General features: G+C 37.8%; 55 protein-coding genes and 1 pseudogene (1 of these 56 running past the window's edge). 18 read left to right on the top strand and 38 right to left on the bottom strand.

Features of this window, described 5'->3' with window-relative positions:
- A protein-coding gene (locus tag AAEY68_RS13130; protein ID WP_350586081.1) for a YHYH protein crosses the window boundary here: on the bottom strand, positions 1-165 show its 5' end (the start). 444 nt of this gene lie to the left of the window's left edge; only the first 165 of its 609 coding nucleotides appear in the window; the start codon lies at positions 163-165; its stop codon lies off the left edge, out of view.
- A gap of 90 nt (positions 166-255) precedes the next feature.
- Positions 256-585, bottom strand: a complete 330-nt coding sequence (locus AAEY68_RS13125; protein WP_305137809.1) for a hypothetical protein — start codon at positions 583-585, stop codon at positions 256-258.
- A 256-nt stretch (positions 586-841) separates the two neighbouring features.
- Between AAEY68_RS13125 and AAEY68_RS13120 the strand changes: the two genes are divergently transcribed.
- The 3 genes from AAEY68_RS13120 to AAEY68_RS13110 all read left to right on the top strand — a co-directional run bounded on the left by AAEY68_RS13120 (position 842) and on the right by AAEY68_RS13110 (position 4233).
- On the top strand, positions 842-1501 hold the full coding sequence (locus AAEY68_RS13120) for an NADPH-dependent FMN reductase (RefSeq protein ID WP_024593626.1): 660 nt from the start codon (positions 842-844) through the stop codon (positions 1499-1501).
- Between the two features lie 266 nt (positions 1502-1767).
- Positions 1768-2217 carry a hypothetical protein gene (locus tag AAEY68_RS13115; RefSeq protein ID WP_024593627.1) on the top strand — a complete coding sequence of 150 codons (450 nt, stop codon included), beginning with the start codon at positions 1768-1770 and terminating at the stop codon, positions 2215-2217.
- 198 nt (positions 2218-2415) lie between these two features.
- Positions 2416-4233, top strand: coding sequence for a protein kinase domain-containing protein (locus AAEY68_RS13110; protein ID WP_350586079.1), 1818 nt, complete (start codon positions 2416-2418; stop codon positions 4231-4233).
- Between the two features lie 106 nt (positions 4234-4339).
- Here AAEY68_RS13110 and AAEY68_RS13105 read toward each other — a convergent pair whose 3' ends face one another.
- Positions 4340-4870, bottom strand: coding sequence for a hypothetical protein (locus AAEY68_RS13105; RefSeq protein ID WP_024593628.1), 531 nt, complete (start codon positions 4868-4870; stop codon positions 4340-4342).
- A gap of 13 nt (positions 4871-4883) precedes the next feature.
- On the bottom strand, positions 4884-5891 hold the full coding sequence (locus AAEY68_RS13100; RefSeq protein ID WP_024593629.1) for a YHYH protein: 1008 nt from the start codon (positions 5889-5891) through the stop codon (positions 4884-4886).
- Positions 5892-6097: 206 nt separating this feature from the next.
- On the opposite strand from AAEY68_RS13100, the gene AAEY68_RS13095 reads away from it, so the two are divergent.
- On the top strand, positions 6098-6529 hold the full coding sequence (locus AAEY68_RS13095; protein ID WP_007582762.1) for a DUF3859 domain-containing protein: 432 nt from the start codon (positions 6098-6100) through the stop codon (positions 6527-6529).
- Between the two features lie 102 nt (positions 6530-6631).
- Here the strand turns inward: AAEY68_RS13095 and AAEY68_RS13090 are convergent, their stop codons facing one another.
- On the bottom strand, positions 6632-7048 hold the full coding sequence (locus AAEY68_RS13090) for a VF530 family protein (RefSeq protein WP_007582761.1): 417 nt from the start codon (positions 7046-7048) through the stop codon (positions 6632-6634).
- Between the two features lie 194 nt (positions 7049-7242).
- Here AAEY68_RS13090 and AAEY68_RS13085 point away from each other — a divergent pair, with 194 nt between their 5' ends.
- A complete protein-coding gene (locus AAEY68_RS13085; RefSeq protein ID WP_024593630.1) occupies positions 7243-7809 on the top strand; it encodes a hypothetical protein in 567 nt (188 codons plus the stop codon).
- Between the two features lie 43 nt (positions 7810-7852).
- On the opposite strand, the gene acuI is transcribed toward AAEY68_RS13085, so the two are convergent.
- Positions 7853-8845, bottom strand: a complete 993-nt coding sequence (gene acuI / locus AAEY68_RS13080; RefSeq protein WP_024593631.1) for an acrylyl-CoA reductase (NADPH) — start codon at positions 8843-8845, stop codon at positions 7853-7855.
- Between the two features lie 49 nt (positions 8846-8894).
- Complete coding sequence (gene acuR / locus AAEY68_RS13075; RefSeq protein ID WP_024593632.1) at positions 8895-9530, bottom strand: acrylate utilization transcriptional regulator AcuR; 636 nt, start codon at positions 9528-9530, stop codon at positions 8895-8897.
- A gap of 409 nt (positions 9531-9939) precedes the next feature.
- Here acuR and rmf point away from each other — a divergent pair, with 409 nt between their 5' ends.
- On the top strand, positions 9940-10110 hold the full coding sequence (gene rmf / locus AAEY68_RS13070; RefSeq protein ID WP_002960897.1) for a ribosome modulation factor: 171 nt from the start codon (positions 9940-9942) through the stop codon (positions 10108-10110).
- A gap of 67 nt (positions 10111-10177) precedes the next feature.
- Here the strand turns inward: rmf and fabA are convergent, their stop codons facing one another.
- On the bottom strand, positions 10178-10693 hold the full coding sequence (fabA, locus tag AAEY68_RS13065) for a bifunctional 3-hydroxydecanoyl-ACP dehydratase/trans-2-decenoyl-ACP isomerase (RefSeq protein ID WP_002960896.1): 516 nt from the start codon (positions 10691-10693) through the stop codon (positions 10178-10180).
- 203 nt (positions 10694-10896) lie between these two features.
- Here fabA and AAEY68_RS13060 point away from each other — a divergent pair, with 203 nt between their 5' ends.
- Genes AAEY68_RS13060 through AAEY68_RS13050 form a run of 3 tightly spaced genes read left to right on the top strand, consistent with a single transcriptional unit; the run spans position 10897 to position 13002 of the window.
- Positions 10897-11754, top strand: coding sequence for a 6-carboxytetrahydropterin synthase (locus AAEY68_RS13060; RefSeq protein ID WP_007582754.1), 858 nt, complete (start codon positions 10897-10899; stop codon positions 11752-11754).
- Positions 11747-12565: a M23 family metallopeptidase gene (locus AAEY68_RS13055; protein WP_024593633.1), complete on the top strand. Its 819-nt coding sequence runs from the start codon at positions 11747-11749 to the stop codon at positions 12563-12565. Before AAEY68_RS13060 ends, AAEY68_RS13055 begins: the two co-directional genes overlap by 8 nt.
- A 5-nt stretch (positions 12566-12570) precedes the next feature.
- A complete protein-coding gene (locus tag AAEY68_RS13050; RefSeq protein ID WP_010552809.1) occupies positions 12571-13002 on the top strand; it encodes an acyl-CoA thioesterase in 432 nt (143 codons plus the stop codon).
- 264 nt (positions 13003-13266) lie between these two features.
- On the opposite strand, the gene AAEY68_RS13045 is transcribed toward AAEY68_RS13050, so the two are convergent.
- Genes AAEY68_RS13045 through AAEY68_RS13025 form a run of 5 tightly spaced genes read right to left on the bottom strand, consistent with a single transcriptional unit; the run spans position 13267 to position 18863 of the window.
- Positions 13267-14589: a Na+/H+ antiporter family protein gene (locus tag AAEY68_RS13045; protein WP_024593634.1), complete on the bottom strand. Its 1323-nt coding sequence runs from the start codon at positions 14587-14589 to the stop codon at positions 13267-13269.
- 8 nt (positions 14590-14597) lie between these two features.
- Positions 14598-16568 (bottom strand): transglutaminase TgpA family protein, encoded by a 1971-nt coding sequence (locus AAEY68_RS13040; RefSeq protein WP_024593635.1) that lies wholly within the window; start codon positions 16566-16568, stop codon positions 14598-14600.
- On the bottom strand, positions 16568-17554 hold the full coding sequence (locus AAEY68_RS13035) for a DUF58 domain-containing protein (RefSeq protein ID WP_024593636.1): 987 nt from the start codon (positions 17552-17554) through the stop codon (positions 16568-16570). The genes AAEY68_RS13040 and AAEY68_RS13035 overlap by 1 nt, the downstream gene beginning before the upstream one ends.
- A 6-nt stretch (positions 17555-17560) precedes the next feature.
- Positions 17561-18466, bottom strand: coding sequence for an AAA family ATPase (locus AAEY68_RS13030; protein ID WP_002960884.1), 906 nt, complete (start codon positions 18464-18466; stop codon positions 17561-17563).
- Positions 18467-18479: 13 nt separating this feature from the next.
- Positions 18480-18863 carry a response regulator gene (locus AAEY68_RS13025; RefSeq protein WP_007582739.1) on the bottom strand — a complete coding sequence of 128 codons (384 nt, stop codon included), beginning with the start codon at positions 18861-18863 and terminating at the stop codon, positions 18480-18482.
- Between the two features lie 529 nt (positions 18864-19392).
- On the opposite strand from AAEY68_RS13025, the gene AAEY68_RS13020 reads away from it, so the two are divergent.
- The 6 genes from AAEY68_RS13020 to AAEY68_RS12995 all read left to right on the top strand — a co-directional run bounded on the left by AAEY68_RS13020 (position 19393) and on the right by AAEY68_RS12995 (position 26250).
- On the top strand, positions 19393-20721 hold the full coding sequence (locus AAEY68_RS13020) for a hypothetical protein (RefSeq protein WP_007582736.1): 1329 nt from the start codon (positions 19393-19395) through the stop codon (positions 20719-20721).
- A 152-nt stretch (positions 20722-20873) separates the two neighbouring features.
- The gene (locus AAEY68_RS13015) at positions 20874-22178 is read left to right on the top strand and encodes an ABC transporter substrate-binding protein (RefSeq protein WP_024593638.1); all 1305 of its coding nucleotides are present in this window, start codon (positions 20874-20876) and stop codon (positions 22176-22178) included.
- 146 nt (positions 22179-22324) lie between these two features.
- Positions 22325-23197: a carbohydrate ABC transporter permease gene (locus AAEY68_RS13010; protein ID WP_350586073.1), complete on the top strand. Its 873-nt coding sequence runs from the start codon at positions 22325-22327 to the stop codon at positions 23195-23197.
- Positions 23198-23199: 2 nt separating this feature from the next.
- Entirely contained in the window at positions 23200-24030 is an 831-nt protein-coding gene (locus AAEY68_RS13005) for a carbohydrate ABC transporter permease (protein ID WP_024589367.1), read from the top strand.
- Positions 24031-24040: 10 nt separating this feature from the next.
- Positions 24041-25042 (top strand): ABC transporter ATP-binding protein, encoded by a 1002-nt coding sequence (locus tag AAEY68_RS13000; protein WP_024593640.1) that lies wholly within the window; start codon positions 24041-24043, stop codon positions 25040-25042.
- 248 nt (positions 25043-25290) lie between these two features.
- Positions 25291-26250, top strand: a complete 960-nt coding sequence (locus AAEY68_RS12995; protein WP_002960874.1) for a sugar-binding transcriptional regulator — start codon at positions 25291-25293, stop codon at positions 26248-26250.
- A gap of 420 nt (positions 26251-26670) precedes the next feature.
- On the opposite strand, the gene AAEY68_RS12990 is transcribed toward AAEY68_RS12995, so the two are convergent.
- The 17 genes and pseudogenes from AAEY68_RS12990 to AAEY68_RS12910 form a co-directional block, all read right to left on the bottom strand.
- Positions 26671-27495, bottom strand: a complete 825-nt coding sequence (locus tag AAEY68_RS12990) for an alpha/beta fold hydrolase (protein WP_024593641.1) — start codon at positions 27493-27495, stop codon at positions 26671-26673.
- Positions 27496-27955: 460 nt separating this feature from the next.
- Positions 27956-28381: a response regulator gene (locus AAEY68_RS12985; RefSeq protein WP_010552799.1), complete on the bottom strand. Its 426-nt coding sequence runs from the start codon at positions 28379-28381 to the stop codon at positions 27956-27958.
- 37 nt (positions 28382-28418) lie between these two features.
- Positions 28419-29306 (bottom strand): response regulator, encoded by an 888-nt coding sequence (locus tag AAEY68_RS12980; protein WP_350586089.1) that lies wholly within the window; start codon positions 29304-29306, stop codon positions 28419-28421.
- Between the two features lie 120 nt (positions 29307-29426).
- Positions 29427-29489 (bottom strand): annotated as a pseudogene (locus tag AAEY68_RS12975) (hypothetical protein); the annotation flags it as partial.
- A gap of 60 nt (positions 29490-29549) precedes the next feature.
- A complete protein-coding gene (locus tag AAEY68_RS12970; protein ID WP_350586070.1) occupies positions 29550-30614 on the bottom strand; it encodes a hypothetical protein in 1065 nt (354 codons plus the stop codon).
- Between the two features lie 158 nt (positions 30615-30772).
- Positions 30773-31297 (bottom strand): hypothetical protein, encoded by a 525-nt coding sequence (locus AAEY68_RS12965; RefSeq protein WP_029751269.1) that lies wholly within the window; start codon positions 31295-31297, stop codon positions 30773-30775.
- Positions 31294-32460, bottom strand: coding sequence for a hypothetical protein (locus tag AAEY68_RS12960; RefSeq protein WP_024593642.1), 1167 nt, complete (start codon positions 32458-32460; stop codon positions 31294-31296). The genes AAEY68_RS12965 and AAEY68_RS12960 overlap by 4 nt, the downstream gene beginning before the upstream one ends.
- Positions 32461-32469: 9 nt before the next feature.
- On the bottom strand, positions 32470-33285 hold the full coding sequence (locus AAEY68_RS12955; RefSeq protein WP_350586068.1) for a type II secretion system F family protein: 816 nt from the start codon (positions 33283-33285) through the stop codon (positions 32470-32472).
- The gene (locus AAEY68_RS12950) at positions 33282-34157 is read right to left on the bottom strand and encodes a type II secretion system F family protein (RefSeq protein WP_024589373.1); all 876 of its coding nucleotides are present in this window, start codon (positions 34155-34157) and stop codon (positions 33282-33284) included. Before AAEY68_RS12950 ends, AAEY68_RS12955 begins: the two co-directional genes overlap by 4 nt.
- Entirely contained in the window at positions 34150-35448 is a 1299-nt protein-coding gene (locus AAEY68_RS12945; protein WP_024593643.1) for a TadA family conjugal transfer-associated ATPase, read from the bottom strand. Before AAEY68_RS12945 ends, AAEY68_RS12950 begins: the two co-directional genes overlap by 8 nt.
- A gap of 6 nt (positions 35449-35454) precedes the next feature.
- Complete coding sequence (locus tag AAEY68_RS12940; protein WP_007586678.1) at positions 35455-36222, bottom strand: hypothetical protein; 768 nt, start codon at positions 36220-36222, stop codon at positions 35455-35457.
- A gap of 97 nt (positions 36223-36319) precedes the next feature.
- Entirely contained in the window at positions 36320-36709 is a 390-nt protein-coding gene (locus AAEY68_RS12935; RefSeq protein ID WP_010552792.1) for a hypothetical protein, read from the bottom strand.
- A gap of 373 nt (positions 36710-37082) precedes the next feature.
- The gene (locus AAEY68_RS12930) at positions 37083-37760 is read right to left on the bottom strand and encodes a tetratricopeptide repeat protein (RefSeq protein WP_024593644.1); all 678 of its coding nucleotides are present in this window, start codon (positions 37758-37760) and stop codon (positions 37083-37085) included.
- Entirely contained in the window at positions 37757-39676 is a 1920-nt protein-coding gene (locus AAEY68_RS12925; RefSeq protein WP_024593645.1) for a pilus assembly protein N-terminal domain-containing protein, read from the bottom strand. The genes AAEY68_RS12930 and AAEY68_RS12925 overlap by 4 nt, the downstream gene beginning before the upstream one ends.
- Positions 39677-39889: 213 nt before the next feature.
- Entirely contained in the window at positions 39890-40462 is a 573-nt protein-coding gene (locus AAEY68_RS12920) for a MiaE family protein (RefSeq protein WP_007586685.1), read from the bottom strand.
- 47 nt (positions 40463-40509) lie between these two features.
- The gene (locus AAEY68_RS12915; RefSeq protein ID WP_024593646.1) at positions 40510-41142 is read right to left on the bottom strand and encodes a sulfotransferase; all 633 of its coding nucleotides are present in this window, start codon (positions 41140-41142) and stop codon (positions 40510-40512) included.
- A 14-nt stretch (positions 41143-41156) separates the two neighbouring features.
- Positions 41157-41528, bottom strand: a complete 372-nt coding sequence (locus AAEY68_RS12910) for an MAPEG family protein (RefSeq protein WP_007586689.1) — start codon at positions 41526-41528, stop codon at positions 41157-41159.
- Between the two features lie 153 nt (positions 41529-41681).
- Here AAEY68_RS12910 and AAEY68_RS12905 point away from each other — a divergent pair, with 153 nt between their 5' ends.
- The gene (locus tag AAEY68_RS12905) at positions 41682-43034 is read left to right on the top strand and encodes a DUF2254 domain-containing protein (RefSeq protein ID WP_024593647.1); all 1353 of its coding nucleotides are present in this window, start codon (positions 41682-41684) and stop codon (positions 43032-43034) included.
- Between the two features lie 15 nt (positions 43035-43049).
- On the opposite strand, the gene AAEY68_RS12900 is transcribed toward AAEY68_RS12905, so the two are convergent.
- From AAEY68_RS12900 to ggt, 3 genes are all read right to left on the bottom strand, one after another.
- Positions 43050-43775 (bottom strand): SIMPL domain-containing protein, encoded by a 726-nt coding sequence (locus tag AAEY68_RS12900; RefSeq protein ID WP_007586691.1) that lies wholly within the window; start codon positions 43773-43775, stop codon positions 43050-43052.
- A gap of 153 nt (positions 43776-43928) precedes the next feature.
- Positions 43929-45623 (bottom strand): NAD-dependent malic enzyme, encoded by a 1695-nt coding sequence (locus tag AAEY68_RS12895; protein WP_007586692.1) that lies wholly within the window; start codon positions 45621-45623, stop codon positions 43929-43931.
- 142 nt (positions 45624-45765) lie between these two features.
- Positions 45766-47544, bottom strand: coding sequence for a gamma-glutamyltransferase (gene ggt / locus AAEY68_RS12890; protein ID WP_350586064.1), 1779 nt, complete (start codon positions 47542-47544; stop codon positions 45766-45768).
- A 97-nt stretch (positions 47545-47641) separates the two neighbouring features.
- On the opposite strand from ggt, the gene rrtA reads away from it, so the two are divergent.
- Positions 47642-48238 (top strand): rhombosortase, encoded by a 597-nt coding sequence (rrtA, locus tag AAEY68_RS12885; protein WP_024593649.1) that lies wholly within the window; start codon positions 47642-47644, stop codon positions 48236-48238.
- Positions 48239-48327: 89 nt separating this feature from the next.
- On the opposite strand, the gene AAEY68_RS12880 is transcribed toward rrtA, so the two are convergent.
- From AAEY68_RS12880 to AAEY68_RS12860, 5 genes are all read right to left on the bottom strand, one after another.
- Positions 48328-50832 (bottom strand): S9 family peptidase, encoded by a 2505-nt coding sequence (locus AAEY68_RS12880; RefSeq protein WP_024593650.1) that lies wholly within the window; start codon positions 50830-50832, stop codon positions 48328-48330.
- Between the two features lie 132 nt (positions 50833-50964).
- Positions 50965-52140 (bottom strand): endonuclease/exonuclease/phosphatase family protein, encoded by a 1176-nt coding sequence (locus AAEY68_RS12875; RefSeq protein ID WP_024593651.1) that lies wholly within the window; start codon positions 52138-52140, stop codon positions 50965-50967.
- 122 nt (positions 52141-52262) lie between these two features.
- Positions 52263-53411 (bottom strand): 5-(carboxyamino)imidazole ribonucleotide synthase, encoded by a 1149-nt coding sequence (locus AAEY68_RS12870; RefSeq protein WP_350586061.1) that lies wholly within the window; start codon positions 53409-53411, stop codon positions 52263-52265.
- Positions 53412-53413: 2 nt separating this feature from the next.
- Positions 53414-53896, bottom strand: coding sequence for a 5-(carboxyamino)imidazole ribonucleotide mutase (purE, locus tag AAEY68_RS12865; RefSeq protein ID WP_002962540.1), 483 nt, complete (start codon positions 53894-53896; stop codon positions 53414-53416).
- Between the two features lie 161 nt (positions 53897-54057).
- Positions 54058-55647: an ABC-F family ATPase gene (locus AAEY68_RS12860; protein WP_076915491.1), complete on the bottom strand. Its 1590-nt coding sequence runs from the start codon at positions 55645-55647 to the stop codon at positions 54058-54060.
- Between the two features lie 639 nt (positions 55648-56286).
- On the opposite strand from AAEY68_RS12860, the gene AAEY68_RS12855 reads away from it, so the two are divergent.
- Positions 56287-57495 carry a porin gene (locus tag AAEY68_RS12855; RefSeq protein WP_350586057.1) on the top strand — a complete coding sequence of 403 codons (1209 nt, stop codon included), beginning with the start codon at positions 56287-56289 and terminating at the stop codon, positions 57493-57495.
- The last annotated feature ends 176 nt before the right edge of the window (positions 57496-57671 follow it).

The raw sequence follows: 57671 nt of genomic DNA, 5'->3' as shown, positions 1-57671 counted from the left end.
TGTAGTCGGAATTAAATACGTAAGCGAAAAGTTATCTTCTAAATAGGATAGCTCGCATTCAATACAATTTTGTTTGTATTGTTCTTCTACATCTGGGCGTGCAGCACCTGAGCAAGATTCTTTTGTTGCTGTATAACGAACTTTATTTGTTTTTGCGTCATACAATACCCATTTTTCATCGCCATAGTATTCATCTAGCTTAAGAATAAAGTCGCCAGTTAAGTCGACTAGCTCTCCTTTACCTTGTTTATCAAACTAAGTACCTGATACATCAGCTCCGTCTGTTGTGCTGCGAGGGCAAAATGGGCCAGGCTCTCTGCCTGCGGGTGCACCTGATGTAGTAAACTCATAACAGGTTGTTTTAGTACCTTGCTGGGTTTCACAATCAACAATTTTAGGCTCTGTAATAAAAGCCCCTTGTTTGAACATAGATAGCTTTATTGATTGATTCGCTTTTTGCGGCTCACTAAGTGGGCTACTGACTTGCTCGGTATTTTTGTTAGTAGATGAGTCGTTGCAGCCACTTAGAGTTAAAGCTGTTGCGGTAACAATGATTGCACATGCGCTATAATTTTTTAAGCCCATTACTTGTATCCTTTTCGGTATAGGTTTTGGTGTACTTATACTGTGGCATATTACTGGCCAAATGTGTAAAAAGTATGGAAAACGAGTGAATTTAACACATGATAAAATATGTTTTAAAGCGCGATGGTTACTAAAAATTAGTTTTAAATTTAATTATTTTTTGTGTTTTGAATCAATAAACAATGCGTATGTGTAATACACAATAACTAAAAATGTTAGTGTTTAGCTATCGTTCAAATACAGTTGAGAATTACATATGAAGTTTTTAGTATTTTTAGGCACGGTACGCGATAGTACACCACCAAAGCCTGCTCGCCTAGGTTTAAGGGTTTCTAGGGCTTGTATAGAATGCTTAACAGAGCATTTTGGTAGCCATGAGTTTGAACTAATTGATGCGTTGGACTTTCCTAGCGAAAACGTATTTAAACCACATTTTGCATACGCTAAAAGTAATGCACCTACAGAGCTCACTCTTTTAGCTGATAAAATTAAAGCCGCAGATGGTTATATAATGATTAGTCCTGAGTACAATCACAGCATGAGTCCAGCCCTCGCTGACTTACTTAATCATTTTGGTAGCTCACTATTTTCGTATAAACCAAGTGCAATAGTAACTTACTCAGCAGGACAATGGGGTGGCGTAAGAGCGGCCATTAGCATGCGTACTTTTTTATCTGAACTTGGCTGTTTGCCGGTATCGGCGATGATCCACGTGCCAAAAGCGCAAGATGTGTTTAGTGAGGATGGCAAACCTGTTGCAGGAGAGAGTCAATCATCGTGGTTTAATTATTTCTCACGTACGTTTGGCCAACTAATATGGTGGGCGCAGGCTGCTAAAGAGCATACCGAGGTGGTTGACCCACAAAGTTTGCTAAAAAGTTTTAAAACAGATCCTTCTCAGCGCAATGCGCCTTAATACCCGCTAACTAATTGTTTGGATTGATTATAGAAACATGGCTGCATATAGTGGTATCATTAACGCTACATATTTTTAATAATGCATAATACCAATCCGCAATAATAGTTAATCAATTTAAGAGATTAAATCGCTAACTGCATTAAAATTTTTGATATAGAACAACTCAATAACGAAATTTTTGCTTTGTTATCGACACGGTTTTCTTGCCTCAAAATAGATCACTTAATTATGCGAATTGGTGTAAGAAACAAGGAAATTGTGTCTTGAAATATCTAGCCTTACTAAGTGTGCTAACGCTTAGTGCATGTAGTTCTGTTCCCCATAAAATTGAAATGAGCCAAAGTACGGCTGCAAATATGAACCTTATCGCTTTAACTGAGCAAATTGCACCTAAGGGTGTTGCTGGCACTTACCAGTTTCATATTAAAGCGGCGGGAGCTCAGGGTAAGTGGTTGTATTTAAATACCGAAACTGATTATCGCGACAGGCGTTCAATTACGGTATCAATACAGCCTAATGTGGTAGCCGAGCTTCAAAGTAAATACGGGCAACCAGCAGACACCTTTTTTATTGATAAAACAATAGAAGTAACAGGCGAAGCTAAACGAGTAACTATCGATTTTATGAGCCGTGGTAGAGCTACTAATAAATATTATTATCAAACGCACATAGCTGTGTCATCACTTAAGCAGCTTCGTGTTATTGAAAGTTAGCAAAAAGCAATGCACTGTATTTATATACAGTGCATTGTAAAAGCTTACTTTGAGCTTTAACGTTTACACTTAAATTTACTGTTCTGGCGCTACTTTAGCGCTGTTTTATTCAACGATTTCAAAACTCTTATTTAACCTATTGTAATCTCATTACATAAAACTAATAATTAGTTAGTTTTATAAATTTGAGTACCTGTATTGAAAGCCAAAGAAATCCGCAACTTTTATATCAACGAAGAGCAATCTGTTTATTTACTTTCGCACCGCGATGCTAAAAAACACCGCCAGTGGCTTAATATTTGTATTAAGCAGTTAACACTGCTGGGCTACAAAAACGTTGAAATGATTGGTTCAGGTGCTTTTGGTTTTGTATTTGCAGGTGATGACGATAACGGCTTACCTTGGGTATTTAAGTTTTCGCGTATTACGCTTGCCCAAAGTGTACGTGACCGCCTAGAAGACGAAGCGTATATGCTTTCGCAAATTAATAACCCCTTAGTGCCTACCTTTTATGCATTTGAGCGAATTAAAAAACAAGGGATTTTAATGATGGCGCGCGCCATTGGAGAGGACCTTGAAAAAGTATCGCTTAAAACAGGGCGCTTTAGTGCCGCGCAAATAATGGCGCTAGCTGTTAGGTTACGTAATGTATTAATTGATTTACGCAGTCACAAAAACGGCATTAGCCCACAACCTATAGTGCATGGCGATATAAAGCCTTCAAACCTTGTTTGGGATGCAAACACTGATGCGCTGTCGTTAGTGGATTGGGGAAGCTCTGTGTATGCACAGCTCGATAGCGATGGTAACCCTGTTGCCAGTAACTTTATGGATTTAATGTCGGGCGATTTAAGTACAACTAATGCGCGTATGGGCGATGTGTACTTTATTGGTGAAGCACAAATGTCGGGGGAGCAATCATCCCCACGATTTGATGAACAAGGTGTAGCCGCTACGTTGTATGCGCTAGCGTCGGCGCAGTCGTGTCGCTTTGGTGCACAAGCCATCCCTGCAAGCAGCTTAGGGCTCCCAAAAGAACTGGCTAAAGTGATTGATGGTATGCTCTCTAAAAGTAAAGCTCAACGTGATGGTGCTGGTGATTACTTTATGCGTAACATTACAACTATGGCGAAAGCGTATTTACCTGAGTTTGCTAAAAAACAAAAAAAAGCAGATATCCCTTTTTGGTATGGTAGCGATGAGCAGCCAGATACGGTTGTGTATAGCTCACGAAAACAATTTTTACGCCAGGCTGATCATAATCAACAATTACTAGATATAAACGACGCGCAACTTGACCGTTATTACAAAGAGTTTTTGTTTGATACAGGCGATACCGAAAAAGCATTTTTAGCATCTATAAGCCGATTAGCAAAGTATCCTGTAGTAGGCGGGCTTAGTTTTCATTGGAGAGATGAGTCGTTATTTGTTGAATCGTCTTTAATTATGCATGACGAATCATTGGGTGATGCGTTTAGTGATGCGATTAATAATACGGTTATGCTTGCGCAAGCGATTAATCAAAAAGGGCTATTTAAGTGCTGTTTGTTTGATGCCCGTAAAACTATTCAACTAGAGCGAGATGGCACGGGGGCATTTAAGTTTGATAGCCTACCAGAGCTTGAATACGAAGTAGTAAGTATGAAAGCAAATGACATAACCCGCCCGCATTCATACTTTGAAGACGGTAAAGACCCTGACGAGCAACTACAGCTACCTAAAAAAGTTATTAAGTGCGTATTTGAGCTTAACCAAATTCATCATACGGGGTGTATTATTTTTGAAGCACTGCCTGATAGAATGAAAATTCACCATTACTACCGATTACTCGATTCGACCAAAGAAGTTGAGTTTAAACGCCTTCTTAATAAACTCATGCAATACGCGGTAAATATTACTGACGTTGGTGTTGCGGGCTTTATGAAACTCCCTTATAAAAACACCCGTGAGTTTAGTTTATGTGAGCAGCAAGAAGAGCATTACTTTCCTAAAAATCCTAAGCTTGTATCTTTATAGAAAAAGCACTTAACTAAAGAGTATTAAATAAGAAGACAAAGATAAAAAAGAGCACAAATTGGTTTAACTTGTACTCTTTGCCACTTAATTATTTAGGTAAGTATTACTAATTATTAAACACCTTACTAAAGGGCGATGTTGGTGATAGCTCAAATTGATGAGTTAGCTTTTGCGTTTTATTAGTCGCTGTTATTTGATAATGCTGCTTGTGCTCATTGTTACTAAATAGCTTAACGTTAAAGTTAACTTTGGTTAATTTACTGGGCAAAGAGTAGCGCCCAGTAATGGTTACTTGGTCTATATTGTCGCTTTTATGTGTATGCGACGCTTCTGGGTTTAGTAAAAGTCCGTCAATAGTAAATTTATACTGATGATCTGCTAAATAAACGTTCTTTTTAACTCGCTTACTTATTTGTTTTTTATGAGCATTAAACTCAACTATTGATACTTTGCCATCCTTATCTTCATCAACCCCTTTAAAAGCCGACATAGGGATTGAAAGCACAATAAACACGTTATTATCAACAAAATTCAGCGTACCGTGATCTGCAACCATTAAATGCGCGTTTGCTAAATTTGGCATAATCAACAAACCCAAAGTAGTCATACTCAGTAGACCTCTTTTTATATAAGGCATAGCTTACTCCTAACTAAACTTCGCCTTTAACACAGCGTTGAAAAAACGGGTAAGTGTCTGTTGCGTAGTAGTGGTATATCCCATCAGGAAACTCAGGCGTTACACCAACGCGGCCATTACATTCATCTAAATCACCAGAGCCTGCTACGTATTCCCAATCTTGTGCAAATGTACCTAATGGGTATATATCGGTAGAAGGGCGGTTTGCGCTTACGGTTGTTATGTGTTGGTAGCTACCGGTCATTGCGGTTAGGGCTGAAGTTGCATCACTTGAGTCTGAATAGCCGTAACGTGCATATATAGGAAAGCCATCTGCTGCCCAGCCTATTAGAGTCATAGTGGTGCTATTGCCACCTCGCATTGCTACAAAGCCTTCTGGCATACCATGATAGTGATATGTGCCATCGGGTTGTACATGTGCATTGTTGTCGTCTGTTCCAAAACTAAACGTGTCTTGGCTTAGGGCTTCTATATTCCAGTTGCCGCTGTTGTCGCCTAAATCGCAATCGGTGCCAGAATCATCACAACTTCCGCCTGTGCCTGCGTCTATTTTAATGCCATTAAGTACAACGCCTATCATTCCACGAGGACCACCAAGCATAGTTGCTTGTGTTGTTTCTATAGGCTCAAGTGTGTAGCTTTCATTTACTGATTGTTCAGAAATAGTATTTGGGTTATCAGCATTAGGGAATGTACCTACTTCGTGATCGGGTATGCCATTAGCTGCTAAGTCGCGTGTAGTTCCTGTGCATGACCAATCTGCAGCGCTGGTGGCTTGTACTGACTCTGACTCGTTATATTCACTGTAGCTATATTCACAAAGTACACTTTGGGTTGAACTGCTGGTACCTGTGCCATTATCTGTGGTGGTTTGTGATGAGCTTTCTGTAGTTTCTGAGCTATCAGCTATGCCTTCTCCACCTCCACATGCAACTAACGATGAAACAATTAAAGCAAGAGAAGTGAGCTTTAAAGCATTTATCCTATTTCGATTTTTATTATTAAGTGCGTATTGTTTCATTGCTGCCTACCTGATCAATTAAGTTACTCAAACAATAATCAGCAATTGTGCAAATAGTGTGTAAACAATGATGACAAATTAGCAATTATGTAAATAGGCGGAGTATTAAAGCTAAGTTGAGATTTAACTTTATGAGATTGTGTTTTATTTTAAAATTTCAAAAAGTTAAACTAATGCCAAAATAGCTAACATAAAAGGCTACCTTAATGGCTAAAACAAAACCTGTAGTGACGTTACAAAGTCACGGTATTTACTCTAAGTGGGATAGTGAAAGTAAAGCGTTGCCACAAATAGAGCAATTTACAACAAATGTAATAGCTGAGGTAGATATTGAGTTTGGCTTAATCGTAAATATCAAAAAAGGTAAAGGCGAAAAGCTTCATTATTGTATTTACCATCCTGATATTCCAGGTAGTAACGGTGATGTGATGGATCCTTTTGAAGGCGATGTATACGTTAAAAACAGTGATTGGAACTTTTATTTAGGCGATACGCTTTGGCTGCCAATAGAAAATAAATTGGGTGATTGGCGAATGACGATTGAATTAAATGGAAAAATCATTGCTGATAAAACTTTTAATGTGGCATTAGAGGCAGAGCGCACCGAAACAGATTTTTGGAAAAACCGAGGGTACTAATTGTTATTTATTGGCTATGTAAGGCGGATATAATTGAAGTTAATGAGAAAATAGTCGAAGAGCTATTTATAAACAGCTCTTCAACCTTAAATTAGTAAGTTTTTAGTTACCCCAAGGGTTACTAGAATTAGAACGCTGCTTACGATCGCGAGCACGTTGCTTAGATTCTTTTTTCTCTACAATACGTTTAGCATCAACAAAACTAAGTTCACACGGCTCACCCGGTTTATGATCAGCTGGGATCACACGATCTCGTGGTGGTAGTTCGTATTGAACATCATCAGGCTTAGGTAAGTTTTTAAGGCGGTAAAGGTAAAAGTTATCTACTTTTTCTTGTGCCCATTGTGTTTTACGTAAAAATTTAACCGCAGACTTAACATCAGGATTATTTTTAAAGCAGTTAAGTTGTAAATAAGCGTGCAGGAGTTCCCACCCGTATTGTTCAACCAGCTCTTCAACCACTTGTTCTAATTTTACGCCTTGCAGTGGGTTATTACTGAAAAGTTCTTGGTTGCTCATAGGTGTTGCCTCATTATTAAAATACAAATTGCATTATAAGTTTTATCTATAAGTTTTGATACTCTAAAATCTACACATACAATGAATTGAAAGATAAAATTTACACGTGTTTAAATAATCGGTAATATTAAAAAGCTTTATAAAATACGGCAAGATGCCAATTTATAGTATTAAAGATTAAGGAATATTACGAAATGGGACTTTTTAATAAGATCAAAACTCAAGCAAGCACTATTGGCTCAAATATTAGTGACTCTACATCAAAACTAAGTAGTGATATTGCTACTTCAGCAAAAGAAAACGCAAAACTTTCAGCGATTCGTTCAGAAATCACTTCAATCGAAGGTCAGCTTAATATTGGTTACAAAGATATTGGTAAAAAATATGTTGAGAACCTTTTAGCTAACCAAGGTGAAAATGTTGAAGTTGCTTTACAAGAGCCTTTATCAAGAATAGAACCTCTTTTAGAGAAAAAGATTGAGCTTGAAGATGAAGCCATTGAAATCGAAAAGAAAATAAAAGATCAAATTATAATTCAAGAAAAAGCAATTTTTCAAAAAGAATATGATCAAGAAAAAGAGAAGTTAGAAAAAGCAGTAAAACTTGATGTTTTATCTAAAGAAGAAATGGAAGAAAAGTTAGCTAAAGCACGTTTAAAACTAGATAACTTTGACAACATTCGCAAGCTTAAAAAGCAAGAAGAAATGGGTTTGATTACTAAAACAGAATTAGCTGAAAAATTAGCTGCATTCGGTGCCTAGTTAAACGTTTAAGCCACATATTACTATGTGGCTTATTATTTAATTAACTTTGGCAATTAACTACAACACGACCACGAATTTTACCTTCCATAAGTTGCTCTGCGTTATCGATTACGTGTTCGAGTGATATTTCTGTCGAAATTTTATCTAAATAATCGGCGCTTACTAATTTAGCTAAACGATCCCATGCTTCAATTCTGTCGGCTTTAGGGCGCATTACGCTATCAATTCCTATAAGAGATACACCACGTAATATAAAGGGTGCCACCGATGCTGGTAAATCCATACCTTGTGCAAGTCCGCAGGCGGTTACTACGCCACCATATTTTAATGATGCACAAATATTGGCAAGTGTATGGCTACCTACTGAATCTATTGCCGCTGCAAATCGCTCTTTTTGCAAAGGCTTACCCGGGTTTGAAAGCTCATTTCGGTCAATTATTTGTGAAGCGCCTAACTCTTTTAAATACTCACTTTGATCTAATCGACCCGTTGCCGCTGTTACGTTAAACCCAAGTTGGTTTAATAAATAAATAGCAAAGCTGCCTACGCCACCATTGGCACCTGTTACCAGTATTTCGCCAGATTCAGGCGTAATACCTTGTTTTTGAAGCGCTATAACACTTAGCATGGCGGTATAACCGGCTGTACCTATTTGCATCGCTTGCTTTGGTGAAATACCAGTAGGTAAGGGGATTAACCAATCGCTATTAAGTGCTGCTTTTTGAGCAAGCCCGCCCCAATGTTTTTCACCTACACCAAAGCCATTTAATATTACGTTATCGCCGTTTTTAAATTCATCGCTGGTGGAATTTGTAACCGTACCCACTAAATCAATACCTGGCACCATAGGAAAACTGCGTACAACGGGGCCTTTGCCAGTAATTGCTAAACCATCTTTATAGTTAAGTGTGCTGTATAGCACGTCGATAGATACGTTTTCGTTTGGTAAATCACTATTTTCGATAGTTGATAATGAAGCGCTATAGTTATTATCTTCTTTATTAATAACAATGGCTTTAATTGGGTTACTCATGGGATATCCTTTTAGACCGATCGTCTTTTAATTGGTAAATAAAAACGCATTAGGTTAATAATGCGCGTAAAAACATTTCTGTATACAAAGTAAGTGGAGTATTTGATTTTGTGAGCTTGGCGCGCATAACAGCACCTTCCCAACCAATCCAAAAGTACTCACTCATTAATTGCGTGTTTACATGGCTTGCAATAGTGCCTTGTTGCTTAGCTTGGTTTAAGCAAACCTCTACATGGTTTTGCCATGCGGTGTAGCTTTGCATTAATCTGGTTTTAAACTCTTCACTTAAATGGTTAAGCTCTTGATTTAAGTTACCGACTAAACACCCTCGTTTGTAATCGTATTTTTTCATCCCTTTAATTGCGCTTTGAGTAAAATTAACGATTCGCTCAAGTGGGGGAACATCTTCTTGCTGTAGGTAATGGGTAAGCTTGGCAATAAAATAACTGTCGTATGCATCAACTAACGCAATACCGTAGGCTTCTTTACTTTTAAAGTAATGATAAAAAGAGCCTTTAGGTACAGCCGCTTTTTTTAAAATAGTATCGAGCCCCGTGGCGCTAAAACCAAATTCAGTTAGGGTTTCTAGGCCCGTGCGAATAAGTAACGCTTTTGTATCGGCGTTTTCTCTGGCTATTTTAGGTGGGCGACCACGGCGTATTGGTGTTGATGTATTTTTGTTCATGAACTCATATTAGACCGATCGACTTTAAATAATCAAGTATAAATTTAAATTGTTTAAAAATAGTTCAAATTTAGGGGCGGGCTACTAATTTAAGATTAATGAAATAAAAGTGTCACGATTACATTTTTGTTTGGAACTTAGTCAATATTAGTCGGTCACAATTAAAGCACATAAGTGCTTTTTAGCGATTATTAAATCGCCAATTTGTTTTTACGAACCGGTCAAATTAAATGTTGTATGACCACTTACTTTTTTAAATGTTAATTCATTTTTGCATCAGCAGCTTAGTTAAAGTCAAACAATTTAATTGCTTTTACAATTTGAATTTTACATTTTTATTAACTATTCATTAAATGTAGATTTCACTAATGCTACACAATATATAAATAAAAAGGTGAGGATATTACCGATGAAGAGACAGAAAAGAGATCGTTTAGAAAGAGCTCATTCTCAAGGTTTTAAAGCAGGTTTAGCAGGTCGCTCAAAAGAGCTATGCCCTTATCAACAAGTAGATCCAAAATCAGAGTGGTTAGGAGGTTGGCGTGAAGCGATTGAAAACCGCAACATGTACAAAACCTAAAATCAATAATCGAATTTAAGCAAAAAGGCCTCCACATTGGAGGCCTTTTTGTTTGTGCGTTTAAAAATTAAAATGCACTAGTGTCTTGGAACAAGCCCACTTTTAAATCTTTTGCTTCGTAGATTACTCGGCCATCTACTTCTACTGTGCCATCGGCAACGCCCATAAACAATTTACGTTTAATTACGCGTTTCATTACAAGACGGTAAGTTACTTTTTTATTAGTTGGTAAAATTTGGCCAGTAAATTTAACTTCACCCACACCTAGCGCACGGCCAAGACCAGGGCCACCAGACCAACCTAAGTAAAAACCAACTAGTTGCCACATAGCATCTAAGCCTAAACAACCTGGCATTACTGGGTCGCCTTTAAAATGACAATCGAAAAACCAAAGGCTAGGGTCAATATCAAGCTCAGCAACAATTTCGCCTTTCCCATGAATACCACCATCAGCAGTAATAGAGGTAATGCGATCCATCATTAACATGTTGTCACTTGGTAAACGGCAGTTACCTTCACCAAACATTTCACCTTGACCACACAGGATCAACTCTTCTTTTGTATAGCTATTTTTAGGTTCCATAACACTTATCTTCGCTTAGAAATTGCCAAGTACTTTAGCGTACACTTGTACGCTAAACAACTCGGAGCAGTTAAAAAATCAAAATATTGCATATTAAATCATCAATCAATCAACGCGATTGGTTTTTGCACTATAAAACCGCGCAATTACAATCAGAAATCATTATAATTAACGCTGTCTTATAACCAGTCTAAAGGAAGTTTATGATCCTTTTTGTTAACTCACTAACTGTGATTGATTTTTCTTACTTATGTAACAAACGCGGCGCCGTTGGCGAGAGCTGGATTGTTGATTTAACTTTGCACGGTAAACTTAACGAAGAGTCTATGGTTTTAGACTTTGGTTTAGTTAAAAAGCAAATTAAAGGCATTATAGATGAGTGTATTGATCACCGTTTAGCAATTCCTACAGGGCTTAATGGCACTGTATCTGAATTTGACGAGCATAAAACACTCGACTGTACATTTGGTGAAAATAATCACTTAGCTATGAGCGCTCCTCATCAAGCTTATTGCATGATTAACGCAGACGAAGTAACTGTTGAATCGGTTACCGAATTTTTAATTGCGACTATTTTACCGAAGCTACCAGATAACATTGAAAAAATTGAGCTGTCTCTTAAGCCTGAACACAGCCAAAGTTTTTACTACCATTACAGCCATGGCCTTAAAAAGCATGACGGTAATTGCCAGCGTATTATTCATGGGCATCGTTCTCAAATTGGTATTAGCCTAGATGGCATCTCTATGCCGCGCTTGCAAAAAGAATGGTCTCAAAAGTGGGAAGATATTTACTTAGCCACCAGTGAAGATCAAATTAACGCACCTGATTTAAAACACATAACAGCCAAAGCGGGTGATGTATGTTTTGCTTATACATCGGCACAAGGCTATTTTGAAATGGCTATTAGCGAGTCTCGTTGCGACATTTTACCAGTAGACACCACTGTAGAATGTATTGCTGAACATGTAGCTGGCCAAATTAAAGCCCAATACCCAGAAAAAGCAGTAAAAGTAACCGCTTATGAAGGGGTTGGAAAAGGATCGATTAGTTATGTTTAAAACACTTTTAGCAACAGCGCTTGTTGCCTCTGCTAGCTTTAGTACTATGGCGCTTGAGTTAAAAGGACATTTAACACAAGGCGGTTTAGTTACTGGAAAGCTAGAAAACGCTAAATCAGTAAGCTTAGATGGCAAAAGTTTAAAACTTTCACCAAAGGGTGATTTTGTATTTGGTTTTGGGCGTGACGCTGAAACGACTCATACTTTAAAATGGGTAGATAACACGGGTAAATCGCATTCTCAGCCGCTAGCCATAACCAAGCGTGAATATGAAATTGATAAAATTACTGGCGTGGCTAAGAAGTATGTTTCACCGGCAAAAGAAGTCAGTGCACGTATAAGCCGCGAAGCAGTTGCTGTTCGTAAAGCGAGAGAAGTAGACTCTGATTTACTGTACTTTTTAGACCCTGTGTTAAAGCCTGCAGAAGGGCGTATATCGGGTGTTTATGGTAGTCAGCGCTATTTTAATGGCGAGCCTCGTCGTCCGCACTTTGGCTTAGACATCGCTAATAAAACAGGCTCTCCTGTTTACGCGCCAATTAGTGGTACCGTGGTATTTTCTGAACCTGATTTATACTACTCAGGCGGTACATTAATTATTGATCATGGCCATGGTATTACCTCAACTTACATTCATTTAAGTAAGCTTGATGTAAAAGTGGGTGACAAAATTAAGCAAGGTAACAAAGTGGCTGAAATTGGTGCAACAGGGCGTGTAACGGGTCCTCACCTAGATTGGCGTTTTAACTGGAAAGGCGAACGCCTTGATCCTGCATTACTAATGCAAGATACATTAGCAAACAAAAAGTAGGATTTATGACTGACGTAAATCGCGATGCAATAATTGCTCAGCGTATTGAAGACTCAACCACATCGGTAACTAAAACTGTGTTTCCAGGGCGTACCAATCATCACAATACTTTATTTGGTGGTGATGCACTGGCGTGGATGGATGAAGTGGCATTTATAGCTGCTACGCGTTTTTGTCGTAAACCTTTGGTTACCATATCTTCCGATAGAGTTGATTTTAAAGAAGCGATACCAGCAGGTACTTTTGCAGAGTTAATTGCTAAAGTAGTTCATGTAGGTAACACCAGTTTAAAAGTTGATGTAGATATACTATTAGAAACTATGCACAGAGATGATAAGCACTCTGCCATTAGTGGTAGCTTTACGTTTGTTGCAGTCGATGATAACCACAGACCAACACCGGTAGTATGCGATAAAATGATTTATGGTTTTGAGTAATTTAAAGCTTTAAATATGCGGTAAAGTAAATTTATATAAGCACCTTAATTGGTGCTTATATAAAACCCTTAAAAGAACACATCATACTAAATGTTCATTAAATATAACCTCAACAACAGAGTTAATATTAACTAAAAAAAAGTAATCAAACTGGGAGAGGATTGATAGGGGTAAGAGTTGTTGGATTTGGATACTAAAAAGGTATGCTTTTAACATACCTTTTTGGTTATCTTCAGCTTTTAATTACACTTACGTAAATACTTTTTAAAGTACCATTGCTGCAATCCAGCCAAATATCAGCAGTGGAATGTTAAAGTGAATAAATGTTGGGATAACAGAGTCTCTAATATGGTCGTGCTGACCATCGGCATTTAAACCTGAGGTTGGGCCAAGCGTTGAGTCTGAAGCAGGGGAGCCTGCATCACCTAAAGCTCCCGCAGTACCAACAAGTGCAGCGGTAGCCATAACAGAAAAGCCAAGGTCTAAACATAGAGGTACAAACAACGTTGCAATAATAGGCACTGTTGAAAACGAACTACCAATTCCCATTGTAATTAATAAACCAACTAACAAAATAACACCCGCAGCAAGGGGTTTATTGCCATCAAAAAGGGCGGCTCCACTGTGAACTAAGCTCGCTACATCGCCGGTAGCTTGCATAACCGATGCAAAGCCTTGTGCCGATATCATAATAAAACCAATCATCGCCATCATCGCAACGCCTTTACTAAATACGTCGCCGTTTTCTTCCCACTTAACTACACCAAATACACTAAATATCATTACACCTACTAGACCACCTAAAATCATTGAGCCACTTAGGTTTTGTGCAACAAGTGAGGCTAACACAGCGCAAAGTCCTACAATCATTACTTTTTTAGGCTTTTCGACATCAGCAGATTTACTCTGAGTTGTTAATGGGAGCTCTGTGTATTCACGGCGTTTTTTGTAGGTAATAAATACCGCAATAAGTAATCCAATAAACATACCCAATGCAGGAATAATCATCGCCATAGGGACTTGTGTATTTACAATATCTAAGCCGTTATCGACCAGGTTTTTATGCAAAATAGAATATAAGTAAATACCACCAAAGCCATAAGGCAGCACCATATAAGAGGTTGCTAATCCAAATGTTAAAATACATGCTATAGCACGCCTGTCTAACCTTAGCTGATTAAAAACAACGAGTAACGGCGGAATTAAAATAGGAATAAACGCTATGTGTACAGGTACTAAGTTTTGCGAAGAAATCGCACAACCTAAAATAATTAATAAAATGAAGTAACTTAAAAATGTTTCATTCCCGCTGCCTTTAGCATTTACTTTAGCAAGTAACTTATCAGCGAGAATGCGTGTTAAACCCGACTTAGAAATAGCAACGGCAAACGCACCAAGCATGGCATAACTTAGTGCAATTTCAGCTCCGGCAGAAAGGCCAGAATTAAATGCATCAACACTTTCTTTTATACCCAAGCCTGCGGTTAAACCAGCAACTAAAGCACTTATGATCATGGCAACAATGACGTTAACGCGAGCCAGAGATAGCCCGAGCATTAAAATAACGCCTATAACAACAGCATTCATAGTATTCTCTATTTGGAAATTTTAATTAATTTTATCAGATCTTTAGCCTGAGTTTTGCGCTCTTTCGTAAAAGGTTTTTTACTATAGCGTACTTGGTTAAATAACTGACTAAATGTGTTTATAGATTGTGCAGAACGAGGAAGTTGATCAGCAAAAAAATGTAACTGCTGACTCGGTGTTAAATTATCGGGTGTATTTATTTTTTGTTTTTTCGCCCATGCTTTTACTTCATAAAATTCTTTAACCATAGGCGCTAATTTAGTCGGGCGTTTTGGTAAGTTTAAATAAACAAAATAACCTACAAAACAAAAACCAGCTGTTAATAAAACCATTAATGGTACAAGCCAAATGTTTTTACTACCAAAAATTGATTTTAAAAAATCATTTTGTTTTTCTTCGTCAAAACCAAGTACCCAGCTAGACCATTGATAATCGAGATTTTCAAGTTCCAACCTTAACCAATTAATAGCGGGGAAATTACTTAAACTCACTAAACCAAAATCAAGATTACTTTTAAATTCGTCATTCAGCTCTTGGTTTTGCGAAAGTGAGCCATTTAAACGCTCAGGTGCAACAACGGCGGTTGCATCAAAAATAACCCAACCTTCGTTTTGTAAATATACTTCTACCCATGCATGCGCATCGTACTGGCGAACTGTTAGCGTATTATTATCTTGATTTAATTCACCGCCTAAATAACCACTTACTAATCGAGCGGGTATACCTGCGGTTCTAAAAATGTACGCAGCAGCGCTTGCATAATGACCACAAAATCCACGTTGGTTTTCAAATAAAAATTGGTCAATTGTATTATCGCCGCTCATAGGTGTAGGAGTTAGCGTGTAAGTAAATCCCGTACCTGCAAAGTATTGTAATAAGCTATTGTAAAAATCGCGGTCAGAGTGTGTTTTTTGCTTTAAGTTTTTAGCAAGTGATGATGTTTTTACATTCTTTTTATAAGCGAGGTATTTGTAGCGTTTTTCTTCAAATTGGCCAAGCGGTAAAGCTGTGAAGTTAAAGCTATTTACATCGTATTGTAAGTTTTTAGCTTGGCGACTTTTTTTACGCAATAAACCTAGCGAATTACCTTCAACATTTTGTGAGTTACTACTGGAGTAGGCTAAACCATAGAGCCATTTTTGTGTAGCAGGCTCTGTAATAACTGAGTAGCTTGAAATAAGTTGCTCATTATTTTCGCTCTGGGTATTTGTTTTTAAATTATTATATTTTAAAAAGTCAGACGTAAGCCACGCATTGCCATTAAATTCATCATGAACTATTGCTCGCCAATAATAAGGCGCTACAGGTTTTTCTTCGTTAAATTTAACTCTAAACACAAGTTCATCTGAGTTTGAAAGCTTTGCAATATCGAATGGGTCGACTTGTTCAGAAAGCCCTGTTTTTGCAAGCTTAGGCCCAGGAAGCTGCCAAAAGGCGGGCATTTTTGGTAAAAAAAGCAGTAAAAATATAGCTAAAGGAAGTGCTAAAAGTAGTAATTTACCACTTTGCTTAGAGGCTATTTTTAAATTATGTTTGGATTCGAGTAAGCCAAGTACTGCAAAGTTTAATATGTATAAACCACTTACAGTTAAAGTCGTTAAAATGCTTTGGTTAAATAAATACACCGATGAGAGTGAAAAAAACGTAAGCGTTGTAATTACATGATAGTGTTTTTTGGTTTTAGCCTGCAGCAGCTTAAATAAACTAGCAAGTAGCAGCATGGCCACAAATAAAATAACCGTATCCGACATGCCTACTGTGTAGAGCATTAAACCTAGTGACACACCTGCGAGTATATTTGCCAGCCAAGCATTTGGCTTTGGTTTATTACTCAGCGTTATGTAAAAGTTCCATGCACAAATAAGTGAAAGTACACCTACAAAAGCAAGCGGTAAATGTGATACAAAAAATACAATTAAACATGCATATATAAAAGACAGCGAATAATTTATTACTTTTTCGTTTTTAAGTATGTCCATTACACATCACCATTAAATGAGCATAATAATTCTAAGCATTGCTGCTTATGTTGCTGTCCGGTATTTGTATTTATTGTTTTATTCGGTAGCTTTAACATAAAAGGGGTGTTTTTCTCGGTTGCTTCACACACTAAAAAGCATAACTGGCTTAAACGTTGTTCTGTATCTCCATTCATCAACGTAAAATCGAAGAGCGCATTCGCTGTTTTAAAGTCTACAAACTCTTTAACTAACAACTGCTGTGTTTTTGCGTAATGCTTCCAAGAGACTCTTTGCAAGCCCATCTCTGGTAAATGTGGGATTAACGACTCAAACTCTTCGCTACCAGATTGTGTAGAAATACCTTTATCGGCTTGCTCATCAAGCACAGAAACATGCGCATCACTGTGTACTTGTTCAAGCGACGGGTATACAAATACATCTTCTTGTAATTGAATGTAGCTCCAAACAGTTATTAAACCAAAGGGATAGTTACTCGCTATTTTAATACGTTGCACTGAGTACTTACCGCGTGAGCTGTAGGGTAAGTTGAGTGTAAGTAACTGAGTCTTACTATCAACTTCGTCGGTATGTTTGTGAGTTTGCTCACTACCTTGATATGTTAAATTAATAGATTGGGTTAGTGAAGGGCTTTGTAATTCAAATACAATACTCGGTTTTTGGGGGGCGTAGCTGTTAAATGCATCTTTAAATTTAACCGTTAAGCCTTTAGCGTTACTGTAGCCCATTAATACAGCAATAATCATCACCACAAACATAAGATAAGACATTATTAAAATTAAATTATTTTGATAATTAATGCCCATTACAAAGTTTAAAATAGCCACAATTACAAAGTACCAACCTAGGGACGATGGCAATACATAAATTGTTCTGTGTTCAAGTGTAATTGAGTTTTTTAAATGCTTATTTTTTAATAACTTATTAAATACACTTCGCTTAAATGACTTAAATAAAGAAGGGCGCTTAGCTGTTTTTTTTGGCATAAAAGTTTATACCGGAACTAATACGTTTTTTAAAATATCGTTTACTTGCGCTTCACCTGACTCATTATGCAAACCTAAACGATGCTGACACACACTTGCAAATACGGCTTGAACATCTTCTGGCATTACAAAATCACGACCATCAATAAAGGCCCACGACCTAGCCGCTTTAGCAAGAGCCATACTGGCACGCGGTGATAACGAAGATGCAAAAGCGTTGCTTGTGCGTGTGTAATTAACAAGCTCTATAATGTAGTCAATAACCGGGCTACTTAAAGTAATTTGGCTTATCTGGGTTTGAATTGCCGCTAACTCTTGTTGGTTAATACGCTTAGGTAACTGACTGTAATCTCGTTTTTGCATATTCAAAATTAAGCGTTTTTCGGCTTCTTTAGGTGGAAAACCTAAGCTAATACGCATTAAAAAACGGTCTAATTGCGACTCAGGTAACGGGTAGGTACCTGATTGGTAAAGCGGGTTTTGTGTTGCTATCACAAAAAATGGATTTGGCAGCGTATATTTTTTTCCATCAACTGTTACTTGTTGCTCTTCCATTGCTTCAAGCAACGCACTTTGTGTTTTGGGCCCTGCGCGGTTTATTTCATCAGCTAAAACAACTTGGCTAAAAATAGGGCCTTTATGAAACGTAAAACTGTGCTCGGTAGAGTTAAATACATTAGTACCCAGAATATCAGCAGGCAGAAGATCACTGGTAAATTGAATACGCTGATACGATAAACCTAACACAGCTGACAATGCATGAGAAAGAGTGGTTTTTCCCATACCAGGCAAATCTTCAATGAGTAAATGCCCTTCGCTAAATAAGCATGTAAGTGCCAGTTTTATTTGTTGTTGTTTACCAAATATAACACTCGAAAGATCTTCTATAATCGCAGTAACAGTACTATGCATGCTAACCTTATTATTATTCTATTATTTCAAGACGCTTCATTACAGTGTCTACTTTTTTTGTGTTGAAAGGTTTTGCAATAAAGCCTTTAGCGCCCATTTCCCACGTGTTTTGTACGTTTTCGAGACTATTGTGGCCAGAGCACATAACAACATGAGTGTGCGGATAAGCACTATTAATGTATTCCAATATATCTGCACCGTTAGAGTCAGGTAAATCTACATCTACAAATATTACGCCTGGCGGTTTATTGTTCATAATAGGTTTAGCAGAGCTAAAATCGGCGCTTTCTAATATATCTTCAAACCCTAAGTCAGTTAAAATTTGGTTTAGATAATCACGAATTTCCTTAACGTCATCAATAATGAGGATGGGCTCTAGCGGGCGAACAAATTCCATATGTAGGTTACTTCTATTTTGAATACATCTAAGTGCTTTAATACTAAGCTAACCCCAACATAAGCTCAAGAACGTTACTTAAAAAACACTAATAAATAAACTGTTTATAGGTTTGCCCAATAACCTATTTTTAAAGGATTACCTGCTTTCATATCTTTTACTAACTTATATTTTCATTAATTGTATTGAACAATAATGACGTATCTACAATAAATCCCTTAATCCTACACTTTATTTCCTCAAAATTTGATGTAACAAATTTGCTACTTAACTTATTGATTCAAAAATATTTACATATAAATTCGATTTTTTGTAAACGTTTTGTAATAAAAAATCGTTGACCTTCTAAATTCATTCTGTGATTATGCTCAGTAGATGAGCTTATGCTCACAAGTGCAATTTCATTAACTATTTAATGTTTTGCTCAGCCAGCCTCATCTACACACACTGAATTAATACCAATTTCATTAAATGAATATGCAATTTAATAAAGTTGGCATCACACACCACACTAAATAAAGAGCTTATTATGTTGAATAATAAAAAGACTAAATTTGCAATTTCTCTCATAGCGGCAGCTATGGCTACATCGGCTCCAGCACAGGCTGATATTTCTGAATATTTAGATCGCGTTGACGTAGACTTTTTACTAATGCAAAACTTTCAGTCAATTCAAGCTAAAGACGGCGCATTTCGTCCAGAAGATGAAGAACAAGAGTCAGGATTTGGCCGTATTAGAGCTAATCTAATGCTTAAATTTCATATTAACGAGTTCATCACTGCCGATATAGATATTGCAGAAGAGCCTAATGACTTTGGTGGCGAAGATCGTGACTTTTCATTTCACAACGATTTTGCAGGTGTTGAATTTGACTTACTAGGTCTTTATGGCACACCAAAAGAAAACGCAAATTTAACACTGCGTTTAGGTAACATTGGTGGCTCGCCTTTTCAATTTAAAGGTTTTCAAGACGGCGCAGATAACCAAAATAATGCACTTATTGGTAATGGTATTACCGATTACGCAACCGCAGAAAACGGCGCACAGCTAAGTTACAGCGAAACTTTCGAAAGTGGTGTAGTCCGTGCTTATAATGTTACAGGTCACATTACGACTTCTAGTTTTGGTGAAGCGTTTCAAGAAGACAGAGGTTATAACTACCGACTTCAAGGTACTCTAGAATTTGAAGGTGGCTTTAAAGCAGGCTTAAACTTATTAAAGGCGAATCAAGGCGACCAGTTACGTTTTGAAAACGGTGTAGCCAGTCTTGATGGTGTAACCACAACAAACTATCGCTTTGGCGATGGTGAAAACTATAATTTCTCAGCGTCACCTTCAAACGAGCGTGACACTCATGTTGGCGCAATGCCAGGGCTTGAGCAATCAATCATCCAGCTTAATTTAGCTTATCAACCATCTGACGAAACTAGCTTAATTTTTATGGTTGGTAAATCATCTGATGACTACACATTCGCAGATGCCGCTGGTAATGCAGTTGCCGGTATTACCTACTTTGGTACAAACGGCATAGCAGATGAAAATGGCACTACTTTTGATTCAAACAGTGTAATAGAAGGCGACTCATCTGTTGAGTACTTCGTGTTTGAAGCACAACAATATCTAATCCCTAAAAAGCTATATGTAGCGGCTCGTTATGCAGAAGCCGAAAACACTTCCGACTTAATTGAACAAACAGACAACACAGTAGAGCGTATTCAAGTAGCCGCAGGTTACTGGTTTAACGATAAAACGCTTTTAAAAGTTGAGTATGTTAACCAAGAAGAAGGTGTTAATTCGGGCGGCCAAATCGGTAAAGGATTTGACGGCTTCACTTCTGAAATATCTGTTAAATTTTAAGTCATTATCCAACTAGTCTAACTATTTATACAAAGGACCTAAAAAGGCACTTTGCGGGCAGTTTTATGCGTTAAAACTGCCATAAATAGAATTGGTAATAGATTGAAATTTAATAGCACTTGTTAAAACATAACGTGTATGGGGAATACCCGATGAAAAATAAATTAATTATGCTCGCGTGTGGCTTTATAAGCATGGGCGCTGCGGCAAAAGAAATAATTACAATAGCGACTGTTAACAACGGTGACATGATCACCATGAAAGAATTAAGCAGTGACTTTACCAGCCAAAACCCTGATATAGATCTAAAATGGGTCACTCTAGAGGAAAACATTCTTCGCCAACGTGTCACTACCGATGTAGCAACAAAAGGCGGCCAATACGATGTTATGACCATAGGTACTTATGAAGTACCAATTTGGGGCAAACAAAATTGGTTAAAAGAGTTAGATAATTTAGGTGAAAACTACGATTTAGACGATTTAATCCCAGCAATTCGAAGTGGTTTAACGATTAACGACAAGCTTTATGCTGCACCATTTTATGGTGAAAGTTCAATGGTTATGTACCGCACTGACTTAATGGAAAAAGCGGGGCTGACAATGCCTAAAGCCCCAACATGGGACTTTATACGCAAAGCTGCTAAAGCGATGACAGATAAAAAAGAAGGTGTTTATGGCCTTTGTCTACGTGGTAAAGCTGGTTGGGGCGAAAACGTTGCGCTTATTACATCAATGGCTAATTCGTTTGGTGCTCGTTGGTTTGATGAAAATTGGAAGCCACAGTTTAATACCCCAGAGTGGGAAAATACCCTTCAGTATTATGTCGATGTGATGAAAGAATCTGGCCCTGCAGGTTCATCTGCAAACGGTTTTAATGAAAATCTTGCACTATTCCAAACCGGAAAGTGTGGTATTTGGATTGATGCAACCGTTGCAGGCGCATTTGTTACTAACAAAAAAGACTCAGAAGTTGCCGATAAAGTAGGGTTTGCACTTGCGCCAGATAACGGCCTAGGTAAACGCGGTAACTGGTTATGGTCTTGGACTTTAGCCGTACCGGCAAGCAGCAAAAAACCAGATGCCGCAATGAAATTTATTAGCTGGGCAACATCTAAAGAATACACTCAACTTGTAGCCGACAAAAAAGGTTGGGCAAAAGTACCGCCAGGTACACGTAAATCACTTTACAGTAATCAAAAGTACATGGACGCAGCACCGTTTGCGCAAATTACCTTAGATTCTATCCAATCTGCAGATCCTAAAAATCCAACCGTTAAACCGGTGCCTTATGTAGGTATTCAGTTTGTTGCTATTCCTGAGTTTCAAGGAATTGGTACAGCTGTTGGGCAACAATTCTCAGCAGCATTAACTGGCCAAATGACCGTTAAGCAAGCGCTTAGTACGTCTCAGCACCTCGTTGAGCGAACAATGCGTAAAGCTCGCTATCCTAAATAGCATGTAATGGGCGGGTAAGTACTCAAACTTACCCAATATTTTATGTCAATTCTATTTACTTGTTAGTTATAAACGCTATCAAGGGTTTCTGATTTTCACTTGATAGTTAACAAGTAAATAGAATTGGCTTTTTTAAGGTCACCTTTATGGCAACAACTAACTCGCGCACGCTTGCTCGGTTTATGCTTCTTCCAAGTGTAATTTTATTACTTGCTTGGATGATAGTTCCGCTGTGTATGACACTGTATTTTTCTTTTATTGATTACAACTTACTCGTTCCAGGGGATAAAGAGTTTGTAGGCTTTTTAAACTATGAATTTTTCCTAACTGATCCGGCTTTTGTTGAATCATTTTTTAACACGCTCTACCTAGTAACTGGGGTTTTACTGATCACTATTTGTGGTGGTATTGGCTTAGCTATTTTACTAGACCAAGCAATATGGGGACGAAACTACGTTCGCATTATGGTACTAGCCCCATTTTTTGTAATGCCAACTGTGTCGGCATTGGTATGGAAAAACATGCTAATGAACCCAGTTAATGGCTTATTTGCACACTTTGCGATTTGGCTTGGCTTTGAACCTATCGACTTTTTTGCTCAAATGCCGTTATTTTCAATCATCATTATTGTGTCTTGGCAGTGGTTACCATTTGCAGCATTAATACTGCTAACAGCAATACAATCATTAGACCGCGAGCAATTAGAAGCGGCTGATTTGGACGGAGCAGGCCCATTTAGTAAGTTTTTTTACATCGTTTTACCGCACTTATCGCGCGCTGTAACTGCGGTTATATTAATCGAAACTATATTTTTACTGTCAATTTTTGCTGAAATATTAGTCACAACTAGTGGCGGTCCTGGTTATTCGTCAACCAATATAACGTACTTAATTTATACGCAATCGCTACTTCAGTTTGATGTAGGCGGCGGTTCGGCAGGGGGCATAGTTGCAGTTATTATTGCAAATATAGTCGCTATATTTTTAATGCGCTTAATTGGCAAAAACTTGGAGGGTTAATTATGACTATAAAAGATAGCCGTCGTTCCAAACTAATTTATACCATTGCTGCATGGACAATAAGCGGCATGATTTTCTTTCCAATTTTATGGACGTTAATCACCAGTTTTAAAACGGAAGCCGAAGCAATTTCAGCAAGCCCAAGCTTATATGCGTTTGATTGGACGCTCGAAAATTACCGAGATGTACTGTCGCGTTCGCCATACTTTACCCATTTTTGGAATTCTGTGGTTATATCGCTAGGTTCAAGTTTACTAGGGTTATTAATTGCGGTACCTGCTGCGTGGTCTATGGCGTTTGTGCAAACTAAAAAAACAAAGCATTTATTAATGTGGATGCTTTCAACCAAAATGTTACCGCCAGTAGGGGTACTTATTCCGATTTATTTATTGTTTCGAGACTTCGCATTACTCGATACAAAATTAGGTTTGGTTATTGTAATGACACTCATTAACTTACCAATAATGGTATGGATGCTTTACACCTACTTTAGAGAAATACCAAACGAAATACTTGAAGCTTCTCGTATGGATGGCGCAACAATTGGTGAAGAAATATTCCATGTTTTATTGCCAATAGCCTTACCGGGTATAGCCTCAACGCTATTGTTAAATGTAATTTTGTCGTGGAACGAAGCTTTTTGGACACTTATTTTAACCGCTGCAAATGCTGCACCTTTAACGGCATTTATTGCCAGTTACTCAAGCCCTGAGGGGTTATTTTACGCTAAGTTATCGGCAGCATCTGCCATGGCCATTGTGCCAATTTTAATACTTGGTTGGTTTAGTCAAAAACAATTAGTGCGTGGATTAAGTTTCGGCGCAGTAAAATAGGAGAATACACATGGGCAGCATCACACTAAAACAAGTCACTAAAAACTTTGATGAAGTTAACGTAATTAAACCGCTCGATCTAGAAATAAAAGACGGTGAGTTCATTGTTTTTGTTGGTCCGTCGGGCTGTGGTAAATCTACATTACTTCGTATGATCGCAGGTCTTGAAGATACCACCAGTGGTAATATAGAAATTGACGGCATTGACGCTACAAAAACACCGCCTGCAAAAAGAGGCTTAGCAATGGTGTTTCAATCCTACGCGTTATATCCGCATATGACCGTGCGTAATAATATTGCTTTTCCTTTAAAAAGAGCCAAAGTTAGCCCTACAGAAATCGAAAGTAAAATTGCTAACGCCGCTAAAATTCTAAATTTAACTGATTATTTAGACCGAAAGCCTGGGCAATTATCGGGCGGACAGCGCCAGCGTGTAGCAATAGGGCGCGCAATTGTACGTCAGCCTTCGGCATTTTTATTTGATGAACCGCTTTCAAATCTTGATGCGTCACTACGTGTAAATATGCGTTTAGAAATATCTGAATTACATAAAAGTTTAGCTACAACAATGATTTATGTTACGCACGATCAGGTTGAAGCTATGACAATGGCAGATAGAATCGCGGTATTTAATGCCGGTATTATTGAACAGGTAGGCACACCTTTAGAGCTTTATAAAAACCCAGTAAACAAATTTGTAGCTGGTTTTATTGGCTCTCCAAAAATGAACTTTATAGATGCTCCACAAAATGAAGATGCGAATGTTAGTTGTATTGGTATACGACCAGAGCATATAACACTCTCTACTGAGCAAGGAACGTGGGCTGGTACTGTCGGTGTAATTGAACATTTAGGATCGGAGAGCTTTTTACATATAAATATTGAAGGCAAAGGGACCGTAACAGTAAAAGCAGATGGTGATTGCCCATTAAAATATGGCGACAGTATTTACCTAAGCGTACCGGCAGATAAAGTATTAAAGTTTGATAATAACGGTTTAACAATTCGCTAAAGCCAATTTTTAAATACCTTAAATAGCACCTTTATAAAGGTGCTATTAACTAAATTCTAATTACATAATCCTATGAAACCTAGGTATTTTTTATTAAGGAATGGTATATTTACAATTATAAATAACAAAAACGTTATTGATAAATAGATATTCCAAAATTAATAAAATAATTTATATAGCAGCACATATAATTAAAATTATGTAATGAAAATAAGGATTTAGTTTTCCTTATATTTTAAGAGGTTTACGTGGTAAAGCTATCAAATACAGAAATTAGAAAGCTAGATGATGCAGCCAGAGCAGGGTGGTTATATTATGTTGGCGGTAACACACAAGATGAAATTGCTAAAAAGCTAAATATATCTCGTCAATCTGCACAAAGAATGGTCGCATTATCTGTGAGCCAAGGTCTAATTAAAGTTAGACTTGACCACCCGATTGCCAAATGTATGGATTTGGCCGAAAAATTAAAAAGCCGTTTTGGGTTAGATTCGTGTGAAGTTGTACCGAGCGATCCGTCTGAACCATCATCTACATTAGGTTTGGCTCAAGCTGGCGCGGCTGAAATAGAACGTCATTTAAAATCAGAACAACCCAAAGTACTTGCTATGGGAACCGGTCGAGTTTTACGTTCATGTGTGGATGAGCTAAGAACTGTTGATTGTCCGCAACATAAAATTGTAGCCATGCTAGGTAATATGGCTTTAGATGGATCGGCTTCACCTTATGATGTTGTAGTAAGAATGGCCGAACACACCAATGCAAAACATTACCCAATGCCATTGCCAGTTTTACCAAGAAGTATTGAAGAAAAAGAACAGTTACATGCACAACAAAATATTACCGGTAATTTAAAACTCGCTAAAGATGCCGATGTAACATTTGTGGGTATTGGTAGCTTAGGTGAAAAGTCGCCATTACATATAGATGGTTTTATTGATGCGCAAGAACTTAAAGAGTTACAAGATCTTGGTGCTGTTGGTGAAATGATTAGTTGGGTGTTTGATAAAAACGGTAAGCTTTTAGATTGCACAGTTAATCAGCGCGTAGCAAGTACGCCATTAAAAACAAATGCTAACAAACAGATTTATGCGATAGCTGCTGGCGAAGAAAAAGTGTTAGCCATTTTGGGCGCAGTAAGGTCAAACATGATCAGTGGATTAATTACTAACGAATATACAGCTGAGCGTTTATTAAGTATTGATTAAACAAATTGATAAATAAAGTATCTGTATTAGTAATTCCTGTTATTGTAATAAAACCACTTAATGTCCGATACCGTCTAGTATTGGACATAGTAAGGGCGCATTTAAGCGCTCTTTCTATATATACATTAACTACCTATAATTTATATTATGTTAAATAGCATAAATAAATACATAACCAAGTTACTCACCTTCATTAATTAACGTATAAACGCGATATTTTGACTATTTAATAAGCATTAACCTACTTATCTTAATAGTCAGTGCCTTACCCATTTACGGTATTAGCTTCTTGAACATATAAAAATACCGCTTGGTTATTAATATTATCAAACGGTATTACAATGATTGCCTATTCGCTACTTTACCCAATCAAACTTAACGTATTGAAACAAATAGCTTTAAAATTATCCTACTAATTCACTAGAACGTTTTATCATTCATAAATTCACTAATAAGCTCAGACACTTTATCTGGATGTTCATCAATAACCCAATGAGCGGCTTTATCTATCCAAATCAATGATGAATTTGGAATTGCTTCTTCTAACATTGGCGCATACTTTGGCTTTTGAAACTTGTCTTCTTTACCCCATATTATGAGTGTTTCATGAGGTAAGCTTTTAAGATCGCCTGTAATAGCTTCGGTATATTCTTTATTGAGCCTGCGCATGTTACTAAATAAAGCTGCTTTTCCTTTTTCATTACTCCATGGTGCTAAGTATATTTTCATCAACTCTTCAGTCATTACGCTCGAGTCGTAAACACCTTTGGGCATGAAATCTCTTAATGTATCTACAAATTCAGCTACAGTTGTTTTTTCTTCTACACCTGGTTCTAGCAAAGGTTCAAATTCTGGTATTGGCCAAGAATCAAAACATACACTATCAATTAAAACCAACCCGTTTACTTTATCCGGATGATTTACAGCCATTAATTGAGCAACACCACCACCAATATCATGTGCAGCAATATTAACTTTAGAAATACCGAGTTCTTCCATAAACTTACACATTATTCTACATTGCGCATTTATAGATACATCGGTGTTAATTGGCATATCAGATTCACCAAAGTTTAGTAAATCAGGCGCTATTACTCGATGTTTTGATGCAAGTTTTGGCATCACATTTCGCCATAATAATTTATTAGTTGGTATTCCGTGTATCAATAATAAAGGTGTTCCTTGTCCCATTTCTTGATAAGCAATTTGATGACCTTCTACTGTAACGTACTGTGTCTTGTTCATAATTTTTCCTCTTTAACATTAAAAATTATAATGTTTATTAAACTATAAAATTGGAATATAGCCTTATAAAGCAAATTCCATCCCAAGATGAGTATTTATTAGTTATTAAAAAATCTTAATGTTTTAAAAGTTAAACCCCTGTGATACGTGGGCTCTAGGCTAAATAAATTTACTGACTTTATAATATTGCAGTGTTTAATAATTGTGATTATCAAACCGCTTTAAGAAGTGTGAAACGATGACTCGTATACATGCAACAATTACAAAAGCGTAGTTTTTAATACTTTGAAGGAATAATTTGAAAAAATTATTCTTATTAAAGAACTTTTACAAATTTAAATAAATTAAAGGTTCATATACACAAAAGCACTAATAAATATTAGTGCTTTCAAAAATTATAATTTAACTTTTTAGTAAGCTATAAATAAAAAATAGTTAACCGCCCTACTGTTTCTATTTATCATTCCAAAAAATATCTAATATTTTCTATTAATACACTTTGCTTAACTGGCTTCAATAACAGGCCGTTAAACCCAAGCTTCACATACTTGTTATCACTATTTTCGTTTTCACTAAATGTATGAGCGATAATTTTTGTTGCTGATGCGTCAGCATGCTTTCTTATTTTTAGCATTGCGTCGGTGCCTGTAAATTGCGGCATTACTATATCCATTAAAATAATATCGTAAATATTTTGAGAAACCATAAGTAGCGCCTCTATAGCACTTGATGCGAAATCTATTAAAATATTTTCTTCGTTAAGCATTTTTCTAATTACTATTTCTATTAGCAAGTCATCATCTACTAAAAGCAGTCGTTTAGTTTTATTTATTGGCGTTACTTTAAACTCGATAACTTCAGCCATATTTTCAATAGTGTTTTTCATGTTTTACCTCATTACTGTTCCAGTAATATACGCTAATTTATAACGACTTATCTTTTAAAATGCGTGTTATTTGGTTTATTAATACACCTTGTTTTACTGGTTTTAATAGCATGTCATCAAAGCCCTGGTTAACGTATTTTGAATCTGTATCGGGTGTCGATGTATGCGCAATTATTTTAGTTTTCAAATTGTCACTGTGTTTTTTAATTTTTAACATAGCGTCAGTTCCCGACAATTCTGGCATTACTATGTCCATTAAAATAATGTCGTAACTGTTTTGCGATACCATCAACATTGCTTCTATTGCACTGCGCGCGTAATCTATTTTAATATTCTCATTTTTTAGCATCGCTCTAATTACAATCTCAACAAGAGGATCGTCATCAACCAGTAATAGCGTGTTTTGGTGTTTGTTAGTTACTAAACTAGCTTTTACTAAATCATTATTTGTTAACGAGCTACTTGGTACTTCTTGCTCATTGTCTTTACCTTGTTTGGTTGCTATGTTGACCAACATAGAAAGTGATATCGTCGTTTTATTGGCACTACTGCTAATAATTATCGCTTTCCCACCAAGCATTTTAAATATCGAGATAAAAAACTTTAACTCTAATGATAAGTCTTTATCATCTATAAAGCGCGTTATATCATCACCCGAAATGCTTTTAAGTTCAGTTATAAAATGGTTAGTGTTGATTAAATTACTTAATGAAAAATCGAGGTATAAGTAATTACGTTTACTTTCATTTTTAATCTGAGCGTTAATTGAAAGCGTTGTATTATTTGATGAATCAAAAACCTCAGTCACTAATTGAATAACCAATTGAGAAATTAACTTTTCATCGCTTGCGACCGTTAATTCAGGCGTAATATTATTTTTAAGAACGATTCTTTTATTTTCAGCCTCTTTAGCTAAAATCGACATATTATTATTGATCATTTGATTTAGGTTTACGTTTTTGGCCTGAAGCTTTAACTTACCTATTTCCGATTTATTTATATTTATGAGTTGTTGAATTACACTTTCGAGCTGGTCGCATGCATCAGAAATATTCCCCACATTGTTTTTAAATTCGTTAAAGCTTATTGGATCTTTAGATATTTCAACTAATGACTTTAAAGATGATAAAGGCGTTTTTAACTGACGGCTAAGCCTTGTAACAAATTTTTATTTTAATTGATTTGTCTGTTTTGATTTTTCGAGAACATCAGCGAGTAAACATTCTTTTTGATGTGCCTCTGTATCATCTCTAAAGTAGCAAACAAAACCATTAAAATCTGTATGTCTTTGTAATACAGTTATCCACTTCCCGTCTGTAAAACCTATATCTATTAATTGGTTACGGTCATCATCAAGCTTATGATGTTCATGGTAGTGATTTATAATATTATGCTGCTGCGCAATACTTATCAGCTGGCTATACGATAGCTGACTGTTTTGTTTATTCACCTGTGCAAATAAAAGATTAAAAGCATTGTTGGTAATCACAGGAAATTCATGGCTATTAAAAATAGCAAACCCATGCGGCAGTGCATCCAGAGAACTTGAAAAAAGCTCCTCTCTATTGAGTATTAACTGATTTTTTTGTTTTATTTCACTGTGTAAACGCCTTGGCAAACGTAAAAAATAATACACAAACGCGAATACACAAAAAGAGATTAACCCTAATCTAATTAAACTGTATTTAGTTATTTGTGGTCGTACTATTTTATTCATTGGTTGCACATGCAAGCGCCAAGTAGGTGGAAAACGACTGCTTAAAGCGCTAATACTATTTTTAATTATACTCGGGTTTACTTCTCCTTGTTTTCCTAAAGTAAACTGTGGTGTTGCTATAAAAACGTTATAATTTTCAGTGTTTAATTTGCCAATAACGGCTTTTAAAAACTTACTTAAATCAAATGCTGTAAGTGTATAAATAGAGCCTTGTTTTATTTTTATTTCAGAAATTAAGAAGGCCGTATCAGCAACCGTAAATACTTCTACTGCTTGTTTATTCGCTCTTTTATTAAATTTTTCTAACCAGTTTGTAAATCCATACGCGGCTAAATCAAAATTATTTTTTGACCAAAGTGCAAGCTGGTTATACTCAGAATCAAACACAACATACCCTTTGTAAGTTAAGTTTTGTGAAACCTGACTCTGCACTAAGTTACTAAGCTGCTCTTTTGTATAATTATTTTGGCTTTGTAAAAAGCCTGCAATAACTAAATCTTTTTGAGATATATACAATCCTTGATTATCAAATCGCTCTAATGCATTAAATAACGTTTTACGTAATTGCTGGGTTTTTTGATTGTAATTACTTTGCAGCTCCTTTTTTTCAATAGTATAAAGAAGTAATGCAGTGAATGAACATAATACTAATGCAATTAAGAATGCGACGGGCGCTAAACTAAATACATGAATATACTTTTCACCATAATTTTTTTCTCAGGCTTAGTACTTTGATTACTTACTGAATCTGAATTTTTATTTAACTGTGTCTGTAATAATTGAGCAAATGAAATAAACTGATCTTTTTGTGAACCTATTAATGTTTTAGGTGCTAAATCGGCCATCAGCACTACGCCAATTAATTTATTAGTGACACTATAAATTGGATATTGTGCATAAAAACGAATTAATTTGTGCGTGTTGTTTGATACATCATCAAAAAAAGTATCTTCAAATAGATATAGTTTTTCTTGTGTACAGCGTTTTTGATAGCTTAATAACTCATTTTCGACGCTTTCTTTATCGTTGCAGGTTATTAACTGCTCTGAATAAACTTCTCTAAAATCGATAAATTTAACAATTGGAACATCATAAAACTGTTTTAGTAGTGTTAGCGTTTCTTTAATTTCTGTTGATATTTCATCAGTTTGTGTATCTGCTAAATTAGCATGTGAAGTAAATATATTTGAGGCGTTCATTGACGTTCTCCTTCCCCTTTTGGGGGAGTATGTATCCACGTTGTACTGTTTTGGCTGCTATGTACTGGCAGTAAAACTTTAAATGGTGGTGTTAAGCTACTAAGTGCAGGTTCGCCTGTGGTGATATTAATTACTTGTTCTGCATTAACTAAATTAAGTGATGTTTTGCAATATGTAATGCCTGGCTCAATCCCTATTAAGCTCAGTGTTTCACTAATAATAAGGTTATTTACTAAATCAATACCGGCGAGCTCAAATGTAGTTTGTAAAATAGTGAAGACGAGTGTCTCTACAATGTTTTCATCTTCTTCTAAGCGTGTCCCTTCTGGGCAGCATATAGTGCCAAGCTCTATATCAAAGTTTGTTCCTATAAGAACGAACTTAAGCGCTTTAAGTGCATCTTTTAAGAGGGATTCTACTTCGGGTAAATATAAATCAAGTATGTCGCCTTGCGATTCGTACCCTGCTTGGCATGTGTCACATGATAGCGCCAACTCTCGACCGTCGGTTCCTACAAGTGGACGACCCAAAGCGGTCAAGCCAACTAAACAACTGCTGTCGGCCGGTTGCTTATCTATTTCAAAGCTTTCACAAGGTGAGCCTGTTACTACTTTTTGCGATACATAACGAGATAGAATTTGTTCACTATTAGCAGGGCATTGTTGTGGCGTACTTCTTAATAACTGACCAATAACGGTATTACCTAACTGCCCTATTGCATAATTTGGACCTTGCTGCAGCGCATTTATATAACTTACATTACCGGTATTATTTAGTTTACTCACACCTTGGCTGTCTGTTGCTTCATCGCTTAAGCCCTTTAAACACGGATTACCTTGGCAATTTGGAGCATCGTAATAAACAGCTTCTCGTGAGGTAAACCTATCATCTCGTATGCCAATTAGCGCTCTGTATGTGCTGTTTGCCCCCCGGTCTGTATAAAAAATTAGTGGGGCTTGGTGCTCATCAAAACTTACTGCAATACCGAGTGGTCTATTATTAGCATCAACGACAGTAATTTGATTATCTACCTTAGTTTGATGGCGCTTAATAAGGGCATCCCTGACTAAAATAACCCCACCAATTGAGCCAATAATTAAAATTGTTATAATTAATATAAGCTCAATAGTAAGTATGTACCCTTGTTGATAATGCTTTTTCATATCAGGCTCCTATAATACTTCTACAAGCATTTTAAGTACGTTCATTACTTGTAATGCTGCGGGAAAAAACACCAATACCAAAAACATCGGAAAACAAATTAAGATAATGGGAAAGGTTGTGTGCATCGCTTTTTTGTTTACCTTTTTAGCGAGTAAAATGTTCTTTTTTAGAGCTAGGCCTTCAAGTTGAGCCTCTACTGCTTGGATAAGTGGCGTACCAAGTTTTGACCCTATTAACATTAAGTTGGCGAGCTTTTTAATTCCTAATACGCCGGTTCTTTCAAAAAGTGAATTAAATGCAAATTCACGATCTTTACCTGCGCTTAGTTCGAATAAAAATAACTTTAGCTCTTTGTATAATGGGTGTTTTTGACTTAATCCATGATCAACCGCTAGTGCAAATGAGCGCTCTAGTGAAAATCCAGCGCGCATGTAAACCAGTAACACCCGTAAAAAAAACTCTAAGCTATTATTTATAACGGTTTTACGTTGGTTTTTACGTAATAAAAACCAGCATTCGGGTGCAAAAAAACACATAAAACACACTAATAATTTAATCGATTGGCTCAGCTCATACCCTGTTAGTTCTATAACTGTAAATGCACTAAAAGTAGCTGCCACTTTGAAGCAGTACAGGCTTATTAATATTTTATTAATTTGAATTCCTGCTTGTCTTAATTGACGTTTAGAGATGATGATTAGCGGATACCAATTAATGTTTTTAGTATCGGGTTTATCTAATTCAACTTTAAGAGATTGCCTATGAATATGGATAAATGACCCCATACTTACTAAAAGTCCGATAAGTAAAAGTATATCAATCATAATGTTACCCTTAAGCTAAGGCGTAGCCATAAAAAACCAAATAGCTGACAAAGAAGCGCAACCGTTATAAATGCAATACCATTAGGGTCGTTTAATAATGGTTCAAACCAGGTTGGATCGGTATAGCTAAATAAAGGAATTAGTGCGTAAGGTAAAAAACCACTAAATACAGCAGCGTATTTAGTGCCCGAAAGCTTAGCTTTTAGCTGTTGGCGGTCGAGGGTCCGAAGCGACATCATGTTGCATACGCTTTTTAGCATGTCGGTTAAATCACACTGGCTTTGTGTATGTGTAATGATGCTATGAGCAAACAATCTTACGGTTTCGCAGTTGTATCTTTCAATTAAAGGGGCAAACGACGTTTCGGCATCACTCCCCATGCTCATGCGTTGTATTAGTAAGGTGCTTTGTTTTTTTATATATGGGTCTGCATGCTCATCAGCAAACTGCATTGATTGCTGTAGCGATAGCCCAGTGCTTAAACACGATTGTACGGTTTCAATAAATTCTAAAAAATGATGCTCAAATTTTGCTAATTTATAATGAGCCAAGTCAATCACAGTTATAAAACAGGTTACAAAAACCACGATTGAAATAATAAACGCACTGGTTGATGCCTCTGGATAATATAATTTAGCTAAAAACCATGAACTACTAGAGAGCGAGCACGCCATGCTTATAAACCAGGCGTTACTTATGTTTAAGCCTAGCACTCGTAGTGACAGAGTAAGTACGTCTTTTTCTTCTAAAATATCTACTTTTTTAGTGCCTTGGCTGCTTTTATTTTTAGCATACAAAGAAACCAACACACTAGTTGCAAGTACAAAGGTTATAACCGCCGCTATAGCTAATAAATAATCAAGTTTAGTCATTGTTAGCCTCCGGGTTATTGTGCAGTAATGCTTTTAATTCTTGTGCATTTACGCCTTGGCCTTTCATAAACTCAATAACACTTGAGTTATCTATTAACTCACTTTGTACTGGCTCTGCTTCATTAATACTATAAAGCGGGCTAAAATGTGCGCCGCCATTAACACGCTTAATTTCACCAATACTTTTTAGAGTTCGGGTGCCATTAGTTGAGCGAGAAACATGCACAATAAGTTGAATACTCGACGCGATTAGCGAACTTGTATGGGTATCGCTCAGTTGTGCATTGTGTAACTGCACTAAGGTAGATAAACGAATAACGGCATCATTTGCACTGTTAGCATGTATGGTCGTCATCGAACCTTGGTGACCACAGTTCATTGCTTGGAGCATATCAATTACTTCGCCAGAGCGTACCTCTCCAACAAGTATTCTATCTGCGCGCATTCTAAGGGCTGCTTTTACTAAATCTCTTAGGCTTACTGCACCTTTACCATCGCTGTTTGTGTCGTGAGCTTCTAATTGCACAACGTGGTTGTGATGCAAATTAAGCTCAGCACTTTCTTCAATGGTTACAACTCGTTCATTTGGGTTAATTGAGTTAGCAAGTACGTTTAATAATGATGTTTTACCTGCCCCGGCATTGCCACACACTAAAATATTAACGCCTGTTTTAACTGCGCTTTTTAAAAATGATAAGATGTTTTTATCTAAAAAATGATTATTAACTAAAAAGTCATCGTTTATTTTTTTATGATTAAACTTACGAATCGATACAATCGCGGCGCTGGTACACGCAGGCGGTACAATAATATGAACACGGCTACCATCTTTTAGTTTGCCATCAACAATTGGCATAAGCGCATTTACTTGGCGACCACAGCCATCAAGTAAGCGATCAACAAATCGGCGTAAATGGCGTTCGTCATCAAACTTACTGGCTGTGCAAAGTAGTTTGCCTTGTTTATCAATCCAAATATCTTGCGTGTCGTTTATTAAAATATCACTTACTTGATCGTCCAGCATAAATTGTGCAATAGGGCCAAGGCCCTGAATTTCATCAAATACAGCCTGAACAACCTGCTCTTGTTGGTGTTGATTAAATGAAGATTGATTAAATTGTGGAATTTCACTGCACAATGCAGAGATTTTTTCGAGAACATTACTTGATAAAAGCGCGGTTGGCTCTTGTTCGTACTCTTCGATAACGGCATCGTGCAATAGCTTTTTAAGCTCTTCAAAGGTACTTAAACTGGTTTGAACTTCTTCATGTTTGCTTGATAAATTAAACATAAAAACTCACTTAGCTACATATACAGCTTCATTTTTAACGCCTTTAACCACTTCGATTGTGCGACTGGTTTGTAAGCGTGAAAAGTTTTGCAAACGACCTTGTTCAATGTCATAAGCGCTATGCACAATAATTGAAACTTTGTCGGCGTTATCTATACCCGCCAACGAATAAACATCTTTTGGAAGTACCGCAAGGACTAATGAAACGCCGCCCGCAGCAGAATTAGACTCTTTAGCTAAATTATCCATTACGCCACTTTTAGCGGCTTGCGATTTAGGACCTTTTGAAACACCAATAAGCTGTACATCACGGGCAACTGTTCTTACTAAGCGATTAGTTTTAGCGACTATGTCGAGTCGGTCACCTTTGTGTATGCGCGAAAGCGGAATATCTAAGGTGTTTAGTTTTAAAGTATATAAAACACGCCCTGCCGGTATGGCTTCTGATAAGTTTTGGCTTTTCGCTCTAATAAAATCGGTGTCGAACAAGGGTTGTTCAACCATTTTGTTAGTTGCTAATTTTTGACCAATTAATGCACGTGGGTTTTGAACGCTCAGTGCAATATTTGAATAGTTACTTGGATCTATACTTTTTTGCTCTACATCGTGAACGGTTACTGTTTGACCGGCCGACATATTTTTGTTTACTACCCAGGCTGTTACGCTATTTTCATCGTTTACCTGTCTAATGCCCAAAGCCGAAGCTAACATGCCAGAGGTGATGAGTAATGTGAGAGCCGCAGTGGTTGCGCCTTTGTTACTTTTACTTTTCATAATATTCCTCCAGAGTAACTTTCACTGCCACACTTTTGTGGCAGTGAGCCTTAAGCTTGGTATTCAAACCTGGTTGCCTTATATTGGGTACCTTGCGTTAGTTACCTTGTGAACCGCCTGCTGCTGTACGTGTTGCAGCATCGCCGCTTGGTGTTGCATTAACAAGTGCGGCACTTTCACTAAAGTCTGATGCAACAAAAGTGAATGAACTGCCATCACCTGCGTACACATCAACTGAATCTACAAACCCAGAGCCAGACACTTCAGCAGTGCCTTCGGCGTTAATCATGCCGTCAAATACATAGCTTTGGTCAAGTGAGCCAATTGCTTCAGCTACATCTTCAAGTTCGCTGGTTACCGAGTCACGTAATGTAGATAAACCAATTACAAGTGCTGCTACCATTGAAGTAGAAAGAATGATTAGCTCTGACGTTAGTACAAAACCTTTTTGCTTTTTGCTATTTAAGTTATGTTTAATAGTTTTCATAATCGTAGCCTTTAAATTAGAAGAGCTTATGCTCACTTTACATATTGCGAGGACCATGCCAGCTATAAATAACCATTAAATACAGTTTGTTATGTTTTTAATGGTTGTTTTTTATTAGATATTTTCATTTTTGATTTGCAAAATGCAAATCAATATTAAAAATATTTTAGATAAATAATGCTAGGTTTACGTTATTGAAAGTATTATTAAAACTGATGGATAGTGTAATGGGTAAATATTAAAAGCAGTCTTGTGAGGTTACGTATAAAACGTAGGATGAGCGTAAGCTTTACTCCTATTTTTGATAAATAATAAAGTGGTTTTGGCTCCTAAATAATGCCAAATTTTGGGTATAAAAAAAGGCCCGAAGGCCTTAAGAATAACAATTACCTAAAACGGAGAGTTTACCGCGCCTAGCAAGTGCTTTTTTATGCGTGGGTTCTGCACGTAAAACTTGCTCATAATAGCCACAAGCCAATAAATTATTGGTATTCGCTTCTTCAATTAACCCTTTATGGTAAAAATAGGCGGTACTATTTAAACCAAACTTAACCGAAAGCTCTAAGTAGTTTGAAGCTATAACGTAACTGCCCTGGGCATAATGTATAGAGGCCATTTGCAGGTATGGTGAAGCATGTGTACCAAAAACATCAACGCCGTATTGAGCAATGCTTTTTGCTTTAGCTAAATTACCTTGCTCTATTGCTAACGTAACCCCTAAAGTAATTGCATTTAATGGTGGATTAGCTTTATTCAGTAATGTGTTTATAACCTGTTGAGATTGATTAGCACGGCCACTTTTATAAAATACATATGCCGATATCGACAGTATTGCCGTGTTATCGGGGTGTTCAAGCATTAACTGATTCACCTCATGCACTAGGTTTAAACAGTTACTTGCATTTATACCTTCACACTTTAATGGTTGGGCATTTAATTGGTATTTTTTAACGATGTCACCCAGCGCGTTGTAAGGATTTACTGTTGGCTTGTAATCAATATGAGCGCAACCCGATAAAGTAAGCAGTAAAATAATATAAAATATTCTCATAGCCCTTGCTCCTGTATATAGCTAAGTACCTGGGTGTCGATATTTGCCTGTTCCCACGAACGTAAGGTATTAATTGGCTCACGCACCAGGTTTGGAGTAACAACAATAATTAGCTCGCGGTTGTTTTCACTTTTACTGGTTGTTTCGCTTAACTTTCCTAGCATGCTATTGCCGTTGCCATCAGGTACAAAGTCGTGGCTTGCGTTGTTATCGGTGCTAATTAAGCCACCAATAATAAGAGGTTGTCCGTCTTTTAAACGTGTTGATGTTTGCATGCTGCGTGTATTAAATGCACTACTGTTTAAACTGCTGCCTGTACTTTGTGCAATTTCGGCGGTTAACGTGGTATCGGGTAATGAAATTACTGGGTTTAGATCAAGTGTTATTCTGTCTTTGTCGTCAACCATGGCGCGTACATTTAATTCAACTCCAAATGATTTAAATTCTGTACCGCTAAACACCGATCCACTACTACCTTGCTGCCCGCTGGTAATTCCAGATGGGCTATAACTTGTAGGTACAGGTACTTCACCACCGACTTTAAACACGGCACTTTCACCGGCTAAAACCGTGATTGTAGGGCGAGAAAGCGTTCGAGAAATACCTTCTTGTTCAAGTAATGAAAACAACATATCAATGGCAAACTGTGAGGTAGAAAGCTGTAAGTTATTAGTTAATTGACCACCAATTAATTGCAGCGCATTTTCTATTGTTGCAGAGCCAGATTCGCGATTAGTCATACCGTCACGGCCAAATAAGCCCGCTTCTTTTTCATATCCATTAGAGAGCACGCTAATATCTGGACGCCATTGCTTTAACCTACGTTGATTTACTTCGTATAGCTGCACCGATACACGCACTTGCGGTAAATCTTCAACTTCAATACTCGACAAAACTTTACCGCCAGCCACTGACAGCAACGTTGCTCTTGCAATATTAGAACTCACATTACTTAAATTTAATCCTGAGGTAGCATCATTTATTAAACCGCCTGACTCGTTGGCAAGTACTTCAATACCTGAACTTTTATCCTGCGTTGCGCCGCCCATTAAATTATTAGGATCAAGAGGAGAACCCTGAGTTTGTAATGCTTGCTCTGGTTCGAATAATTTATTAATTGTATTTAATAAGCGCACTAGCTCTATCTGGTTTTTTACAGAACCGGAAAGTAAAAACACATCGTTGTCGTCATTTGATAACTCATCAACCGAGATGCGTTTAATGGTCACTTTATCTGCGCCCATTGATTTTATTACTTCGCTAATACGTTCTTCTTTAGGCTTGGGTGCTTGAGTTACTTTTATTAAATTAATAATAGCGACTTTACTCGAGTTTTGAGAGCTGCCGCTGTTTGCGTTACCCAAGCCTTGCAAGCGTTGAGCAAGTGAATTAAACATACCTTGGTTAGGATTTGAGGTGATAACGGGTTGTGATGCTTGTGAGCTACTGGCATAAAGGTAGTTTTTTGCAGCTTCATAAGCGGCATGACGATAATTTATAGTAGGTACTTCACCCCGTAATACAACAGCATGGCGATCAGGCGCTATGGTTAGCTGTACGTCAGGATGGATGTCGTTTAAGGCATTTTCTAGTACGCTGTAGTCTTCGGTTACGCCAAGTAAAAATGTTTCAGAGCTTTTATCGTCGTACCACACCATCATAGATGTACGGCCCAACTTTTTAGCTAAAATTAGTAGCTCACGGCCATTTACCACGTTCACATCAAGTGTTGTTTCGTGGCCAAGTGCAATACGAGAAATATCACGGGTAAACACAAAGCGAGTATGCGTCCATTTAACTAAGTGCGATACTTTTTGTACCCGCTCACCATTTGCATTTTCTATATAATCTAAATGACTTTCACTGCCCATAGCGGTAAAAGATATTAGTAATAGTATAAAAATAAATTTTAACATAAGCCTTTCCCTCAATTTGCTTACTGTATAGGTAGCAAGTATGAGACCAAGGGTTTTTGTATTTATAATCAGTGGATTAAAATGTATAAACGTGTTTTTTATTATTTTGATTCGCAAATTGCAAATCAACAATTCATGAAGAGGTTAACAAAGAAATAAGAGCAGAGGTGTGTGGCGCAAAGCGAGTGAAAATACGCTTTACGCTAGTTTTAATTAATGCAAAGCGGCTGTAAACGGGATGCTTTCACAGATTTTAGCTTCAGCTATAAGTAACTCTTCTAGACGAACATCAACTTCTTCTTTTTCAAAGTATTCGTAAGCTAGTTCTACAAATAGGTTTTTATGTTTTTCTTCTGACTTAGCAATAGCAACATAAAAGTCTTTTTCTTTACCCTCAGGAAGCGCTTGTGCAACTAAAGAAAAACGCTCGTGGCCACGTGCTTCAATTACACCGCCAACCAGTAATCGGTCCATTAAAAAACCATCACGACCATGTCTAAACAGTGCACGTATTTGTTTTATGTACGGATCTTTTTTGTCGTCACCTAGGTTTACATCGCGCTCTAAAAGCAATTTAAGTACTTGTTTAAAGTGTATTAATTCTTCTAGCGCTAAGTCGGTCATAGCTTTTACTAATTTACGTTTGTCTGGATAATGCGAAAGCATAGACATAGCCATACCCGATGCTTTTTTTTCTGCAGCGGCGTGATCTTGTAAAAAAGTATTAAAGTCAGCAAGGACAACTTCGGTCCATTCAAATGGGGTGTGGTATTTTAATTCAAACATGTTCTGTACAACTTAAATAATAATGCGGGGATTTTAACGTATTTGATTTAAAAAATCTTGTAAGGCAGTAATTTATCTATCCGTCCTTTAGCCGTAGATTCAACTTTTAACGGGTGTTTAATATCGTTCCACGCGGTAACTTTGCCGCCCATATTCATTTTTTCAAAATCAGTTTTATCACTTTTTAACGCTAAAAAATTGCATAGTTTTTTATAGCTATCAGGCTTTGCTATATCAATGGATAAAAAATCGTTGTCACGGTTATTGAAGTACGTTTGAGCATCATTAAAATGTTTTTTATAACAGTCTGCTAAGTAATTATCGTCGCTAATATTATTAAGCGAAAGCTCACTAAACGTATTTAAATAACAACGTTTTATATGAATATTAAAGCCCCCGTCTGCACGGGTTAAATTAGTGTGCATACGCGTTAAAAGCTGTTTTATTGATACAAGCCATGCACCAAGTTCGCGCTCTAAATAAATAAACTTAGAGTCTGGGTAATGAATATCAAGCGCTTTAAAGTCATTAAATATGGGAGTGTCGGCAATCGCGTTAGCATTTTCAAAACAAGCATTAGTATACGCGGTATGCGCCGTTGTAATACCAAGCTCTAAAAATGCGTGGCACACACTAGTAGTGCCTGTACGCGGTAAACCTATTATAAATATTTTGCTCATTAACTTTTCTTTAATTAGCCACGTGTCACTAGCAATACAAAGGCGCTAACAATAATCACCAGAAATGTAGTAATGGTACCAATTTGGCGATATTTCAGGCTTTTTTCTACTATGCCTAAATTTTGAAACACACGCCCTATTAATAACGCACCACCTAATATATGACAGTAATGGCTAGCAAGCCCTTGGTATTCTGCTAAAAAAAGCAAAATTAAAGCAATTGGCACGTACTCCATAAAGTTAGCGTGGGCACGCACAGCACGTTGCAGCGTTGCGTTACCATTATCACCAAGTGATATCTGCTCCGCGCGGCGCACTTTTATTACGTTAAAGCTCAAATAAATGTAAAAGAATGCAAGTAATGCAGCATAAGTTGAAATGATCACGGCGTTTTCCTGTTATTTTTATCGCATAAGCATGCGCTTTATTATTGTGGGCGTGATAATAACATATAAATTTGAGCAGCATTATCAGAAGTTTAATAAATGCCTATGCTAAGCTAAGGGTATTAAGTAAGTAGAAAATTACATAAGGATTTTATGTTTGTACCTCGCAAAGTAGCCGACAGTTACCGTGAAATGATTAACAGTATTGGCTTTTACCCTTCTATGCTTTCAGTGGGCTTTTTAGTATTTGCCATTATAACTATGTCGGTTGAATATTTAGCCCCTATTGAGCAGCTGAAATCGTTTATATCGGTTGTACTTGTTGATAGCGCCGAAAACGCGCGTACTATTTTAAGCACTTTAGCGGGGAGTATTATTTCGCTTACTGTGTTTAGTTTTTCGATGGTAATGGTGGTTTTAAATTCGGCCAGTGCGAGTTTATCGCCCCGCGTAGTGCCTGGGCTTATTACGCGTAAATCACACCAAATGGTTTTGGGCTTTTATTTAGGCAGCATAATTTACTCAATTATTATGCTTATAAACATTAATAAACTTGAAGGTGGCAGTACGGCTATTCCTTCAATTGGTGTGTTGTTTGCACTTGTTTTTGGCTTGATTTCATTAGGTTTATTTGTTTTTTTTATACATTCAATCTCTCGTGCCATTCAGGTTGATAACGTATTAAATGGCTTGTTTAGCCAAACTAAAAACGAAATTAAAACAATAATACTAAGACAACAAGAGAACCCAGTTGAAGACTTTCCAGACTTTAGCAAGTGGCATTCGGTAAGCAGTAAAACAGAGGGATATTATAAAGGCGTACATACCGATAAGCTGTGTGCCATTTTGGCAGAGCAAGATATAAAGGTTTATATCTCTGTTAACCAAGGCTATTTTACAGTTAAAGGTTACCCGTTTTTAAAATGTAATAAAGATATAGCAAACGATGAAGACCTGATAAATAAAATTCTCGACTGCTTTATTTTTTATATAGAAGAGTACATTAGCGATCATTACCGTTATGGGTTAACGCAAATATCTGAGATTGCAGTTAAGGCAATGAGCCCAGGCATAAACGATCCCGGTACTGCGGTTAAATCAATTGATATGCTGAGTATTTTACTTATCCAAAGGCTGTCAATTAACGATATTAACTACTCGTTTAAGCACAGTGATAATGCCCCATTGTTATACCTTCATGAAACAAGCTTTGATGAGTTATTACACGACAACTTTACACCGCTGCGTAATTACGCCAAAGGCGATGCATACGTAATGACAAACGTGCTTGAGGCATTTAAAAATATTTTGTTTGTTGCCCATAAAGATACCGATGCACGAAACAGTTTATTTAATTATTTAAATGCAATTGTTGATGACATAAATGAGCATGTAACTAATGAATACGACAGACGCGAAGTGACTAATATGCTCAACTCTATAGCGCGTATCAGCCAAGAGCAAGGTGAGAAGTTGGTGGCACGTTTTGAGCACCACCAAAAGTGAAGATATCTAACAATTTTAGTCTATGTAGTACACAGCGTAGCTTGACGCTGTTACTTTAATCTCTCCAGCATGGTAGGCATCAGGTACATAGTTACTTGGTGCGCTATCAGCCATCATTACTTTTTCTGCGCGCATATAAGGCTGCGACTGCACATTGAGTGGGCTCAGTGATGCGCTGTACAAACCTTTTAAGTCAACGCCATAATCTTCACTAAACTCTTTTGCAGCATCCCGTGCATCTTTAATTGCTAACTTTTGCGCTTTTTTATGCAGCTCGTTATAGTTACTTGCTAAAAATTGCGTTTGATTAATTTCGTTAATACCGTTGTTAACTAAGCTTTGTAGTAACTCTGGGTATTTATTTATATCGCTGAGTTTTACTGTTAACGTACGAGAAACCTTAAAGCCTTTAAATTCTTGATTACCGGTAGTGCGGTTGTATTGGCTATCACGGTTTATTGAAATTTGTCCGGCGTTTATATCTCCCTCTTTAACACCAATTTCTTTTACGAGCTTAATTGCCTTGGCGATGGTTAAGTCGGTTTTATTTTTAGCTGCAATTAAGTCTTTATCAACTTCGGTAATACCTACACTAAGCTGTACGTAATCTGGCATTGTAGTAAGAGTCGCTTCGCCCTTAACATAAATATGAGGAGCATCGGGAGTCGCTGCCGCGAGTGCATCAAAACTAAGTACGTTTAAAGCCAGTGCACTACCTAAAACAAGAGTCAGTGTTTTCATTAGTCGATCCTTTAATTTTGTAAATGCTATTAAAGACCTTACGTGGTTAATTAAATATGAACAAGCATAAAAAAACAGGCAATTGCCTGTTTTTTGTTAAGCGTTGTAACTGTGCCTACAACGTTATTTATTTTTAATTACGTATAAACCTAATTAAACACTACAACGTTTATAGTTACGGTATTTTGGTAACCAGTAATTTTTGTCGATTGCTGCCCATAACGCATCATCAGTAATCTCAAGAGCAACGCCCTCTTCGATTGCTTTTTTAGCAATGGCAAATGCAATACGCTTACTTAGCGTTTCAATTTCAGTCAGGGCTGGTAATAAACTACCTTTACCTGTGTTGGCACGCGGCGACGATTCTGCAAGCATTTCGCTAGACACACTTAACATAGCATCTGTAATGCGTGTCGCTTTAGCTGCAATAACCCCTAAACCAATACCTGGAAAAATATAGCTATTGTTACATTGTGGGATTGGGAAAATTTCACCGTTGTGTTCAACCGGATCAAACGGGCTACCTGTTGCAACAAGCGCTTTACCGTCAGTCCACTTAATCACATCAGCAGGATGCGCTTCTACCTGCTTAGATGGATTACTCAATGGGAAAATAATTGGCTGTTCACAACCGGCGTGCATTGCACGAATAGCTTGCTCAGTAAACAAACCAGGTTGGCCTGAAACACCAATTAAAATGTCTGGTTGTGCACAGTGCATAACATCAAGAAGTGATGCGTATTCACCGCTGTAAGTCCAATCACTTAACGAGCCTTGCGGTTGTGCAAGTGCTTGTTGGAAATCGCGTAAGCCTTCCATCCCCTCTGAAAGTAGGCCAAAACGGTCAACCATAAATACTTGGCTACGCGCTTGAGCTTCTGTAATACCTTCAAAAACCATTTGGCTAATAATTTGCTCAGCAATACCACAACCTGCAGAACCTGCACCCACAAAAACTACTTTTTGTTGGCTTAGGGTTGAATTTTTAACACGACACGCAGCAAGTAAAGAACCGACCGTTACAGCCGCAGTACCTTGAATGTCATCGTTAAAGCTACAAATTTCATTGCGGTAGCGCTTAAGTAACGGCATTGCATTTGGCTGTGCAAAATCTTCAAACTGAAGTAATACATTTGGCCAGCGACGTTTAACCGCTTTAATGAATAAATCTAAAAACTCATCGTATTCGTCTTGAGCAATACGCTTATGGCGTGCACCCATGTACATAGGATCGTTTAAAAGTTTTTCGTTATTAGTACCCACATCAAGCATTACAGGCAATGTGTATGCAGGGCTTATACCACCACACGCAGTGTAAAGTGACAATTTACCAATTGGGATACCCATGCCACCAATACCCTGATCGCCTAGGCCTAAAATACGCTCGCCATCGGTTACAACAATCACTTTTACTTTACCTTTGGTAGCGTTGCGTAAAATGTCGTCAATTTGGTAACGATCTTCATACGAAATAAATAAGCCACGTGCGCTGCGATAAATGTCTGAGAATTTTTCACAAGCGTCGCCAACTGTCGGCGTGTAAATGATTGGCATCATTTCTTCAAGATGATCACGCACTAAACGGTAGTAAAGTGTTTCGTTGTTATCTTGAATCGCACGTAAGTAAATATGCTTATTAAGGTTGTCGGTAAAGCTAGAATACTGCTGATAACAACGCTCAACTTGCTCTTCTATTGTTTCAAAGCGAGGAGGAAGTAAACCAGCAAGATTGAAATTTTCGCGTTCTTTTTTACTAAAGGCACTGCCTTTATTTAATAGCGGTGTTTCAATTAGGCCAGGGCCAGAATGATGAATATATAAGTAGTTAGGATCAGTATTAGTTGTCATATTTCCAGGCTTTAACGGAGTCTTAAGTTATGATCTGTCATTATCAGTGTTAGAGGTTTAATTGCAACGACAATTAAGCTAGTCAGACCATTGAGAGAAAATACATGCGGGCTTCACTGCCCGCATGCATATTATACATAATTTAAAATTTGATAGTGGCGTTATTATCAGTTAAATCAGATAACGCAACACCTTCACGGCGAGGATCGGCACCACCATATAAGGTATTATTTTTAACTTCAACTGCGTGTAAGCCTGAGTTTAAATCAATAATACGTACATTGTGGCCGCGTTTAGTAAGCGCAGGCGCAATGGCTTCAATGGTTGTGCCTTTTTCAAGGCTGGTGTAATCGTTACGATTTGTTGTACGCGGTAAGTTAATAGCGTCTTGTGCTGATAAATTCCAGTCAATAACACCCACAACAACTTGTGCAACGTAATCTATGATACGACTACCACCAGGTGAGCCTACAATTAAACGTAAGCTGCCATCTTTATTAAATACCATTACCGGTGACATAGAGCTACGCGGGCGTTTACCAGCCTCTACACGGTTTGCTACAAGCTTGCCGTTTTTACGTGGTGATAACGAAAAGTCAGTTAGTTGGTTATTTAAAATAAAGCCATTAACCATAACTGTAGAGCCAAACGCCATCTCAATTGAACTGGTCATCGAAACTGCATTACCTTTACTATCTACAATAGAGACATGCGAAGTAGAAGGTAACTCGTATGAATCATCCATTGCATAACTTAAGTACCCTACTGGATTACCGGCTACGGCTTTTTGGTCTGTTTCGGTAATTAATTTAGCGCGTGAGGCAATGTAATCTTTGTTTAAAAGCTCTTTTGTAGGTACTTGAGTGAAATCGGGATCGCCCATGTACATATCGCGATCGGCAAATGCAATACGCGAAGCTTGGCTAAAGTAATGAATCGCTTTTTCGCCATTTGGTTTAAGTGCGCTCATATCTTTATGCTCAAGTAGGCCAAGCATTTGTAGTACTGCTACACCGCCACTACTTGGTGGCGCCATAGAACACACGTTATAAGCACGGTATTGTATACATACGGCGTCGCGTTCTTTACTTTTGTAATCTGCTAAATCTTGCACACTTAATTTACCAGGGGCAATTTTAGAGTGCTGTACAGCATTAACCATTTGTTTAGCGTTTTCGCCTTTGTAAAATGCATCAATGCCCTGCTTTGCAATGTCTTTGTATAAATCAGCAAGTGGTTGATTCTTTTTAACGCTACCCGCTTCGATTAATTTACCATTTGGGTAAAAGTATTCGTTAATAATTGGCATGCTCAGCACGCCTGGGTTTAACTGGCGTGCTAATAAACCATGTAAACGCGGCGAAATTACAAAGCCTTGCTCTGCAAGTTCAATAGCCGGTTTAAAAAGCGCTTCCCACGGCAATGTACCGTATTGTTTATGCGCGCTTGCAAAGGCATGTAAAATACCAGGTACGCCAACAGAGCGTCCGCCTACTACAGCTTCAATCCATTTAACAGCTTTACCGTGCTTATCTAAAAACAAAGTTTCGTCTGCATTTGCAGGTGCGGTTTCGCGGCCATCAAAACTAGTCAGCTTATTGTTTGCTTTGTTGTAGTACATCATAAATGTACCACCGCCAATACCTGAGGATTGCGGCTCAACTAAAGTAAGCACTAGTTGAGTAGCAATGGCAGCATCTACGGCACTGCCGCCTTGGGCTAAAATTTGTTGACCGGCTCTTGAGGCATATGGATTTGCCGCAGCAACCATGTATTTATCACCTTGCACTACTTTTTTATGGATTAATCCGGTAGCGGCTTCAGGTTCGCGAGTTTCAATTTGAGTTGCTTGCTGTGCAAATGAAGGCAGTGATACTGCGCACAGTCCAATGGCAAATAATGAGTTAAGTTTAAAATGCATAAAAATACTAAAAACACTTAATTACGTAGTTGTATTTGGCATCTTAAAGTTAAACGGGCACAATATGCAAAAATTTTGACTAAAAAAATATAATAAAATGCTTAATTTACCTATTCAACCACGTTATATATTACCGCCTATTATTCTGCTGCTATTTAGTACCATTTTTGCTGCATTTGATTTAAATAATTTACTTGAATTTAACCGAAGCCTAATTGATAAAGGCGAACTGTGGCGAATCTTTTCTAGCCAATTTGTTCATGCTAATTGGGCTCATTTGGGATTAAATGCCAGTGGTGTTTTATTAATATGGCTTTTACATGGCGAATACACATCACCTACTCGCTACGCTTTTAATACAAGTGCGCTGGCGCTGTGGTGTGGACTCGGTGTTTACTGGTTTTGCCCAAGCATACATATTTACACCGGATTAAGTGCTCTACTGCATGGTGTAATTATTTGGGGGGCAGTTAAAGATATAACTGTAGGGCTCAAGTCGGGTTATTTATTATTTATAGGCGTATGGATTAAAATAGCGTTTGAGCAATTTAGCGGCCCTAATGCTGATATTGGAAAGCTTATTAACTCCACTGTGGCCATTGACGCACATTTAATTGGTGTAATTGGCGGGACTCTGCTTGCCATACCACTGGCTATAGAGCTCCTTAAAAAGAACTTTAAAAATAAAAAATAAAGTTAGATTTTGTTCAACCCAATAAAAACGCCGCATTAGTTAACTAAACTAATGCGGCGTTTTTGTTTTTATACTTTAAGAATTAAAGATTAAAGCGTTTCTTTAAATAACTTATGAATACGGCGGTATTCGTCTAACCAACTTGAAGGCTGTACAAAGCCATGTGGTTCAACAGGGAATATAGCTGTTTCAAAGTTTTGCTTTTCAAGCTCTATTAAGCGCTGTACTAAACGCACTGAGTCTTGAAAAAACACGTTATCGTCAACCATGGGTGCATTAATGAGTAAACGTTTGTTTAAACCCTCAGCGTAATAAATTGGTGAGCTGCGCTCATACGCAATCGGGTCAACATCAGGATGGTTTAATATATTAGCCGTGTAACCAGTGTTGTAATGTGCCCAATCGGTAACAGGTCGTAGTGCTGCACCCGATTGAAATAACTCAGGCGCGGTAAACAATGCCATAAAGGTCATAAAGCCGCCGTATGAGCCGCCATAAGTGCCGACTGCTTTGGTATCAACGTTGGCATTTTGCGCCATCCATTTAACGCCATCGGCTAAATCTTGTGTTTCAGGTGTGCCCATTTGACGATAAATCGCGGTGCGCCAATCACGGCCGTAACCTTTAGATGCGCGGTAATCCATATCCATTACTATGTAACCTTCATCAGCGAGTAACGAATGGAACATAAATTCACGAAAATAAACCGAAAATCCCATATGTGAGTTTTGTAAGTAACCCGCTCCGTGATTAAAAATAATCGCTTTACGATTTTTACCTACTTCACCCTCAACGTAATCTGCTGGGTAATATACTTTTGCATATATTGGTTGATCTGTATGGCTCGATGGCACAGCAACAATTTTAGGGGCAGTTAGCTTTTTAGCTAAAAACTCATCCGACACAGTATGGGTTAGTCGCGTTGCTTTTGTATTGGCTTGAGCATCAGCTACATAAAGCTCATTAGGCATGGTAATTGTAGAGTGCTTAAGGAGTAACTTAGTTTCATCTGGGCTTAACGTGTAATCAGTCATGCCATTTAAGTCAGTAACTTGCTCGCTATTACCTGTTTGTGGGTTAACGCGGTAAATTTCGTACAGGCCTGGGTGCTCAACATTCGCTTTATAATAAATAGCGCTGTCATCGCTGGTAAGCGTTAAGTTAGAAACCTCAAATTGGCCCTGTGTAAGCGCGGTTGCTTTGCCGTTAATTGGTTTTTTATAAAGCTGGCTGTAACCCGACTCTTCCGATAGGTAATAAAGCGTGTTTGAGTTATGTAACCAACCATAGTCATTAAATGCGTAAGCAATCCATGCGTCGTCATGTAGGCGATGTTGCGACACAAGTTTGTTGTTTTCAAAATCAACGTTCGCAAGCCAGCGGTCTTTGTTGTCCCATGCTTCGAGCATGATAGCTACTTGCGAGCCGTCATCGTTCCATACTATTGGGCTTTGATCAAAGCCCCAGTCCATAATAAGGTTAATGCCACGAGGCGCCTTTTTAGACTTATATGTTTTACCATCACGTGCATAATTTTCTTTTTTAACTTCGGCTAAAACATCTTCATCAAAGCCCGGTAAGGTATTAAAGCTAAGTGAAGTTTGCTCTTTGTTAGTTAAATTGATGTACACAAGCTTTGAGGTTTCTTCTTTAGCGTCGGCTACACGGCGGCGTGCTTTTTTAGGCTCAATGGTTGCATCATCAGTGATGTAATTTGGCATAATATCGCCATCACCGCGCCAATCTGTTTGCTTTTGTACAACGACTAACAGCGCATCACCATTTGGCGAAAGCTGTGCTTCTGCAACTTTATTACCATCACCTAAGTAGTAAGCCGTGTTAGCAATTGAATCGTTTTGTTCATTAATTTGCTCATTACGTGCTTGCTTATCTTTTTTGTTTTTTTGTTGAAGCGCCACAAACTTAATCAATTTATGCTGCTCTTTAGCAATATACGTGCTTGGCTCTTCAATCCCTTTTGGCTCATCAGCAAGTTTTAAGTTAGCAAGCTCGCTCGTTAAGCCTGTTTTTAAATCAACTTTAAAAAATACATTGCCTTGGCGGTAAACTAAATCGCCATTATTTAAAAATTGTGGTTTAGATTCGCTTGCTGATGTCGCTGTAATTTGTTTAAGTTCACCGGTTTTTAGGTTTTTAACAAACACATTGCCTTTAAACGTGTAGGCCGCCATTGTTTTATTTTTTGAATAAACAGCTTTATTTGAACCCACAGTATGAAGTTTATTAAGTGCTACCTGCTCTGCTGTTTGGCTAGTAACCGATTGGCTAAATAAATCGCGTAGTGTATTACCTTGCTCTTTTTGAGCATAAATAATAGTAGCCGAATCGCTAGCCCAATAAGCGCTCTCTGGCTGATTGCCCATCCAATCAGGATCGGCCATTGCTTGTTCTAGCGTTATTTTTTGTGAGCCGATATCTGCTGGCGTGTTTACAACCGCAGCAACCGATGTTGCTGGTAAAGCACTTTGCTGTGTTGATGAGGTGTTAGCGGTCGCGCTACAACCTGCAAGCATGACACTTGAGGCAACAGCTAAGGCCACTAACGTTTTAGATGAAGAAAAATTAAAAATCATAGTGCTTCTATACGGTTATTATAATTAAGCCGTATTTAAGCAGAAGCACTCAAGTTATTGCAATTTTTTAAGATAAATAGCCATTAAACAGGGTAAAGCTCAGTTTACTAGCGCATCCCCTGTTAATAGGCGTTATTCAACTATTAAATCAAGCCACACCAGTCGATGATCGCTCGATGCGTTTCTGTCTTTAATTAAACGATATTCATTGCTCGTTTTAGTTGGCCAAAACACACCACCGTCTTTAACTTTTAAGCCGTAGTTTGACGGTAAAACGTAATCAACACGCGCTTGCCAATTAGCACTGTAATTTTGTGCATAAGGCACAGCATACTGCTCTTTAGCGCCTTCACTTTTTGGAACAAACTGAGCGTTTATCAATGGGTTTTTAAGCAGTTGATCTGTGGTATTTGTGCGGGCTTTATCGCCCTCTGGTGCGGCATTTAAATCGCCTAAAATAACAAACCGGGAGTAAGTTTTTAAACCGCCCTTTTCGCCTTTATCATCGTAAATATACTTAGCGTTTGAAACGTAATCGGCAATTAACCTTACTTCATCGTGGTTACGTTTGCCGTTTCTATCCTCTTCACCGTCAAATACAGGGGGTGTTGGGTGAGATGCAATAACATGAATGGTTTTATCATTTACGTTAATAGGTAAATCCCAAAACGATTTAGAGCTAAGTCTAAGTGCTTGCCATTCTTGCGCGTTATACCAGTTTTCGCCTGTTTTAGGCATTACGGGCATTTGTGCATTTGGCATGTCTTTATATTTAAAGGTTTGAAGGGTTCTTACTTTATCAAAATCGATTGGGTATTTTGACAAAATAGCCATACCGTAATGGCCTTCAAAAAAGCCAAAACCTTGTGCATCGCCCATCACGCCATTTTTCTTGCCGTCGTTATCTAAATCCAACTCAGTGGCTAGGCCTGTATTTACAGGGGCAATATAAGAGTAAGGGTAGTTAATAGCAGCTTGTTTATGTTGGCCTACATTTAAATAATGTTGATTAAAGTATTCAACCCCCTGCTCTTTTGGGATGTAATCAAATTCGTTAAGTAAAATAATATCAGGGCGAACACGTTGAATAATTTCCGCTATATTCTTAATTTGCTGGTGGTTTGCTTTAAGTGCATTAACTAAAGCATCACTTTTAACTTGCTCACCTTTAGGTGTGTGATTAGTTGCATCCATACTTACATTAAAAGTAGCAACACGAAGAGAGTCTGATGCAAATGCACTGTTACTAAAAAAAGGACTAAAAGAAGCGGCAACAAGTAGTGCGCTATAAATTGCTTTAAGTTTCATTAAATAATTTCACTGTAAAATTTTAGACGCAATCATTATTTCACAATCTAGGTAACCTTGCGCCTTTTTTAAATACAAAAAAATGCCGAGCAAGCTCGGCATTTAATAAAACGGTTAGCCATTTAATGAAGGATTAAATTTGCCGCCGCTTTTAAAATACCTGGGTAGTCTTGCTCAGGTAAATATTCAGTAAGCTCACCTAATTTATCTGCTAGGTCGTTCATGCTAGTGGCCGATACGTTTATATGGCCCATTTTACGACCTGGTTTTGCAGTTTTACCGTACCAATGGCTAGTCACATCTGCATATTTAAGTACGTCAGCTGGAATATTAGGTTGCCCTAGTACGTTTATCATAGCGGTAATGTGTTTAAGCTCTGTATTACCAAGCGGTAAACCAGCAACAGCACGCATGTGGTTTTCAAACTGTGAGCAATGGCAGCCTTGTTGCGTCCAGTGGCCTGAGTTATGTACACGCGGTGCAATTTCGTTAACGAGTAACGTGCCATGTACATCAAAAAACTCAATAGCTAACACGCCAACGTAGTTAAGCTCATTTGCTATTTTTGTAAATGCATCGTTTGCTTGCGCTTCAACGCTATGATTATTTTTACCAGCAATAGAAAGCGTTAATACACCATTGGTGTGCTCATTTTCTGTTAGCGGATAAATAGCAACATTACCGTGTTTATCGCGCGCACCAATAATAGATACTTCACGATCAAACGGGATCATTTTTTCAGCAATAATTGTATGTGGCGCAAGCTCAGTGCCCGATGCAATAAAATCAGACATTTGTGACCAAATTTCGTCTATTTGACTATCCGATTTTAAACGCCATTGGCCTTTTCCATCGTAACCCGCTTGGCATGTTTTAATAACAAGTGGCTTTCCTAGGGTTTTAACAGCGTGTTCAAGGTGCGCTTTTTCAGTAATTAATTGATATGGCGCACAAGTTACGTTTGTTTTATCAAGCAATGCTTTTTCAAGCGAGCGATCGCCACCGGTTTTAATAGCGGCTTTACCTGGGTAAAATTTATTGCTGTTACAACAAAGTGTTAGTACGTCATCAGGAATGTGCTCAAACTCTGCAGTAATTGCATCAGCGTTTAATATTGCTTGCTCAAGTGACGTGCTATAAACCTCACCAGTTAGCGGGTGCATAATTTGCTTGCTGCCTACATCATACGCCACTACGTTTAAATTAAGCGGCGCGCCTGCAAGGCTCATCATACGTGCAAGTTGCCCTGCACCTAATATTAAAATATTCATTATTACTCTGCAGGGTTTGGATTAGCTAATATAGTGTCGGTTTGAGCTTTACGAAACGCTTCAATTTTTGCAAAAATTTCTGGATTTTGACACCCTAAAATTTGCGCGGCTAGTAAACCTGCGTTTGCTGCGCCCGGCTCACCAATTGCAAGAGTGCCCACTGCAACGCCTTTAGGCATTTGGCAAATAGATAAAAGTGAATCAACACCATTTAATGCTTTTGATTTTACCGGCACGCCCAGTACAGGAAGCGACGTAAAAGCAGCAGCCATACCCGGTAAATGCGCAGCGCCGCCAGCGCCTGCAATAATAACTTTAATCCCGCGTTCTGCGGCTGAACTTGCATAATCAGCAAGTAATTGAGGAGTGCGGTGTGCAGACACGACTTTAGTTTCGTACTTAATGCCAAAATGCTCTAGCATAAGTGCTGCATGTTCCATGGTTGGCCAATCTGATTTAGAACCCATAATAATGCCAACAGTCATAAATACTCCTCAGTAATGTATTTTCAAAATAGCGGACTTATGTCCTGTTTAAGCCGGGTATTATACCCAAAGCCATATTAATTGCGACTAATACAAAGCCACAAAAACAAAAAAAGCCATGTTTAAACATGGCTTTTTAGGGTTAACGGGTAAATAGCTAATTAAGCTTCTTTACTCGCTAGGTATTCTGCGTAGTTGCCTCTAAAGTCAATAATTTTACCATCTTTAACTTCCCAAATACGGGTAGCTACCGATGATACAAATTGACGATCGTGCGATACAAACATTAATGTACCTTCGTAGGCTTCAAGTGCTAAGTTAAGCGCTTCAATAGATTCCATATCCATGTGGTTAGTTGGCTCATCCATTAACAATATGTTTGGTTTATGCATCATAATTTTACCAAACAGCATGCGGCCTTGCTCACCACCTGAAATTACTTTAACTGACTTTTTAATATCGTTCTGAGAGAACAACATACGACCTAAGAAGCTGCGAACCACTTGTTCGTCGTCGCCTTCTTGTTGCCATTGCTCCATCCACTGAAACAAGTTCATGTCGGTTGCAAACTCATCTGCGTGATCTTGCGCGTAGTAACCAATGTTCGCGTTTTCAGAAAACTTAAACTCACCGGCTTTAGGTGCTAAGCGCCCTGCCAGTGTATTAAGTAATGTTGTTTTACCAACACCATTTTCACCAATAATAGCAATACGCTCGCCAACTTCTACTAAACCTTCAAGCCCAGAAAACAACGTGTTGTCGTCAAAACCTTGCGTTAGGTTATTCATTTCAAGCGCGTTTCTGAATAACTGCTTTTCTTGGTCGAAACGAATAAACGGCGTTTGACGTGAAGAGGCTTTAACTTCGTCTAACTGAATTTTGTCGATACGTTTAGCGCGCGATGTTGCTTGCTTAGCTTTAGATGCGTTAGCAGAGAAACGTGATACAAACTGTTGAAGTTCAGCAATTTGGTTTTTCTTCTTCGCGTTTTCGCTAAGTAGTTGCTCACGTGCTTGCGTTGCTGCAAACATGTATTCGTCGTAGTTACCTGAGTAAATACGTAGCTCACCGTAGTCAATATCGGCCATGTGAGTACACACAGAGTTTAAAAAGTGACGGTCATGCGAGATGATTATCATGGTACAGTCGCGTTGGTTTAACACGTCTTCTAACCACTTGATGGTGTAAATATCCAAGTTATTGGTAGGCTCATCAAGTAGCATTATATCTGGGTCTGAAAACAACACCTGTGCAAGTAGCACACGTAGTTTAAAACCAGGTGCAATTTCTGACATTGGGCCAAAGTGTTGGTCTGTGCCAATACCTACGCCTAATAGAAGCTCGCCTGCTTTAGATTCAGCAGAGTAACCATCCATTTCAGCAAACTCAGTTTCAAGATCGGCTACTTTCATACCGTCGTCTTCACTCATTTCTGGTAAAGAGTAAATACGGTCGCGTTCTTGTTTTATTTTCCACAGCTCTTTGTGACCCATGATCACAGTATCAATTACTGAGTATTCTTCGTAGGCAAACTGGTCTTGGTTTAGTTTAGCAACACGTTCATTTGGATCAGTACTTACATTACCTGAAGACGCTTCGAGCTCACCACTTAGAATCTTCATAAATGTTGATTTACCACAACCATTTGCACCGATTAAACCGTAACGGTTTCCGTCGCCAAATTTTGCTGAGATATTTTCAAATAATGGTTTAGCACCAAATTGCATGGTGACATTAGCTGTACTAATAATAGCGCTACCCTCCAAAGGAGTAATGATGTATTTAAATTGCGCGCAGTTTAAACCAAAATGGCCCGTTTTTCTATGAAAGTTTAAAGGCAAACCACGTGGTTTAAGGCAATTATTATCACTGAGCTACTCGTAATTAAAATAACAAATTAGATTTAGTGTTTTTGCAAATTGTTATTCAACTTACACAAGTAAAAATTCATCAATATATTCACTTTAATACGTCTAGGGAGTTTAGAATTACGTATACTGAATTAGAGTAAAAACACTTTTAACGTGTTTGTGTGTTTACTTAACTCATTTTTGTACACGCAGTAACAATAAAAAGTTATATTTATGAAAATAAAGTACTTTTAGAGCTTTTGCACTAGTCGCTACTTTTTGAACAAGATGAAATTAATTCAAATTAAATTTTTAACATACCACAAATTTACCATCCTATTTACCTATATATTCAATATAAAAACAAACTTCTGCAACACCTGAAAAACAAAATTAACCTCCAGTGAATATCAATAGAATTTGCCTGTCAATTTTGTTGAGTATTTTTCACTTTTGAGCTCTTTATTGCTTTGTTAGTCTTCAAATCTGAATTTTTACCTACGTAAAAACACTAAAAATTTACACAGGGCAACACACAAGATGAGCAAAAAATTAGCGACACTGATTAGCGCAAGTATTGTATTCGCACCCGCTATTTCAGCGGTAGAGTTATACAAAGATGACAAAAACACTCTAGAAGTAGGTGGGTATCTTGATGTGCGTGTAATTAACACACAAAACGAAACCGAAGTTGTTAACGGTACTTCGCGCATTAACTTTGGCTTTACTAGAGAGCTAAAGAAAGATTGGACTGCTCTTGCTCTTGTAGAGTGGGGTGTAAACCCTGTTGGTAGTAGCGATATTATTTATAACAATCGTTTTGAGTCAATTCAGGACGAATTTTTGTATAACCGTTTAGGTTACGCAGGCCTTTCACACGAAAAGTACGGTCAACTTACCATTGGTAAACAATGGGGTGCATGGTACGACGTAGTTTATGGAACAAATAATAGCTTTGTATGGGATGGTAATGCAGCAGGCGTTTACACCTATAACAAAGACGATGGCGCTGTAAATGGCACTGGCCGTGGTGATAAGTTAGTGCAGTACCGCAATAGCTATAACGATTTTAGCTTTGCAGTACAAGCGCAGCTTAAAAACAGCGAGTTTTATACCTGTGACGTAAGCGATATTTCAGAAGAAGAATGCGAAACGCTTTGGAACTCTGGCGATAGAGCAGCCCAAGAAGTTGAATTTAACTACACATTTGGTGCGTCTGTTACTTATACCCCTACCGATATGCTAACGCTTACGGCAGGTGTTAACCGAGGTGAGTTTGATTTAACGTTTGGCGATGGCTCTACTCGTAATGTTGAAGATTTAATTTATGGTGCCGGTATTATGTGGGGCAGCATCGATAAACGCGGCCTTTACGTTGCTGCCAACGTAAATAAAAACAAAAACCACGACACCGATAATATTGGTCGCTTAATTGATGACGCAATAGGTATAGAAACATTTGCATCTTACCGCTTTGATAACGATTTTCGCCCTTTTATTGCCTACAACGTGTTTGATGCCGGTGATGACTACGTAATTCAGCCAAACTTTAACGCCGATCCAGACGATGTATTTAAGCGTCAGTTTGCTGTTATTGGCCTTCACTACTTAATTGACGAAGACACTATTGCCTACGTAGAAGCGCGTAAAGACTTTAGCGACTTTGAAAGTGATAACGACGATCAACAAGCACAAATGGAGCAGTCGGAAGATGACGGTATAGCATTTGGTTTTAGATATAAGTTCTAAATATAAGCTCTAAATATAAGTTTAAAAAACGACTACAACTTCCCTAAGCACAACCCTTTTAGCCCTTTTAACTTTTTTAACTGGGCTTTTTTTATTGCGCTGTCTCGTCCTGAAATGTGTTTACACATTTAGGATTTATTATGACCAAGTCAAATAATACACCGATCAAACGAACA

Source organism: Pseudoalteromonas sp. RB2-MNA-CIBAN-0110 (assembly GCF_040309305.1).
GTDB lineage: Bacteria > Pseudomonadota > Gammaproteobacteria > Enterobacterales > Alteromonadaceae > Pseudoalteromonas > Pseudoalteromonas arctica.
Note: the sequence above shows the minus strand (reverse complement) of the source record. Positions and strands in the feature narration are given on the sequence as shown.

Coding starts and splice junctions, on each gene's coding strand:
- AAEY68_RS13125 (WP_305137809.1), bottom strand. CDS start 585: ATGGGCTTAAAAAATTATAGCGCATGTGCAATCATTGTTACCGCAACA.
- AAEY68_RS13120 (WP_024593626.1), top strand. CDS start 842: ATGAAGTTTTTAGTATTTTTAGGCACGGTACGCGATAGTACACCACCA.
- AAEY68_RS13105 (WP_024593628.1), bottom strand. CDS start 4,870: ATGCCTTATATAAAAAGAGGTCTACTGAGTATGACTACTTTGGGTTTG.
- AAEY68_RS13100 (WP_024593629.1), bottom strand. CDS start 5,891: ATGAAACAATACGCACTTAATAATAAAAATCGAAATAGGATAAATGCT.
- AAEY68_RS13095 (WP_007582762.1), top strand. CDS start 6,098: ATGGCTAAAACAAAACCTGTAGTGACGTTACAAAGTCACGGTATTTAC.
- AAEY68_RS13090 (WP_007582761.1), bottom strand. CDS start 7,048: ATGAGCAACCAAGAACTTTTCAGTAATAACCCACTGCAAGGCGTAAAA.
- AAEY68_RS13085 (WP_024593630.1), top strand. CDS start 7,243: ATGGGACTTTTTAATAAGATCAAAACTCAAGCAAGCACTATTGGCTCA.
- acuI (WP_024593631.1), bottom strand. CDS start 8,845: ATGAGTAACCCAATTAAAGCCATTGTTATTAATAAAGAAGATAATAAC.
- acuR (WP_024593632.1), bottom strand. CDS start 9,530: ATGAACAAAAATACATCAACACCAATACGCCGTGGTCGCCCACCTAAA.
- rmf (WP_002960897.1), top strand. CDS start 9,940: ATGAAGAGACAGAAAAGAGATCGTTTAGAAAGAGCTCATTCTCAAGGT.
- fabA (WP_002960896.1), bottom strand. CDS start 10,693: ATGGAACCTAAAAATAGCTATACAAAAGAAGAGTTGATCCTGTGTGGT.
- AAEY68_RS13060 (WP_007582754.1), top strand. CDS start 10,897: ATGATCCTTTTTGTTAACTCACTAACTGTGATTGATTTTTCTTACTTA.
- AAEY68_RS13055 (WP_024593633.1), top strand. CDS start 11,747: ATGTTTAAAACACTTTTAGCAACAGCGCTTGTTGCCTCTGCTAGCTTT.
- AAEY68_RS13050 (WP_010552809.1), top strand. CDS start 12,571: ATGACTGACGTAAATCGCGATGCAATAATTGCTCAGCGTATTGAAGAC.
- AAEY68_RS13045 (WP_024593634.1), bottom strand. CDS start 14,589: ATGAATGCTGTTGTTATAGGCGTTATTTTAATGCTCGGGCTATCTCTG.
- AAEY68_RS13040 (WP_024593635.1), bottom strand. CDS start 16,568: ATGGACATACTTAAAAACGAAAAAGTAATAAATTATTCGCTGTCTTTT.
- AAEY68_RS13035 (WP_024593636.1), bottom strand. CDS start 17,554: ATGCCAAAAAAAACAGCTAAGCGCCCTTCTTTATTTAAGTCATTTAAG.
- AAEY68_RS13030 (WP_002960884.1), bottom strand. CDS start 18,466: ATGCATAGTACTGTTACTGCGATTATAGAAGATCTTTCGAGTGTTATA.
- AAEY68_RS13025 (WP_007582739.1), bottom strand. CDS start 18,863: ATGGAATTTGTTCGCCCGCTAGAGCCCATCCTCATTATTGATGACGTT.
- AAEY68_RS13020 (WP_007582736.1), top strand. CDS start 19,393: ATGTTGAATAATAAAAAGACTAAATTTGCAATTTCTCTCATAGCGGCA.
- AAEY68_RS13015 (WP_024593638.1), top strand. CDS start 20,874: ATGAAAAATAAATTAATTATGCTCGCGTGTGGCTTTATAAGCATGGGC.
- AAEY68_RS13010 (WP_350586073.1), top strand. CDS start 22,325: ATGGCAACAACTAACTCGCGCACGCTTGCTCGGTTTATGCTTCTTCCA.
- AAEY68_RS13005 (WP_024589367.1), top strand. CDS start 23,200: ATGACTATAAAAGATAGCCGTCGTTCCAAACTAATTTATACCATTGCT.
- AAEY68_RS13000 (WP_024593640.1), top strand. CDS start 24,041: ATGGGCAGCATCACACTAAAACAAGTCACTAAAAACTTTGATGAAGTT.
- AAEY68_RS12990 (WP_024593641.1), bottom strand. CDS start 27,495: ATGAACAAGACACAGTACGTTACAGTAGAAGGTCATCAAATTGCTTAT.
- AAEY68_RS12985 (WP_010552799.1), bottom strand. CDS start 28,381: ATGAAAAACACTATTGAAAATATGGCTGAAGTTATCGAGTTTAAAGTA.
- AAEY68_RS12980 (WP_350586089.1), bottom strand. CDS start 29,306: ATGTCGATTTTAGCTAAAGAGGCTGAAAATAAAAGAATCGTTCTTAAA.
- AAEY68_RS12965 (WP_029751269.1), bottom strand. CDS start 31,297: ATGAACGCCTCAAATATATTTACTTCACATGCTAATTTAGCAGATACA.
- AAEY68_RS12960 (WP_024593642.1), bottom strand. CDS start 32,460: ATGAAAAAGCATTATCAACAAGGGTACATACTTACTATTGAGCTTATA.
- AAEY68_RS12955 (WP_350586068.1), bottom strand. CDS start 33,285: ATGATTGATATACTTTTACTTATCGGACTTTTAGTAAGTATGGGGTCA.
- AAEY68_RS12950 (WP_024589373.1), bottom strand. CDS start 34,157: ATGACTAAACTTGATTATTTATTAGCTATAGCGGCGGTTATAACCTTT.
- AAEY68_RS12945 (WP_024593643.1), bottom strand. CDS start 35,448: ATGTTTAATTTATCAAGCAAACATGAAGAAGTTCAAACCAGTTTAAGT.
- AAEY68_RS12940 (WP_007586678.1), bottom strand. CDS start 36,222: ATGAAAAGTAAAAGTAACAAAGGCGCAACCACTGCGGCTCTCACATTA.
- AAEY68_RS12935 (WP_010552792.1), bottom strand. CDS start 36,709: ATGAAAACTATTAAACATAACTTAAATAGCAAAAAGCAAAAAGGTTTT.
- AAEY68_RS12930 (WP_024593644.1), bottom strand. CDS start 37,760: ATGAGAATATTTTATATTATTTTACTGCTTACTTTATCGGGTTGCGCT.
- AAEY68_RS12925 (WP_024593645.1), bottom strand. CDS start 39,676: ATGTTAAAATTTATTTTTATACTATTACTAATATCTTTTACCGCTATG.
- AAEY68_RS12920 (WP_007586685.1), bottom strand. CDS start 40,462: ATGTTTGAATTAAAATACCACACCCCATTTGAATGGACCGAAGTTGTC.
- AAEY68_RS12915 (WP_024593646.1), bottom strand. CDS start 41,142: ATGAGCAAAATATTTATAATAGGTTTACCGCGTACAGGCACTACTAGT.
- AAEY68_RS12905 (WP_024593647.1), top strand. CDS start 41,682: ATGTTTGTACCTCGCAAAGTAGCCGACAGTTACCGTGAAATGATTAAC.
- AAEY68_RS12900 (WP_007586691.1), bottom strand. CDS start 43,775: ATGAAAACACTGACTCTTGTTTTAGGTAGTGCACTGGCTTTAAACGTA.
- AAEY68_RS12895 (WP_007586692.1), bottom strand. CDS start 45,623: ATGACAACTAATACTGATCCTAACTACTTATATATTCATCATTCTGGC.
- ggt (WP_350586064.1), bottom strand. CDS start 47,544: ATGCATTTTAAACTTAACTCATTATTTGCCATTGGACTGTGCGCAGTA.
- rrtA (WP_024593649.1), top strand. CDS start 47,642: ATGCTTAATTTACCTATTCAACCACGTTATATATTACCGCCTATTATT.
- AAEY68_RS12880 (WP_024593650.1), bottom strand. CDS start 50,832: ATGATTTTTAATTTTTCTTCATCTAAAACGTTAGTGGCCTTAGCTGTT.
- AAEY68_RS12875 (WP_024593651.1), bottom strand. CDS start 52,140: ATGAAACTTAAAGCAATTTATAGCGCACTACTTGTTGCCGCTTCTTTT.
- AAEY68_RS12870 (WP_350586061.1), bottom strand. CDS start 53,411: ATGAATATTTTAATATTAGGTGCAGGGCAACTTGCACGTATGATGAGC.
- purE (WP_002962540.1), bottom strand. CDS start 53,896: ATGACTGTTGGCATTATTATGGGTTCTAAATCAGATTGGCCAACCATG.
- AAEY68_RS12855 (WP_350586057.1), top strand. CDS start 56,287: ATGAGCAAAAAATTAGCGACACTGATTAGCGCAAGTATTGTATTCGCA.